Source organism: Aquabacterium sp., from assembly GCF_036279655.1.
In the GTDB taxonomy this organism is placed as follows: domain Bacteria; phylum Pseudomonadota; class Gammaproteobacteria; order Burkholderiales; family Burkholderiaceae_C; genus Aquabacterium.
The window spans coordinates 1-42,032 of record NZ_DASUIT010000040.1 but is presented as its reverse complement, the minus strand read 5'-3'; the positions used below and the strand labels follow the sequence as shown (position 1 = coordinate 42,032).

General features: G+C 64.2%; 41 protein-coding genes and 1 pseudogene. 11 read left to right on the top strand and 31 right to left on the bottom strand.

The features are described from left to right. The 3 genes from VFW84_RS04295 to VFW84_RS04285 form a co-directional block, all read right to left on the bottom strand. Nucleotides 1-345, bottom strand: a 345-nt coding sequence (locus tag VFW84_RS04295; protein WP_329679198.1) for an MAPEG family protein, incomplete at its 3' end; no start/stop codon positions are given. Nucleotides 346-446: 101 nt separating this feature from the next. Further along, nucleotides 447-1,538, bottom strand: coding sequence for an alkene reductase (locus tag VFW84_RS04290; protein WP_329679197.1), 1,092 nt, complete (start codon nt 1,536-1,538; stop codon nt 447-449). Between the two features lie 31 nt (nt 1,539-1,569). Continuing rightward, nucleotides 1,570-2,163, bottom strand: a complete 594-nt coding sequence (locus VFW84_RS04285) for a TetR/AcrR family transcriptional regulator (RefSeq protein ID WP_329679196.1) — start codon at nt 2,161-2,163, stop codon at nt 1,570-1,572. A gap of 12 nt (nt 2,164-2,175) precedes the next feature. On the opposite strand from VFW84_RS04285, the gene VFW84_RS04280 reads away from it, so the two are divergent. Beyond that, on the top strand, nt 2,176-2,895 hold the full coding sequence (locus VFW84_RS04280; protein WP_329679195.1) for a DUF3617 domain-containing protein: 720 nt from the start codon (nt 2,176-2,178) through the stop codon (nt 2,893-2,895). 85 nt (nt 2,896-2,980) lie between these two features. Beyond that, nucleotides 2,981-4,249 (top strand): DEAD/DEAH box helicase, encoded by a 1,269-nt coding sequence (locus VFW84_RS04275; protein ID WP_329679194.1) that lies wholly within the window; start codon nt 2,981-2,983, stop codon nt 4,247-4,249. Nucleotides 4,250-4,308: 59 nt separating this feature from the next. Here the strand turns inward: VFW84_RS04275 and VFW84_RS04270 are convergent, their stop codons facing one another. The 10 genes from VFW84_RS04270 to VFW84_RS04225 all read right to left on the bottom strand — a co-directional run bounded on the left by VFW84_RS04270 (nt 4,309) and on the right by VFW84_RS04225 (nt 12,218). Then, the gene (locus VFW84_RS04270) at nt 4,309-4,914 is read right to left on the bottom strand and encodes a PEP-CTERM sorting domain-containing protein (protein ID WP_329679193.1); all 606 of its coding nucleotides are present in this window, start codon (nt 4,912-4,914) and stop codon (nt 4,309-4,311) included. A 142-nt stretch (nt 4,915-5,056) separates the two neighbouring features. Continuing rightward, nucleotides 5,057-5,785 carry a serine protease gene (locus VFW84_RS04265; protein WP_329679192.1) on the bottom strand — a complete coding sequence of 243 codons (729 nt, stop codon included), beginning with the start codon at nt 5,783-5,785 and terminating at the stop codon, nt 5,057-5,059. Between the two features lie 19 nt (nt 5,786-5,804). Further along, entirely contained in the window at nt 5,805-6,743 is a 939-nt protein-coding gene (locus tag VFW84_RS04260; RefSeq protein WP_329679191.1) for a CHAD domain-containing protein, read from the bottom strand. Then, the gene (locus VFW84_RS04255) at nt 6,740-7,108 is read right to left on the bottom strand and encodes a TfoX/Sxy family protein (RefSeq protein ID WP_329679190.1); all 369 of its coding nucleotides are present in this window, start codon (nt 7,106-7,108) and stop codon (nt 6,740-6,742) included. The genes VFW84_RS04260 and VFW84_RS04255 overlap by 4 nt, the downstream gene beginning before the upstream one ends. Before the next feature lie 9 nt (nt 7,109-7,117). Then, on the bottom strand, nt 7,118-7,924 hold the full coding sequence (locus tag VFW84_RS04250) for a hypothetical protein (protein WP_329679189.1): 807 nt from the start codon (nt 7,922-7,924) through the stop codon (nt 7,118-7,120). A gap of 3 nt (nt 7,925-7,927) precedes the next feature. After that, nucleotides 7,928-8,575, bottom strand: coding sequence for a glutathione S-transferase family protein (locus tag VFW84_RS04245; RefSeq protein ID WP_329679188.1), 648 nt, complete (start codon nt 8,573-8,575; stop codon nt 7,928-7,930). A gap of 75 nt (nt 8,576-8,650) precedes the next feature. After that, nucleotides 8,651-9,961 (bottom strand): hypothetical protein, encoded by a 1,311-nt coding sequence (locus VFW84_RS04240; protein ID WP_329679187.1) that lies wholly within the window; start codon nt 9,959-9,961, stop codon nt 8,651-8,653. A 6-nt stretch (nt 9,962-9,967) separates the two neighbouring features. After that, entirely contained in the window at nt 9,968-10,336 is a 369-nt protein-coding gene (locus VFW84_RS04235; RefSeq protein ID WP_329679186.1) for a hypothetical protein, read from the bottom strand. Nucleotides 10,337-10,443: 107 nt separating this feature from the next. Continuing rightward, on the bottom strand, nt 10,444-11,280 hold the full coding sequence (locus tag VFW84_RS04230; RefSeq protein WP_329679185.1) for an SDR family oxidoreductase: 837 nt from the start codon (nt 11,278-11,280) through the stop codon (nt 10,444-10,446). A 5-nt stretch (nt 11,281-11,285) separates the two neighbouring features. After that, a complete protein-coding gene (locus VFW84_RS04225) occupies nt 11,286-12,218 on the bottom strand; it encodes a 3-hydroxyacyl-CoA dehydrogenase NAD-binding domain-containing protein (protein ID WP_329679184.1) in 933 nt (310 codons plus the stop codon). A gap of 96 nt (nt 12,219-12,314) precedes the next feature. On the opposite strand from VFW84_RS04225, the gene VFW84_RS04220 reads away from it, so the two are divergent. Next, a complete protein-coding gene (locus tag VFW84_RS04220) occupies nt 12,315-12,977 on the top strand; it encodes a TetR/AcrR family transcriptional regulator (protein ID WP_329679183.1) in 663 nt (220 codons plus the stop codon). A 71-nt stretch (nt 12,978-13,048) separates the two neighbouring features. After that, the gene (locus VFW84_RS04215; protein ID WP_329679182.1) at nt 13,049-13,888 is read left to right on the top strand and encodes a PEP-CTERM sorting domain-containing protein; all 840 of its coding nucleotides are present in this window, start codon (nt 13,049-13,051) and stop codon (nt 13,886-13,888) included. A 43-nt stretch (nt 13,889-13,931) separates the two neighbouring features. On the opposite strand, the gene VFW84_RS04210 is transcribed toward VFW84_RS04215, so the two are convergent. The 3 genes from VFW84_RS04210 to VFW84_RS04200 all read right to left on the bottom strand — a co-directional run bounded on the left by VFW84_RS04210 (nt 13,932) and on the right by VFW84_RS04200 (nt 18,837). Next, entirely contained in the window at nt 13,932-16,253 is a 2,322-nt protein-coding gene (locus VFW84_RS04210; RefSeq protein ID WP_329679181.1) for a PKD domain-containing protein, read from the bottom strand. A gap of 122 nt (nt 16,254-16,375) precedes the next feature. Then, nucleotides 16,376-18,040, bottom strand: a complete 1,665-nt coding sequence (locus tag VFW84_RS04205) for an isovaleryl-CoA dehydrogenase (RefSeq protein ID WP_329679180.1) — start codon at nt 18,038-18,040, stop codon at nt 16,376-16,378. Next, on the bottom strand, nt 18,037-18,837 hold the full coding sequence (locus tag VFW84_RS04200; protein ID WP_329679179.1) for a PaaX family transcriptional regulator C-terminal domain-containing protein: 801 nt from the start codon (nt 18,835-18,837) through the stop codon (nt 18,037-18,039). The genes VFW84_RS04205 and VFW84_RS04200 overlap by 4 nt, the downstream gene beginning before the upstream one ends. 146 nt (nt 18,838-18,983) lie before the next feature. Here VFW84_RS04200 and VFW84_RS04195 point away from each other — a divergent pair, with 146 nt between their 5' ends. Further along, a complete protein-coding gene (locus VFW84_RS04195; protein WP_329679178.1) occupies nt 18,984-19,610 on the top strand; it encodes a TetR/AcrR family transcriptional regulator in 627 nt (208 codons plus the stop codon). A gap of 5 nt (nt 19,611-19,615) precedes the next feature. Here VFW84_RS04195 and VFW84_RS04190 read toward each other — a convergent pair whose 3' ends face one another. Continuing rightward, on the bottom strand, nt 19,616-20,713 hold the full coding sequence (locus VFW84_RS04190; RefSeq protein ID WP_329679177.1) for an amidohydrolase family protein: 1,098 nt from the start codon (nt 20,711-20,713) through the stop codon (nt 19,616-19,618). Between the two features lie 104 nt (nt 20,714-20,817). Continuing rightward, on the bottom strand, nt 20,818-22,335 hold the full coding sequence (gene gshA / locus VFW84_RS04185; RefSeq protein ID WP_329679176.1) for a glutamate--cysteine ligase: 1,518 nt from the start codon (nt 22,333-22,335) through the stop codon (nt 20,818-20,820). Between the two features lie 307 nt (nt 22,336-22,642). On the opposite strand from gshA, the gene VFW84_RS04180 reads away from it, so the two are divergent. After that, a complete protein-coding gene (locus VFW84_RS04180; protein WP_329679175.1) occupies nt 22,643-22,864 on the top strand; it encodes a hypothetical protein in 222 nt (73 codons plus the stop codon). 113 nt (nt 22,865-22,977) lie between these two features. On the opposite strand, the gene VFW84_RS04175 is transcribed toward VFW84_RS04180, so the two are convergent. After that, complete coding sequence (locus tag VFW84_RS04175) at nt 22,978-23,910, bottom strand: alpha/beta hydrolase (protein WP_329679174.1); 933 nt, start codon at nt 23,908-23,910, stop codon at nt 22,978-22,980. Nucleotides 23,911-23,990: 80 nt separating this feature from the next. Further along, complete coding sequence (locus VFW84_RS04170; RefSeq protein ID WP_329679173.1) at nt 23,991-26,468, bottom strand: flavin-containing monooxygenase; 2,478 nt, start codon at nt 26,466-26,468, stop codon at nt 23,991-23,993. A gap of 143 nt (nt 26,469-26,611) precedes the next feature. On the opposite strand from VFW84_RS04170, the gene VFW84_RS04165 reads away from it, so the two are divergent. After that, nucleotides 26,612-27,646: an AraC family transcriptional regulator gene (locus VFW84_RS04165; protein ID WP_329679172.1), complete on the top strand. Its 1,035-nt coding sequence runs from the start codon at nt 26,612-26,614 to the stop codon at nt 27,644-27,646. Nucleotides 27,647-27,660: 14 nt separating this feature from the next. Here VFW84_RS04165 and VFW84_RS04160 read toward each other — a convergent pair whose 3' ends face one another. The 4 genes from VFW84_RS04160 to VFW84_RS04145 form a co-directional block, all read right to left on the bottom strand. Then, nucleotides 27,661-28,353: a helix-turn-helix transcriptional regulator gene (locus VFW84_RS04160; protein WP_329679171.1), complete on the bottom strand. Its 693-nt coding sequence runs from the start codon at nt 28,351-28,353 to the stop codon at nt 27,661-27,663. A gap of 4 nt (nt 28,354-28,357) precedes the next feature. Continuing rightward, complete coding sequence (locus VFW84_RS04155) at nt 28,358-28,702, bottom strand: antibiotic biosynthesis monooxygenase (protein WP_329679170.1); 345 nt, start codon at nt 28,700-28,702, stop codon at nt 28,358-28,360. Next, nucleotides 28,699-29,037 (bottom strand): NIPSNAP family protein, encoded by a 339-nt coding sequence (locus VFW84_RS04150; RefSeq protein WP_329679169.1) that lies wholly within the window; start codon nt 29,035-29,037, stop codon nt 28,699-28,701. The genes VFW84_RS04155 and VFW84_RS04150 overlap by 4 nt, the downstream gene beginning before the upstream one ends. Before the next feature lie 411 nt (nt 29,038-29,448). Then, nucleotides 29,449-30,906: an NAD(P)/FAD-dependent oxidoreductase gene (locus VFW84_RS04145; RefSeq protein ID WP_329679168.1), complete on the bottom strand. Its 1,458-nt coding sequence runs from the start codon at nt 30,904-30,906 to the stop codon at nt 29,449-29,451. 169 nt (nt 30,907-31,075) lie between these two features. Here VFW84_RS04145 and VFW84_RS17485 point away from each other — a divergent pair, with 169 nt between their 5' ends. After that, the gene (locus VFW84_RS17485; RefSeq protein WP_414638886.1) at nt 31,076-31,519 is read left to right on the top strand and encodes an alpha/beta fold hydrolase; all 444 of its coding nucleotides are present in this window, start codon (nt 31,076-31,078) and stop codon (nt 31,517-31,519) included. Between the two features lie 122 nt (nt 31,520-31,641). Here the strand turns inward: VFW84_RS17485 and VFW84_RS04140 are convergent, their stop codons facing one another. Genes VFW84_RS04140 through VFW84_RS04120 form a run of 5 tightly spaced genes read right to left on the bottom strand, consistent with a single transcriptional unit; the run spans nt 31,642 to nt 37,136 of the window. Continuing rightward, complete coding sequence (locus VFW84_RS04140; RefSeq protein WP_329679167.1) at nt 31,642-32,769, bottom strand: SMP-30/gluconolactonase/LRE family protein; 1,128 nt, start codon at nt 32,767-32,769, stop codon at nt 31,642-31,644. A 27-nt stretch (nt 32,770-32,796) separates the two neighbouring features. Then, complete coding sequence (locus tag VFW84_RS04135; RefSeq protein ID WP_329679166.1) at nt 32,797-33,615, bottom strand: SDR family oxidoreductase; 819 nt, start codon at nt 33,613-33,615, stop codon at nt 32,797-32,799. A 1-nt stretch (nt 33,616) separates the two neighbouring features. Continuing rightward, nucleotides 33,617-34,507: an SDR family oxidoreductase gene (locus VFW84_RS04130; protein ID WP_329679165.1), complete on the bottom strand. Its 891-nt coding sequence runs from the start codon at nt 34,505-34,507 to the stop codon at nt 33,617-33,619. Further along, nucleotides 34,504-35,535, bottom strand: coding sequence for an alpha/beta hydrolase (locus VFW84_RS04125; protein ID WP_329679164.1), 1,032 nt, complete (start codon nt 35,533-35,535; stop codon nt 34,504-34,506). The genes VFW84_RS04130 and VFW84_RS04125 overlap by 4 nt, the downstream gene beginning before the upstream one ends. Then, the gene (locus tag VFW84_RS04120; RefSeq protein ID WP_329679163.1) at nt 35,532-37,136 is read right to left on the bottom strand and encodes an NAD(P)/FAD-dependent oxidoreductase; all 1,605 of its coding nucleotides are present in this window, start codon (nt 37,134-37,136) and stop codon (nt 35,532-35,534) included. The genes VFW84_RS04125 and VFW84_RS04120 overlap by 4 nt, the downstream gene beginning before the upstream one ends. A gap of 10 nt (nt 37,137-37,146) precedes the next feature. Here VFW84_RS04120 and VFW84_RS04115 point away from each other — a divergent pair, with 10 nt between their 5' ends. After that, nucleotides 37,147-37,749, top strand: coding sequence for a TetR/AcrR family transcriptional regulator (locus VFW84_RS04115; RefSeq protein WP_329679162.1), 603 nt, complete (start codon nt 37,147-37,149; stop codon nt 37,747-37,749). 41 nt (nt 37,750-37,790) lie between these two features. Here the strand turns inward: VFW84_RS04115 and VFW84_RS04110 are convergent, their stop codons facing one another. Then, nucleotides 37,791-38,699 (bottom strand): LysR family transcriptional regulator, encoded by a 909-nt coding sequence (locus VFW84_RS04110; protein ID WP_329679161.1) that lies wholly within the window; start codon nt 38,697-38,699, stop codon nt 37,791-37,793. Nucleotides 38,700-38,795: 96 nt separating this feature from the next. On the opposite strand from VFW84_RS04110, the pseudogene VFW84_RS04105 reads away from it, so the two are divergent. After that, nucleotides 38,796-39,807: pseudogene (locus tag VFW84_RS04105) on the top strand (NAD(P)H-binding protein). 379 nt (nt 39,808-40,186) lie between these two features. Here the strand turns inward: VFW84_RS04105 and VFW84_RS04100 are convergent. Continuing rightward, entirely contained in the window at nt 40,187-40,654 is a 468-nt protein-coding gene (locus VFW84_RS04100; protein WP_329679160.1) for a nuclear transport factor 2 family protein, read from the bottom strand. Between the two features lie 112 nt (nt 40,655-40,766). Here VFW84_RS04100 and VFW84_RS04095 point away from each other — a divergent pair, with 112 nt between their 5' ends. After that, the gene (locus VFW84_RS04095) at nt 40,767-41,354 is read left to right on the top strand and encodes a TetR/AcrR family transcriptional regulator (protein WP_329679159.1); all 588 of its coding nucleotides are present in this window, start codon (nt 40,767-40,769) and stop codon (nt 41,352-41,354) included. Nucleotides 41,355-42,032: the final 678 nt, after the last annotated feature.

Genomic DNA, 42,032 nt, shown 5'->3' with positions numbered 1-42,032 from the left:
CCACACCAGCGAGCGCAGATTGCCCAGGTTGGCCAGGTAGACGGCCACATAGACCAGGCGCGCGGCAATGAAGCCCATGGCGAGCATGTCCGTGCGGCCCTGATCCAGACCCGCCGCCTGCGCCACCAGCACGGCGAACACGAACAGAGGCAGGGCTTCAAAGCCATTGTTCTGGGCGGCCGCGGCGCGGGCCTTCCAGCCTTGCTGCCTGGCTTCCCAACCGCGGGGGTCGTTGTTGTCGTAGCCGCCCTTGCGTGGGCTGCTCAGCGAGGTGAACTTGGCCAGGCCCACGGTCAGGACGGGAAGAACGGCTGCAACCAGCACGCAGGTGTTCGCGATCGTCATGGAGTCTCCATCAAGGTAGAAGTGAATGCCCAGGGGCGACCCATTCTAGTCTGACAATGACTCATGTCAAAAAAGCGATGCCTGCGTGTGCCCATTTGGCCTCAGTCGGGCAGTGCGGGGTAGTCGATGTAGCCGTGCGGGCCTTGCCCCCCGTACAAGGGCGCATCGGTGAACAGCTCGTTCAGCGGGGCGTTTTCCTTGAAGCGGCGGGGCAGGTCAGGGTTGGTCAGCATGGCGCGGCCAAAAGACACCAGATCAGCCTTGCCCGAGGCAATGGCTTCTTCGGCCATGGCCTGGGTGTAGCCGTTGTTGACCATCCAGACGCCCGAGTACAGGCGGCGCAGGGCCTCGTAGTCGAAGGGAGCGTTGTCGCGAGGGCCACCGGTGGCGCCTTCCACCACGTGCACGTAGATGGGCTTGAGCTTGTCCAGCTCGCGCACCACGTATTCGAACAGGGCTTGGGGGGCGCTCTCGTTGGAGTCGTTCACAGGCGAGACGGGCGAGATGCGCACACCCACCTTGTCGGCGCCGATCTCGGCGATCACGGCGGCCATCACTTCCAGCAGGAAGCGGGCACGGTTCTCGATGCTGCCCCCGTAGATGTCGGTGCGCTTGTTGGAGCCATCACGCAGGAAGGCATCCAGCAGGTAACCATGGGCGCCGTGGATCTCGATGCCGTCAAACCCGGCCTCGATGGCGTGGCGGGCCGCGGTGCGGAAATCGTTGACGATGCCTGCCACCTCCGCTGTTTCCAGAGCGCGGGGCGTGGAGGTGTCCACATAGCCGGCGCCCGGGATGTAGGTCTTGGCCTTGGCCGCGATGGCCGAAGGCGCCACCGGGGCCTGCTCACCCGGCTGGAAGGCGGTGTGAGACATGCGGCCCGTGTGCCACAGTTGCACGAAGATCTTGCCGCCACGGGCATGGACCTCGTCGGTCACCTTGCGCCAGCCGGCGATCTGCTCGGGGGTGTGCAGGCCGGGGGTGGCCACATAGCCCTGGGCCTGGGCCGACACCTGGGTGGCTTCGGCAATGATCAGGCCAACGCTGGCGCGCTGGGCGTAGTACTCGATGGTCATGGCGCCGGGCACGTTGCCCGGTTCAGCGCGGTTGCGCGTCAGGGGGGCCATCACCATGCGGTTGGACAGGGTGATGTTGCCCAGCTTGAATGTGTCGAACAGAGAGGGGGTTCCCATGAGCGTGGCTCCAGTGTGGGTTGAGGAAAATTCAGGGCTGGAAGAACTTGTCCAGCATCAAGCTCAAGGCCTCCTTGAGGGGGCGTGAATCGTGCTCGACCTTCATGCGCAGCAGGGCACCCTCCCACGCGTCCCAGAAGAAGCCGGCCAGCGTCAGGGCATCGAGATCCTGGCGCACACGCCCGGCCTGCTGGGCCTGGCGGATCAGGACGGCCAGGCGCTCGCGCCAGGTGTCCATGACGGCTGACAGCGCGGCCCGGCAGGACTCGCTGGATTCGGACACCTCGGCGGCAAAGTTGCCCACCAGGCAACCCGGGCACACGGCCTGCTCGTGGTGGCGGATGAACTTGCCAAAGAGGTGCCGGATGGTGTCCAGCGGATCCGCCGGAGCATCCTGCAGGCAGCTCTGCCAGGATTGATCCACCCACTCGGCGTAGTGGCGGATGATCTGGCCAGCGAAGGCTTCCTTGCTGTCGAAGTGGTTGTAGAAAGAGCCCTTGGGCACCCCGGCCTGATCCGTGATCTGCTGGATGCCCGTGGCGTTGTAGCCGTTCTGCGTGAACAGGGCGTAGCCCGCGTCCGTGAGGCGTCGGGGGATGTCGGTCTTGTCTGCGGTGCGGGCCATGGGTTGAATAATATGACCAGTCGTCTTGAAATGAATGGGCACCCTGGTAATCCCCTGCGGGGCACTCGGCTATGTCACCTTAGGATCAGCACTACCCCTTCAAGCTCAGGAAAGATATTCGTCATGAAACGTGTGGCTCACGCGCTGGTTGTTGCTTCCATGGCTGCGGCCTTGTTTGGTACGCACTCTCAGGCATCGGCGCAACTGATCAGCCTCAAGCCGGGCCTGTGGGTGCAGGCCAGCCAGGTGACCATCGACGGGCAGTCCATGGGAGACCTCTTTTTCGGCAGCATGGACGACAAGGCCGCGTCGACCATCAAGACGTCCATGAAGCACCTTGGTTTGCCTGCGGGCTGGATGCCGGAAGTGCAGTGCCAGACTGCTGAAACGCTCGCCCTTCAGGCGCTCGTGCAGCGCAGCGTCACCCCCGAGTGCCCCCATCCGACCGTTGTGGTCAAAGGCAATGTGATCAGTTTCAAGGCGCCCTGCGCCGGTCAGATGCCCCCTGAGAGCGCTGGAGGATCGCCTGTGGCCATCACCGGTTCGATGGATGGTGAGTTTGTGCTGGTCAGTGCCGGCGAAACGCGTAGCGCCCAGAAGGCGGTCATGACATGGCCTGGCGGCAAAACTCAGGTGTCTGAGTTGCAGACTGTGGGCAAATGGCTCGGAGCGAACTGCAAGAAGCCGCCGGCGCACATCAAACCGGAGTGGTTGCAGTCCTTGGTCCGATGATGGCGTGTGATTTGGCTGCCTGAGCACTCCCCTATACACTGCTCAACTTTCTTGCCCCGGGCCGTGTTCACGGCATCCTTGTTCCATGTCATTTGCCTCCCTGGGCCTGTCGCCTGCACTGGTGCGTGCCGCCAGCGACCAAGCTTTCTCAGACCCCACTCCCATCCAGGCGGCGGCCATCCCCGTGGTCCTGCAGGGCCGTGATGTCCTGGCCACGGCCCGCACGGGCTCGGGCAAGACGGCGGCTTATGGCTTGCCCGTGCTGCAAGCCCTGCTGGACAGCCATCAGGCCGGTCGCTCCCATGGCGGTGTGCTGGTGCTCGTGCCCACCCGTGAGCTGGCCACCCAGGTGGCCGACACCTTGCGCGTGCTCAGCCAGAGCCTGCCGGTGAGCCTCAAGGTGGTGGTGGCCTTTGGTGGTGTGTCCATCAACCCCCAGATGATGGCCTTGCGCGGCGGCGCCGACATCGTGGTGGCCACCCCGGGCCGCCTGCTGGACCTGATTGACCACCATGCCCTGGGCCTGGGCGGCGTGTCAGTGCTGGTGCTCGACGAGGCAGACCGCCTGTTCGATCTGGGCTTTGCCGATGAGATGCAGCGCATCGTGGACATGCTGCCCCCGCAGCGCCAGAGCTTGTTTTTCTCGGCCACCTTCCCGCAGCCCGTGCAGGCCCTGGCGAACGCCTTGTTGCATGAGCCTGAGCGCATCGAGGTCGTGCAGGACGAGGCCGAAGTGGCCGACATCGAGCAGCGCGCCATCGAGGTCGACACCCAGGACCGCACGCCGCTGCTGCGCCACCTGCTGGCCCAGCAGGGCTGGAGCCGCGTGATGGTGTTTGTGGCCACCAAGTACAGCGCCGAGCATGTGGCCGACAAGCTGGCTCGCCAGGGGATCAAGGCCAAGCCCCTGCACGGCGAGCTCAGTCAGGGCGCACGCACCCTGGCGCTGGGGGATTTCAAGGCAGGTCGCCTGCAAGTGCTGGTGGCCACGGATCTGGCCGCGCGCGGCATCGACATCGCGCAGTTGCCGGCGGTGGTCAACTACGACCTGCCGCGCTCCGCAGTGGACTACACCCACCGCATCGGGCGCACCGGGCGCGCCGGTGAGAAGGGCGTGGCCGTGAGCTTCATCAGCGCGGACACCGAATCGCACTTCCGCCTGATCGAAAAGCGTCAGGGCCAACGTGTGCCGCGTGAGCGGATCGAGGGCTTTGAGCCCGAGGGGGTGGCGTCTGACAAGGCTGTGCCGGATGCTTCTGCTCACCGGCCAGATCCCAATGGCGGGATCAAGGGCAAGCGCAAGAGCAAGAAGGACAAGCTGCGAGAGGCGGCAGCACGGCAACAGGGGGATTGAGCACAGCCCCCATGAAAAACGGCCCGCATGAGCGGGCCGTTGTCACGAAGCGAGGCGGATCAGGCCTGGCGACGACGCGCCAGGGCGCCGACCACCATCAGACCAGCGAGGGCCAGCGCATAGCTTTCGGGCTCAGGCACGGCCGAGGTGGTGAAGGTCAGGTTGTCCATGGCCCAGCCCCAACCTTGCGTCGGGTTCACGGCGTCGATGCGGGCGATGCCACCCACCGAGAACGATGCAGATGCATAGCTTGGGAAGTCGCTCATGATCGACACCGACTCCAGCAGCACATTGGAGCTGTCGTAGGCATTGAAGGTGATGGGCATGGAGCCTTCGGAGTCCACCAGCCAGGACACAGCACTGACAGGCGCTGAGAAGGTCATGGTGATGGTGTCAGAGCGAGGGCCACAACCCACATTGCAGTTCCACAGGGCATTGCCATAGGGATTGCTCGAACCGGCGAACTGCTGGATGGCGTAAGGGCCCGTCTGGGGGGCGCCCAGATCCGACATCGAGAACACGACACCCACCGAGGCGTATTCATTGGTGATGATGGAACCCGAGGCGATCGAGCCGCCACCAGGCAGGGTGTCGAAGTCGACAACCACGGCGTGGGCGCTGGACAGTGCGGCCACGGACAGGGCGGCGGCGAGGAATTTCTTCATGTAAGGACTCCAACAGATTGGTCGTTATGGGCCTGGCGGACGGACATCCAGGCTGAGCGCAAGTGTAAGGACTCGTGTCAATGGATACAGCACCTAGAACGTGGGGGGCTCCCCCCGGATCAGGTGCCCAGAGCCACCGCAGTCACTCCGTCAAGGTCATCAGGATGTCGGCATACCAGGCGCAGTTCAGCCCGAGTGATTCATCTTGCTGCAGATCGCGCGAGCCCATGTCCATGCGTGCAGAGTGCACGCCCAGCAGCTTCCAGGGCAGGGGGCTGTCTTTGAGTTCCGCTTGCGTGGCGCGCATGACCACCGGGGCGCCACTGGTGCCCCGATGCGTGCGCGCATCGGTCAGAAAGTAGCCTTGCCCCTGAAACCGCAGCCCGAAGGACGAGGCGATCACCGCCTGACGCACCACGGGCAGGTGGTGCAAGGTGTCGTGAAAACCCAAGGGGAAGCCGACGATCAGCAAGGGCGTGCCCACCTCGATCTCGTCCAGCGAGGCCTGCAGATGGGCCGGGGTGAAGGCACGCACCACCGCTGACTTGGGCAAGGCGCTGCGCTCCAGTTCGAGCACGGCCACGTCGATCTCGCCGGTGGCGTCGCGCCCCTGGCGCCAGATGCTCTTGCCTTGCCGGTAGAGCAGCACCGACCAGCCTGTGGACTGCGTGAGGTTGCGCTCATCGGTGTGCAGCTCGATCTCGATGCGGTCCGGGTGATGCTTGCTGGGCTCGTCGATGACCACGTGCCGGCTGGTCACCAGAAACAGGCGCTCATCACGCAGGAAGAAAAAGCCACTGGCACGGGTCAGCAACTGCCGGCCGTTGAAGGTGGAGATCTGGGTGGCGGTCAGCAGCAGGGGCTCGGTCATGGGCCCAATATAGTCCTGATCAGGGCAGTTGATCGAGCCAGGGCTCAAACGAGGCCGCACCACCGGCATCGTGCCAGCGCTGCCACCAGGCCGCAAAGGCCTGCGCCTGCTGGCGATGCAGGGATCGCTCCTGGGCCATCAGCGGCTGGATCGCCTGGCGCAAGCGTTGGCGAGTGGCCGCTGGCAGTGCGCGCAGTTGCTGCGAGATCGCCTGCAGATGAGCTGCGGCATTGGCACTGTCATTGGCTTGTCCGAGGATCTCTTGCGCCTCGATCACCTGGGCATAGAGTTGCTTGCGCCATGCCGCCGGCAGTCGGGGCCGAAACACCTCCAGGGCGTAGCGCAGGTGCTTGATCACGATGCGCACGCGGTGCAAGGCCTGCGGGCTGCGAGGTTCGCGTCGACAGGCGTGCGCCAGATCGCCCAGCAGCGTGGTGAACACGGGCCGGGCCTGATCCATCAGGGTCTGTGGTCGATGGGCGCGAGGCGGCCTCAGGGCGGTTGGCAGCGTCTCCAGCACCTCTTGCAGGCGTTGGGCGATGGCCGGGCCCTCTCTCTGCAGTAGGGTCTGGGCCGCAACTTGCATGGCCAGCACATGGCTCAGCAGGCCGTCCAGGCTGGGGGCTGATGGCGTGGCCATGGTGGCAGCTTGCGCGATGACACGGGTCAACATCACGTCCCAGTCGCGCCTGGCCGCCGCAGCATGGCGCAGATCGCGCAAGGCCGATCGGATCTCCCGGCGTGTGCGCTTGCTGAGGCAGTGGGCAAAGAGGTCGAGCTGGGTGCGGGCCCGGCGCGTGGCCACCCGCAGGCGGTGCACGGCCTCCGGGTCACGGCCGCGCAGGGCCTCGGGCAGTTCTTTCAGCACGCTCCCCAGTGCCGCGCTCAGCTCATGCCGCGCCGTGTCGGCGATGGGCGCCTCGAAGCGCCGAAGGCTGGGCGACGGGCGGCGGCTCATGGCGTCCGTGGCGTGGCACGGCCTGCGGATTTTCGGGCGGTTTTACTTGCCGGTCTGGGTTTGGGCAGGGGCAAGGCCTCGGCGGTGACGATCAGCAGGCGGTGCAGCAGGTCAGGGGCGTCGAGCTCCTCACCCATGCGGAGATAAGGCTTGGCCCCGGGGTAGGGCAGCCCTTCGGTCCACCGGCCCAGCAAGGCCTTGCCGGGATCCGTGGGTTTGACGAAGAACTGGTTGTCGCAGACCAGGCCCACGACCTTGCCACGCAGGTAGACCGCGTATTCGCCGAACATCTTGCGGTACGACAGCTCATCGGTCAGGCGTGCCTGCTCGAAGACGTACTCCACAAAGCTCTGATCTGACGCCATGGCCCGTCCTCATTCGTCCTGTTGATGGTGGCGGATCACATCGCCCAAGGTGCGGGCTTCAGGCGCGATCTGGTTCATCAGCACGCCCATGCCGGCCACGAAGGCCGCAGTGATGAGCAAGGGCCAGATCGTACGCCGCACGGCCGTGGAGAGCCAGTGCGAGCGATCCTCCATGCGCATGCGGCGGTAGAGCAGCACAGACAGCGCGCCGTCGACCATCAATTCGGCAAACAGACCCGGCGCCACATAGATCACATAGAAGGATGACAGGGCCAGGCCCACCAGCAACGCGATGACGGCCAGGGGGATAACCAGCTCATCGGCGTCACCGACCGAGCCGGCCACCTCTTTCAGATCGGGCAGGGAGGAGGAGTTGCCCGAGGACTCGGTCAGGGCCGCCGGGCCAGGGTCGGCAAAGGAGGCCTGAGCCCCGCCACCGGCAAAATCACCGCCCCCACCGCTGCTGAACACATGGGGGCCAGGCACGGCGTCCGGGCCGATGTCCGGTGTCGGGATCAGGTCCAGCGGGTTGGGCAGGTCGCTGCCGTAGTCCTGCGCACGGGTGCGCAGCCACAACCACAGCAGCGTCAGAAAGCAAGCATAGGCCAGCATCAGCGCGCTCGGGTAGCGCAGGGCCATGCTGTCCAGGCCGGCCGCCAGCAAGCCCAGCGAGCTCAGCCAGCCGAACAGGCCCGCCAGCGAGACGATCAACATCATCTGCAGGCGCGGAAAGGACTGGCGTTCCAGTCGATGACGCATCTGCGCCACCAGTTCCTCGCGGCGCAGGAGGTGTCGGCCGCGCTTCCAGGCTCCCATGGATCAGCCTCCGGTCGACGCTGCCTGGCCCAGGGCCTCGTCGATGGCCTTGGCGGCACGATAGGCCGGTCGCTGGGTCAGGCGGGCTGCGTAGTCCTCGAACTCCGGGCGTTTGGGGAGGCTGCCGAACTGCAGGCCCCACAGCACCTGGGCGCCGGCATAGACATCGGCGGCCGTGAACTGGCTGCCAGTGATGTAGGGGCCAGCGCTCACGGCCTGAGCCAGCACCTCGATCGCGCGCTCGAAGCTGCCGTAGCCGACCATGCGCTGTTGCTCGGGGCTGACTTCGACCTTCAATGCGCGGTCGATCACGGCGGCCTCCAGAGGGCCGGCGGCAAAGAACAGCCAGCGGTAGTAGCTGGCGCGCTCCTGCGGAGCGGGGGCCAGGCCCGCCTGAGGAAACGCGTCGGCCAGATAGGCGCAGATCGCCGCGCACTCGGTGACCACCTGCCCCCGGTGGGTGATGGCGGGCACCTTGCCCATGGGGTTGATCTGGAGGTAGTCAGGCGCCTTCATCGTGGTGCCGTACTGCAGCAGCACCTGACGGTAGGGGGCGCCGGTTTCCTCCAGCATCCATCGGGCGATCTGGCCACGCGACCGGGGGTTGGTGTAGAGAACAAGGTCGCAGTCGGTGGACTCGGTCAGGCTCATGGCGCACTCCCTGTGTGGCCCATGGTGCAGGGCCTGTGGGACCACACTATACGGCGCATGACCGTCGCCCGGGCGTCAGAGCAGCGCGCCTTGCGCCGCCAGCGGTGCACTGATGCGCCGCTGGTAGTCCTGCGCCGGCAGCACCTCGATGGGGGTCGAATAGGTGAAGGCTCGGCCCAGCAGATCCGTGTAGTCCAGGCGCAGCATGTGCTTGCCTGCGCTCAGCGAGGCCACCGACACGCTGTCGCCGGTTGATTTCACCACGCCATCGATCTGCCAGGAGATGCTCTTGAGGGCCGTGGCGATCACCGCGCCGCGCACCTTCAAGCCCAATTGCAGGTGCAGGGTCTCACCCTGGCGCAGCACACGGGTACCCACCAGCTCGGCCACCCGTGCATCTTCCGGGTAGAGGATGTGGATGGCCAGCCGGTCATGCTCTGACAGACCTGTGTTGGCGTAGTTGCCCGGCGCAAAACTGAACAAGGTCGACCAGGTGTAGTGCATGACGGACTTGGGATCGTAGGCCGAGAGGTAGGCCGTGGCGCCTCCGCCATAGTCACTGACCTGTACGGTCTTGTCCGTCAGGCCCTTCTGCGCTGCCAGCCGCAGGGCATCGGCATCTGCTTCCTTCTCGTAACCCGAGATCTTCTGCAGAGCGGCCACATGGTCCTTGATCTGCTGTGCGGTGGTCTTGTCGCTGTTGGGGTCGGGGCCTCGGATTGACAGCACCGAGCGGTAGCCCGCGTCATAGATCTTCTGGGCCTGATCGGCCGAGACCCCGGGGATCTGCCCGATGAAGGTGAGCACCCAGTCCTTGTCGACATCCTTGCGTGCGTGTTCATGGGCCAGGCCCAGCGCATGGCCCACCTCGTGCAAAGGGTGGTTGATGAAGGGCGTCGCGCCGCCGGCCGGATCGCCCAACTGGGTGGCCGCATAGTTGTCGTCCCCCAGGTGCAGATTGAACAGGCACTCGCGTCGGTCATCACGGGTGTCGGGGGGCCAGGACCAGCCGCCGCCACCTTCCTCTCGGGTGCAGCCGATCCCGGGGATGGGTTTGAGCTGCCCGAACACGTTCTTCACCGTGCCATAGCTGGTGCCGGGAATCACGATCCGGATGTCGGCCGTGAAGTTGTCCTTGGTGGCATTGCCATTGCTGGTGCAGGTGTCCTGGTACTGAAAGCGCACATTGCCGGCCTGCTCGAACTGGGCCAGGATGGTTTTGATGGCCTTGACGCGGTCGGGGCGTTTGCTGCTGGCATCGCCGGCAAAACACAGCGTGGGTTTGGAGGTTTGCGCGCCGTTGTTCCAGTACAGGGCAGCCTGTGCCTGCTGGGTCAGCAGCGTCAGGCCCGCGCACAGGGCGGGGCGTAGCCATGGGGTGCTCATGGTGGCTTACCGCATGTTGATGCCGAGGGCCTTGCGGCAATCGTTGGCGCCGCAGCCGAAAGAGGTGCCGCTGGTGTCAGCCGGGTCGTAATTGATGGTCAGGGTCTTGCCCGACACGAGGGCGGTGTTGACCATGCTCATGAAGCGGTTGGCGTAATCCACCTTGCTGCTGTCCACGGCAAACCAGACGATGCCGCCTGAGACCGCCGAGGCGCATTTCACATGCGTGCGGTTGGCAAAGGTGCCGGTGAGCACGGGCACGCAGTCGCTCCAGACGGTCGCGGCGCTGGCGCCCGATGCAGCGCCCCCCAGTGTGACAGCCATAACAAGGGTGGACAGCAGGGACGGGCGGCGGATCATTGCGGTGAACTCCATGGGTGGGTGTTGATGTCAGGCAGGCACTGTAGGCAAGCCGTTTGGGGTCATCAATCCCTAACACCACAGGTCAGCCAGTCCTGGAGGGACAGCAGGCCCGAGCCGGTTCAAGTCAATCGATCGAGCTGAAAACGCTTGCTCAGGATGCGGTCGAGCATGGCGGTGGGCAAGTACTGCTTGAGCCAGGGCAGCATGCGGCTCTTCTCGCCCAGCCGGATCACGGCGGGGCGCACGGGGCGATCGAGTTGCTGCACCAGCGTGCGGGCAAAGACATCGGCGGGCATGGCGCCGGCCTGGCTTTCATTGGCGCGAGACAGCACCCCCTCTCGCACGGCCTGGTAGGGCGAGTCGGGGGCCAGGTTCACGTCGTCCGCTGCGCGGTCACCAAAGGATGACTGGATGCCGCCCGGCTGCACCGTGACCACATCGATGCCCAGGGGGCGCAGTTCCATGCGCAGGGAATCCGACAGGGCGTTGAAGGCCGCCTTGCTGGCGCAATAGGCTCCGGCAAAAGGCGTGGGCATCACACCAGAGACACTGCTGATGTTGACCACGGTGCCTCGGCGGCGCTGGATCATGCTGGGTAAGACCGCCCGGGTCAGTGCCATCGGTGCAAAGACATTGACGTCGAACTGCCGTTGCCATTGCTCACTGGGCACATCCAGCAAGGGCCCCATGGCGCCATAGCCCGCGTTGTTCACCAGCATGCCCACCGTGCGGCCGCTGGCAGCCAGATCGCTCAGCACCCGGGCGATGTCTTGCGCCTGCGTGACGTCCAGCGCCAGCGTCTGGATGCCTTCACTTTTCAGATCGTCCATGGTGGGCAGGCGTCGGGCCGTGGCGCACACCGCCACGCCGTGCTGGTGGAAGGCACGGGCAAGCGCCTTGCCGATGCCGGATCCGCAACCGGTGATCAGGACCACTTCATCTGGATGGAGTTTCATGGGGTTCACTCTGACTGTGAGGGGCGCTGCAAGGCCTGCAGCAAGGCGATCTGTTGTTGATCCCGGCGGGAGGCCCACTGGTCGATGCTCTGCGCACCATAGCGCTGCTCGATCTGCTGTGCCAGGGCCCGCTGCGCCCCCCCGGTCAGCAAGACCGGGCGCAAGCGCATGTGCAGCCACAACAGTTGCAGCCCGCCAGCGAACTGTTTGAAGAACGCCCCGATGCCGCCTGCGCCGCCGCCCAGGTGGGCCGACAGGAAGGGGCCGCCACAGGCCCAGCGCAGACCCAGGGACGATTGCACCGCCGTGTCCAGATCCTCCACCGACACCACCCCTTGGCGGACCAGCGAGACGCTCTCGCGGATCACGGCGGCCTGGATGCGGTTGGCCACAAAGCCCGGGATCTCCTTGCGCAGCACGATGGCCTGCTTGCCCAGGGCCAGGTAGAACTGGCGCGCACGCTCGGTGGCCTCGGCGCTGGTCCGCCGCCCGGGCACCACTTCGACCAGCGGGATCAGGTGGGGCGGGTTGAAGGGGTGTCCGACCAACATGCGCTGGGGCGATGCCATCTTGCGGCTCTGCATGGAGGCGGTGATGCCTGAGCTGGAGGACAGCAGCAGGGCATCGGGCCGGCAGTGTGATTCGACCGACACCCACAGTGACTGCTTGAAGGCCAGGCGCTCAGGCCCGCATTCCTGAACGACATCGGCCTGGCGCACGGCGCGGGCCAGATCCCCGTCAAACGACAGGGCGGGGCTGTGAGGGTCCAGTGGCAGACCCAACTGCGCCATGAAAGGCTGGATGCGTTGCAGTTCTTGCCGCACCCGGGCCTCGACCCCCGGCGCCACATCGTGTACGCACACCCGATGGCCATGCGCCAGGAAGAGCGCCGCCCAGGAGGCGCCGATGAGGCCACCACCGATCACGGTCACGTGCATGTCAGGCTCCTGAAGGCTGAAGAGGGGTTGAAGGATTAAAACTGAAGATGTGCGTCAGCAGTTTACAACTGCAGAAGGATGTCGTCAAATATGGGGATGCATCAGTCATCGATCTCGGTCCCCAGCTCGGGGCGCCCCTACGGGGGCGAACCCAAAGAAGCGCGCGTGGCGCGTCGGCGCCAGCAGTTCCTGCAAGCGGGGCTGGAGGTCTTCGGCACCACGGGGTTCAGGAGCGCCACCGTCAGAGGCTTGTGCAAGCAGGCCGGGCTGGCAGATCGCTACTTCTATGAGTCCTTCGACAGCCTGGAGGATGTGCTGGTGGGCAGCTACCTGCAGCAGACCGATCGCCTCAAGGCCGCCATCCTGGGGGCGATCACGGCCACGCCATCGCCACCGTTGCTGTCGGCCGTGGTCAGGGCCGCGCTGCAGGCCTTGTTCCAGGTCATCGCAGATCCCCGTGTGGCGCGTCTGTGCTGGCTGGAGGTGCTGGGCGTCAACCCTCGCATCGATGCACTGTACGCCCGGGCGCGGGAGGAGTTCGCCATGCTGCTGGGCAGTCAGGCGCGGCTGTATGAGCCCGCCTGGACCCTGTCGCCCGAAGAGGAGCGTGCCCTGAGCGAAGCCCTGGTGGGCTCGGTCAACCAGTCCATCCAGAACTGGGTCATGACGGGCCACCGCAGCCCGCCGGAGCGCATCATCCAGGCCAGCCTCATCATTTTTGAGGGGGTGGTGATGCGACTGAATCTGCCTCCCCCTTGAAATCAGGGTGGACAGGGGTGGATGCTGACTCTAGCCTTTCGGACATTGCAACACAGCGCATTCACCCTTTCATGAACACCGATCTGACCCCCCTTCATCGCTCCTGTGGCACTGCGCTGGCCAAGGGCGTGTCCATCCTGGCTGCAGCGGTGCTGCCTGCCTGGGCAGGTGCCACCGTGGTGACCACCTTGCCGACCGGATCATCGGCTGCCTGGAACGAAGTCATCTTCTCGGGCACCAGCATGATCAACAATGGCTCCTCGGTCACCCTGACCACCGCCAATACGCGGGGCGTCTGGTTTGGCAACCACAGCGCTGCCTCTGACCCGGATCCTGCATGGAGCCTGGGCAACAGTGCGCAAGGCAACTGGCTGAGCCTGGATGCATCGTTTTCCAGCGGCGCACGTGATTGGGTGGCCTATCTGATTGACGGCAGCCATGTCGCCCAGATCGAGTTCCTGGACACCAATTGCTCGTCCAGCTCCGCGTGCTACAGCGCGCCCAGGTACCAGGGCGTGACGCTGATGTACCGGGATCCAGCCCAGGCCCAGGCGCAGTACATCAACTTCGCCATCGCCGACATGACACAGACCCACACTTACGAGTTCCTGCTCAAGAACGGACTGGTGTCTTATCGCATCGATGGGCAGACCGTGTTCAGCGGCAGTGCCTGGACCGCGTCGACCACCGCCATGCTGGTGGGCGATTCCTCGGGCAGTACGCCCACAGGCACTGGATCGATGACCATCAGTGCCATCCGCATGGACACGGCACCTGAACAGAATGTGCTGGTGTCGTCGGTGCCCGAGCCTGAAGGATGGGCGCTGGCGCTGGCTGGCGTGGGCGTGTGTGCCTGGCATCGGCGGCGGCGCGCGGTGGCTCAGGGGCGTGGCGCGACGCCCCGTCCCTGAGCACTCACGGGTGATGGGAGCCACTCGGTGGAGTGGCTCCGGCTCACTGCCGGAACAGCGCAGGTGCCTGCACCGATGTCGGCAAGGGGCCCGAACTCACGGTTGTGCCGTCGGCGTTGGTGAGGATCAATGAGCCGCCGGGCGCGTTGTTGTCAAAGCGCACAATCGCGATGCGACCGTCGGCCAGATCGATGCGAACGCCCGTCTGGCCGCTGACATCGGCCGAGGAGGTCAGCTTGACGGAGCCATTGGTGCCCAGCACGTGCAGGAAAATCGTTTGTGCACCGCTGCCATCGGCGACATTGACTTGCTTGGCGCTCTGGCTCCAGGATTCGTCGAATTCGGTCATCGGGTCGGTGACCTGATAGCTCAGCCCTCTCGGCGCCACGCGGTGAACATCCAGCCGGTTGCCCAGCGCACCGGTGTAGCTCAACTGGTCGCCTTGCACGCTGGGGGCCCCTGGCAGATTCAGGGTCCAGACACGCTGGGTGCCCGAGGCCGAACCCGCACGATCCAGCACCACAAAGGTGTCGGGCTTGATGAACAGGTACTCGCGCTCCACCTGGGTGACAGCGGCCTGACCGGTGTACATGGGCGTCACCCGCGCGGCCACATAGGTGTAGAGCGGGGTGTCTGCCAGGGCCGCGAGATCGCAACGCTGCCCCCAGCCTTGGGCGAGGGTGTTGCCCCCTTGGGTGATGCGCACGAGGTTGTTGAGGGCCTCGCCCTGCTGGATGCCTGAGTGCGTGTAGATGTTGTTGGTCGGGGCCAGCCATTCACCCCGGTAGATCTGGAAGCTGCCTTGATCGCGGTGGGCATGGCTTTCGGTGTAAGGGCCACAGCTGAAGTGCGCGTAAGTGGCGTTCCTGTCGGTCCAGCTCGAGCGCATCATCACCTCGCCCGTGCCTGGTGACCAGTAGCTGGTGGACAGATCCGAGAGGCTGCCTGCAGCCAGGGCAGGGGGGTGATAGAGGTAATCGGCAAACAGCTCGAAGCCGTATTGCATTTGGGGCACTGTGGACTGGTCGAGCAGGGACTTGGCAGCCGATGACATGCGATCCTGCGGGAACAGGGAGATCAGCGACAGCAGGTACTCGCGGTGGTAATCGAACAGGCTGGCCGTGGATTCGCGAGCTTGGTCACCCACAGCCGCCAGGTGGTCCAGGGTGGGCAGGATGTTGTGCATCATCCAGGCTTGCGATGCCTGGGCATGCGGGGTGAGGGTGGCGATGCGCTCGCCAGTGGAGCGCTCCCACCAGTCGTAGATCTGGAACAGGTTCTTCATGGCCGTGCCGTAGCCCGTGCCCTCCCGTGAGCCGCCGCCCGCCAGGTCTTGCGTGAAGGTGGGCACCAGTTCCTGGCCGATCTTGTCGTTGCGGAACACGTCAAGCCACTCCTGAGCGCGGCTGTTTTCGCCGTGGGTGGCCAGGCCCGTCAGCATGGTGGCCCGCAAGAAGGAGTAGTAATAGTTGTTGGATGGGTTGTCGATGGACCAGCCGGACCAGGGGAAGACTTTGCCGCCCCAGGAGGCTGTCTCAGGGTGCCAGACATTGTGGACGGACTGATTCATGTAGGCCGTCCAGCGCGTGCGCTGTGCGGGCGTCAGGGTGTCGTGGCACCAGTCGTAGACCAGAGCCAGATTGCCCACGATCGGCCCGACATACAGATAGCTGTCGTGGGCGACCGTGGCACGCTGACCCGACGCGATCAGGGCTTCTTCGGAGGCCACGAACTTGTCAGCGCGTGCGATGGCGAAGTCACGGTATTTGGTCTCGCCCGTCACGCGGTAGAGCAGGGCGGCAAACCAGTCTTCATAGCCGTACATGGAGTCGGTGTCGACGCCGTCGGCGATTTCACGGTCCACAAAGGCCTTGAAGCGGGTGAAGGAGGCATGTTCAGCCGAGGCCATGGAGCGCAGGCAGTTGAGTGTCTGGGCATGGTTCAGGAAGACCTTGGGGTGGCTGGCCGACACCACCGGGGCGCTCCCGGGCTGGCTGCGCGTGATGGCGCACTCCGCGGTCGCGACATCGGTCACCGTGACGGTGGCAACGGTCTCGTAGGCCTGCCCCCACTGACGGGTGGTGTCGTCGGAGATGCGCAGCACCACCCGGTATTCACCCGCCTGGGCATAGGTGTGGTGCACCTGGGGGCCAGTGCCGTGGCTGCCATCGCCGAAATCCCAATCGTATTGCGCATTGACCAGGGATTCGGGGGTGAACTGAGGCAGCAGCTTGCTGTCGAAGGTGATGTCGGTGCCCACTGTAGCCTGCGTGGGCGCCACGATGTCGGCGGCGGGCTCGCAGGCGCTCAGAAGGCATGCTGCGACGATGGCGAGCAGCCACCGCCAGGTGAGTTTGATGGCCATGGTGACCGGTCTCCGTGATTGTTTATGTGTGTGGCATGCCACAGCACAGAATTCTAGGGAGTCACCGCGAGGGCGGCGGAGAACGGTCTGGCGGATTTGTCACCAAGCGTAAGGGTGAGCGCTCAGCATGGCGTGGTCCGTGTGATCAAGGCGGCGAGCGGCGCCTGCGCCCCCAGCGTACCCAAGACCAAGCCGTGGTCCCCGCTCAGCCGGGACGCACAGAATGCGTCAGACACGGCAGGGTTACCTGCCTTGATCAGGATCGCCGCTTGCAGCGCCAGCGCCATGTGCTCGACCACCCTGCGGCTGCGCACTTCCAGGGTCGACGGGTCGGCAAAGGCTTGCTGCAGCCGGCCCAGGTGCTGATCGAACGCCGCATGCTGGCCGGTGGCCGAGGCGAGTTCGGCGAACAGGGCGTCGCGTGCCTGGGGCTCCTTGTGCAGGGTGCGCAGCACGTCCAGGCACTGGACATTGCCGCTGCCTTCCCAGATCGAGTTCAGCGGCGCTTGACGGTACAGGCGGGGCAGGATGTTTTCTTCGACATAGCCGATGCCGCCCAGGCATTCCTGCGCTTCATTGATCAGGGTGGGCGTGCGTTTGCACACCCAGTACTTGCCCACGGCGGTGATCAGGCGGGCCAGGGCCGCCTCTTGCGGATCGCGCGGGGACGCATCCACCGCGCGGGCCACGCGCATGGCCAAGGCCACGGCGGCTTCGCTTTCCAACGCCAGGTCGGCCAGCACATTGCGCATCAGCGGCTGATCCACCAGCTTGCGGCCAAAGGCCGAGCGCTGCGCCGTGTGGTGCAAGGCCTGCACGGTGGCCTGGCGCATCAGCGCCGCCGATCCCAGGATGCAGTCCTGCCGGGTCAGAGCCACCATCTCCAGGATGGTGGCCACCCCGCGCCCCTCGGAGCCCACGAGGTAAGCGGTGGCCCCCAGGAACTCCACCTCCGATGAAGCATTGCTCCAGTCACCCAGCTTGTCCTTGAGCCGCTGGATGTGAACGGCATTGCGCGTGCCATCGGGCAGCAGCCGGGGCATCAGGAAGCAGCTCAGGCCCCCTTCGGCCTGCGCCAGCACCAGGTGGGCGTCGCACATCGGGGCAGAAAAGAAGAACTTGTGGCCCACCAGCTCATAACTGCCATCGGCTTGGCGGTGCGCGCGCGTGGTGTTGCTGCGCACATCGGAGCCGCCTTGTTTTTCCGTCATGCCCATGCCGATGGTCACGGCCGTCTTTTGGGCCATGGGCAGCATGCGGGGGTCGTATTCGGTCGACAGGATGCGTGGGATCCATGCTGCTGCCAGCTCGGGGGCCTGGCGCAAGGAGGGGATGGCGGCATGCGTCATCGTCAGCGGGCAACTGGTGCCCGCCTCGGGCTGCGCGCCCAGGTAGACCAGACCGGCACGTGCGACATGCGCGCCCACCTGGTCCTCGTGCCGCCATGAAAAGCTGTGCACGCCATGCTTCATGGCCTGACGCATGACCTCGTGATAGGCCGGGTGGAACTCCACCTCGTCCAGCCGCCGGCCATGGCGATCAAAGCTGCGCAGCTTCGGGCGGTTCTCGTTGGCCAGGCGGCCCAGTTCCATCAACTCGCATCCGGCCAGGGCGCCGTACTTGGTCAGAGAGGACTCGGCCCAGGCACCGCCTTCGCGTGTCACCGCCTCACGCAAGGCGAGGTCACTGGTCCAGGCGTTGTAGGCCGGCATGGGCTCGGGCACGTTGTGCACCTCGTGCGTCAGGAAGGGGGTCTTGTGGCTCATGGTCAGGTCGGATGAGGTCATGGGTGAGGGTGAACTTGTGAGAGCAGGCGCCGCCAGATCGCGTGCCCCATCTGGTCAAACGCCTGAACCACCTGGGTGCAGGCGCGGCGCGCGGACACATCCACCAGGGGTTCGGGCAGCAGGGGGTCAAACACCAGTTGGCGGATGGCGTCGTTGCCCAGCAAAAAGGATTCACGGGCCGCCACATCCAGGTCGATCTGGTCGGCGCGTGCCATCCACTGCTGCAGCTTCTGGCAGGTGCTGCGGTAACTGGCGTTCAGTGCGGCGCCGTCCCACAGCGTGCGGGCTTCTTGCTCGCGTCGAGGGTCCAGGTCACGGGCGGCAAAGACGGGGGCCTGCTCATGGAGGCCCAGCTTGTGCAGGCGCTCACGCACTGCAGCGGCGTGGCCCACCATGTTGTCGGGGCGCACATACAAGGTGGGCTCCAGGGCCTGGAAACCCGCCAGCGCCAGGGCGCGGTCACGGGCATGGAGTGCCGGTCGGTCACTGCGGCCCAGGCCACCGGTGCTGACCATGAGCCAGCCGCCGTCCCAGTCGCACACGCGCGATTCGGCCTCGTGCCAGTGCGAGACGTCGTCGGCCAGCGGGCCGGCCTGTGGCCCCAGGCGGTAGTGGCCACGGCCCGCCGCCTCGATCAGCCCCGCCGTGGACAGGCGGACCAGGGCGACGCGCACATTGCTTTCGCGGATGCCGAAGAGGGCGCAGGCGGCTGTGGCGTCCCGGGTGCTCAAGGAGGCGCCATCGGCGGCGCGCAGCAGATTGAGGATCAGGCGCTTGGGGTTGAGGGGCGTGGGCATGCTTGCAACACAAAAAGTCAATTAATGATGACATCTGTAACGATTCAATGTCAATCATCTTTTGATGATTTGTGTAGCTTTGCAGGCGGCCACCCCCACGTCCTTGACCTGCAAATCTGTGACACAGTGAGGCCCGGATGTCACCCATGAGCATGAAACTGGCCCCCATTCATCAGTACGGACAAGGCAAGCGCAAGCTGCTGGATGCGGCGGCGCGTCTGGCCGCCAGAGAGGGTGCGGCCAGCCTGAGCGTGCGGGCCCTGGCCCAGGAGGCAGGGCTCAGCACCAATGCCATCTATCGGCACTTTGAGAGTGTCGACAGCCTGATGATCGAGCTCATTGCCGATTTCGGGGGGCAACTTCGAGAGGGGCTGCGCGCGGCACGCCTGGCCGCCCCGGCAGGGCAGCCACCCTCGCGCACCGTGGTGGGCTGGTTGCTCGACTTTGCCCTGGCGCACCCCGACGAGTTCGTGGTGTCCATGCGCGAGCGCCATGGCGCCCTGGCGCCTGCCAAAGACGCCATCGAGGCCTCGCTGACCCGGATCCGCCAGGAGATGCTCGGCGATTTCCGCGCGCAAGGACGCCTGCCGTCCTTGTCCGATCAGGACATCGATCTGGCCCTGCGCGTCATCATCGACCAGACCTTCGGACTCTGCCTGCAGTGCATCGAGGCGCCTCAGCGCCGCTCCGCCATCCTGGCCGAGGCGGAGCTGGTGTTCATGTGGGTGATGGCGGGCGCCGCCACGGTCTCCGCACGGCCCACCAGCACCTGATGGCCTCAGCCCGAGGCCAGGCGCCGGGCCAGCCGGGGCAGTTGTGCCAGGGCATTGCCCCGGTCCACCATCTGGCGCTCGGTCGGGTTGAAGGTGTCGTTCAGCTCAGAGTTGGGATCGCCTGGCAGCTTCAAGGCGTAGGTCAGTTGCGAATAGGGGTAGTCGGTGCCCAGCAGGATGTGGGAGACCTCCGTGATCTTTCTGACGGCCGCCATCGAGGGCGGTGCGGCGGACAAGGCCGTGTCAAAGAACAGATTGGCGTAGGAGCTCTTGCGCGGGTTCAGGTTCAGCGCCAGCAGCCCGCTGCGATACGACAGGAAGGGGATGGTGCCCCCCGCATGAGACAGCAGCCAGCGGATGCGCGGATAGCGCAGGAAGATGCCCTTGTAGAGCATGTTGGTGACAGCGCGCGTGGTCTCGAAAGGGAACTCCAGGACAAAGGTGGGCATGGAAAGCTCCGGGCGCACCGGCGGCGCCACCGGATGGATGAAGACCAGCGCCCCCAGATCATTGAGCGTGCTCATCAGGCGGTCCAGGCGCGGATCGCCCAGGTAGACCCCTTTGTAGTTGGAGTACAGACCGACTCCGTCCAGTTGCAGGTAGTTCAAGGCGCGGGTGGCCTCCAGCGAGGCGGCGGCCACTTCCAGTTCGTCGTCCGCATCGCCGATGGGCAGCGAGGCGAAGCCCCCAAAGCGCTGGTACAGGCTGGTGGCGCTCGATGCCCCGATCAGCGCCTCCCGGATGTAGTCATTGACCCGCCGGGCCATCAGCTCGCGCGCCCCACGGTCGGGCAAGAAACCAAACCCCGGCTCGGACAGCGACACCACCTGCGCCGCGATGCCGAACTTGTCCATGAAGCCGACCGCGGACGAGGGCGACCACGATGGCGTGGGCAGGCCTCCGTCTCCCTGCACGCCATATTGCGTCATGGCCGATCGATAGAAATCGGGGATCAGGTGGGCATGGACGTCGATGCGTGTGGGCGTGGCGCCAGCGCGGGCGACCAGAGGCAGCAGGCCGCCGGCCGAGGCGGCGCCCAAGGCGAGGGCCTGCCGCAAGACACGGCGCCGATCGCACGTGCCGGTGGATGGAGGGAGGGTCATGCTGAAAGCTCCTGCGGTCCGGTTTTGATGTGTGCGAATGTACACATTTGGGCGCGCAGGCGCATCGCGTGTTTTCCCTTCCTGCCCTTCCTGAATTCAGCCCCTCACACCACCAGATGCCGTGCCGACATGTAGTCCTGACGGAAGTCCTCGAAGGATCGGGTGTCGGCCGCTTCCATGGCGGCCTGCTCGGCCAGCGAATCCTGCGCCTGCTGTGCCAGGCGCGCCTGCACATCGGCGGGCAGCGCCAGCGCCATGATGGCCTCGCGCGTCTGCGCAGATCGGGCTTGGGCAAAGCCCACATGCCCCTGTGCGGGGTCCTGCTGCATGGCCGCCACCACCCGCGCCGAGGGCAGCGTGGCCGGGGCGCTCAAGGTGTCTGAGGTGGCCTGCCAGGCCTGGCGGTAGGCCTGCCCGCCATGCAGGGCGTCCAGCGCATCGGCAATGGGGGCGCAGGCGTCCAGCACCTCCCGGGCCCAGTCCATCAGCAACACGGTCTGGTCCCCACGCTCCAGGTGCAGGCCCGGTTCGCGCCCGCGTGCGGCCACGGCCTGCTGGTTGCGCGCCAGGGCGGCGATCTCCTGCGGCGTGTCCCAGGGGCTGTCTGACAGCAGGCAATGCAGCAGGAAGACATCCAGGAAGCGCACGGTGACCTCGTCGATGCCCACAGGCAGGAAGGGGTTCAGGTCCATGCAGCGCACCTCCACGTATTCGACTCCGCGCTCGCGCAGCGCGTGCAGCGGGCGCTCGCCCGTGTGGATCACCCGCTTGGGGCGGATGTGGCTGTAGAACTCGTTTTCGATCTGCAGCAGCGAGGTGGACAACTGCTTGTACTGCCCCTGCTCATCCTGGATGCCCAGGGCCTCATACGGCGGGTAGGCGCGTGTCAGGGCATCCTGCAGCGAGGCGGCATAGCCCTTGAGGCCGTTGTAGCTGACCGCCAGCGTGCTTTGCGCATCGCTCTGATACCCCAGGCGCCCCATGCGCAGCGAGGTGGCGTGGGGCAGGTAGAGGGTCTGATCGCCCAGGGGCTGCAGGCCATGCGCTTGCCCACGCACGAAGTCGGCATGGACGGCCGGTGAGGCCCCGAACAGCACCAGCAGCAGGAAGGACTGGCGGCGGAAGTTGCGGATCAGGCCGAAGTAATCGTCACTGCTCAGGCCCGGCATGGACCAGTTGTAGTGGATGCCCGAGATGGTCTGCATGCGCCGGCCATAGCGGTGCGACAGGCCCATGCGGTACACGCTCTTGGCCCGCCCGACGTTGGAGTGGCCGTACTGGCCGATGGGGATGGCCTCATCGGGCGGCAGGTGGCCGGGCATGCTGCTGACCCACAACTGCTCATCGCCTATGGCGCGGTACACGAACTGGTGGATCTGGGTGAGCTCGTCCAGGCAGTGCTGCACGCCGGTGTGGGCGCCGGTGACCAGCTCGACCTGTGACTCGCTGAAATCGGTGGTGATGTGCGGGTGGGTGAGTGCCGACCCCAGGGCTGCAGGGTGGGGCGTGAGCGCCAGTTGACCATCCGGGCGGGTGCGCAGGCTTTCCTTCTCGATGCCGCGGCGGATGCCCAGCAGACGGTCAGGGGCGAGCGCGCTCAGGCGTTGGGTCAAGTGGGTCAAGCGCGGTCTCCTCGGTACATGTCGAGGCGCGAAGTTAGCAGAGTTGGATGAAACTTGCTGGCGCGGGGGTGGATGGGGGGCGGGGAGATGGCGGGTTTTTTGCGGGAGATCAGAGGCCCGGGCCGCGATCATGTCGCGCCCGATTGTCAGCTCAAGCCCGGCATTCAGGACGGCCGTGTCATGACCCCAATGTGCAGGATGACGCATCCCGCTTGCCTTTAGCACGCAGTTGGGGGAGGTGGTCTGTCAGATGTGGCTTGGAGCGACCGGTAGTGATATAACAAAAAAACACTTTTGTTAGGAAGGAATGATGATGCGCAACCTCGACAAGGCAGAGCTTATGACGATCAGTGGGGGCACGCCGAAGTGGCATAAGGTGGATGCGGATGACCGTGCTGCGCCTGCAGAAGACGTGACGCCGGAACTGACGGGTAACCGTACCGGGTGGTGCCGTGGCTACGGCAACATGAAAAACCATGAACACAAGCACGACGGTACAAGCTGCGGTGCACCTGTGATTGTGCTGTGACCCGAGTCGGTCGACTGGGCCGCTGACCTTCGAGAGAGGAGCCTTTGGGCTCCTCTTCTTATGTGCGCCCAGCATGGGCGCACTCCTGCGGGTGCAAGTCCCGCCATCAAGGATCATCCGCGCAGTACCTTCAACTCGTGCGCCGGCACCTCGGAAAGCCGCGGATCAACGCGACGTAGGAATTTCAGCTGGTGCGCCAGCATCTCCGGGAACAGCGGGTCAAAGTAGGGGTCGAAGTGGTTGGCAGCGACCTCGATCACCTGCACATTCGGGTTGCCAACGCGCTTGACCTTGTCCGACACAAAGGGCGCCACCGTGTCGCCCGTGGCGCCGATCATCAGCATCGGGATCTTCACGTCCTTCAGACGCAGCCAAGGGCGATACAGCGGCAGCGGCAGCACCGACCTCGCAGCCACGCGGTTGTCGTACTTGTGGTCAGGGTGCGCCGCCAGTGCAGCCTCCATGGCCTCCCAGCCGCCGTCGCGGTCCATGGTGGAGAACCCACCCTCGCGCGACAAGGTCGGGACGCAGATCGGTGCGCCAGGCTTGATCAGGTCTAGGGTGCCGAGAGCGATCATCTTCACAAGTCGGCCAATTGGTGTGGCGAACATCGCGGCCAGCCCGTCGAGCATCGGCACCTGGACGATGGCGCCCTTCACCTCCGGGTGCTGCGTGGCCAGATCAACCACATGCCCGCCGCCGAAGGAGGTGCCCCACAGCGTGATCTCATGGGCCAACACATTGGGCTGCGACTTCAGGTGAGCCAGTGCCGTATCGGCCACGCGCGTTCTGCGCCAGGGGTTGATGCCTTGCCGTGGGAAGCCGCTGCTGTCACCCCAGCCTGGGTAATCGAATTCCATCACGGCGTAGCCCGCGTCGACGAAGCTCAAGGCGAACGATGAGGTCAGGGCCATCTGGATGCTGCCCCAGCCGCCCACCATGAGGATAGCGGGCAGTTGCTGATCGGGGAGCGTGTCCTTCGGCACATAGAGGGTGGCAGCGCACAGCGCGCCCTCTGCCGTGAAGGTGGACTTGATGGCGCGCATGCGCTCCTGCGAGATATTGGGGTAACGGCGAGAGTTCACGTTGTGCTTCCGAGGGTCATTGAAACTGAGCGAATGGGAAATCAGAGCGCCATGGCCCGGGCGACGGGATCGCCATCGACCTCATGCCAGGCGTGTCGAGAGGCTTGCCCTTGCGTCCTCTGCGCGGCGAACGTGGCCAGGCGGCTCACGGCATTCGCGGCCGAGGCAAGGAAGGCGGCCTGAAGCTGGAACACATGCCAGCGGCCTGCGTACACCTCCAGATGGCAAGGCACACCGCAGCGTGCGGCCAGGGCACTCAAGCGGGCTGAGTCCGATTGCAGCACCTCCTGGTCACCCACTTGAATCAGCATGGGCGGCAGGCCTTGCAGATCGGCTTCCAGGAGATGATGGTCCTTCTCCGGTGCATACCAGCGCACGGCTTGCTGGAGCCAGGCCACATTGAGCATGGGATCGCGCGCCGCCGCCGTTCGGACGGTGTCCCCCGACAAGGTCGTGTCGAGGAAGGGCGACAGCAGCATTAGCCCGGCGGGCAAAGGTTCGCCCGCATCACGCAGCGTCAAGGCCAGGCTCAAGGCCAGCCCGCCGCCAGCCGAATCACCGCACAACACGATTTGATGCGATGCCACACCGCTCTGAAGCATATGGCGATAGCAGGCCAGCGCGTCTTCGAGAGCGGCTGGCTGAAGGTGCTCTGGCGCCAGTCGGTATTGCGGCACCCAGACCGTCATGCCGACGGCCGCCAGCCGCGTCGTCACGCTGCGGTGGGTTTGGGCGCTGCCCAAGCAGAAGCCGCCACCATGCAGGTACAGGACCGTTGCCCCCTGGTTCTCCGCCTGTTTGGGCGACACCACCTCCGTGGTCATGCCGTCCATCTCATGGCGCTCGATGCGCGCGCGGCCATCGCCAGGCATCAGCCTAGCCAATGCACTCACGATCAGACGTTGCGTGCCGACCCCCACGGGCGGCCGAATGAAGGCCTTGAACGTCACGCGCAGAAACGACCTCAACAGGCTCGCGCTGAAAGACTCCACCGCACCGACTGGCTCGGCATGGTGGACGACCTGCCCGCAGCGATGATCGGGCTTAGTGAAGTTGTAGGCGTTGAGCGATGAATAACGCGTGAGCCAGCGGTAGCCGAATGTGAAGCCCGGCCAGTTCGTGCTGTTATGGCCGTTGGCATCCACGTACCAGCTCTTGCAACCCTGCCACACGGTGGCCCTAAGGCGCGCTTGCACGGTGCCATTGAAGCTGGCGTAGCGCTGTGCGTCGACCTCAATCGCGTTGGCACCTGCCTGGTGAGCGGCCTGCATGCACCGCAACACATGGGCGATCTGGCTTTCCAGCATGTAGATGATGGAGCTGTGGCCCAGGTTGGTGTTGGGGCCATAAAGCATGAAGAAATTCGGGAAGCCCGGCACGGTTATGCCCAGGTAGGCTTGTGCGCCCTTTCGCCACGCTTCATTGAGCTCCAGGCCATCGCGACCCGTGATCGTCATGGGCGCCAGGAACTCGGTGGCCGCGAAGCCGGTGCCGTAAACAATCGCGTCAACGGGATGGTGCTGCCTATCCATCGTCTCGATGCCATCGGCCGTGATGCGGCGGATGCCCTGGGTGACCAGGTTCACGTTGGACTTGGCCATGGTGGCCAGGTACTCGTTGGACAGCAAGATGCGCTTGCATCCGATGGGGTAGTCAGGCGTCAGTTGCGCACGTAGCGTGGGGTCTTGCACCTGCCGGCGAAGCAGTGCCTTGAAAGGCAGGCCCACTGCCAAGTCCATCATGGCCTTGATGCGCGTGAAACCGACCGCCCGGCTTTCGTATTGGGAATAGATGCGGGCCCTGTGCAGTGTCATGGTCCAGGGCGCCATCCTGAACATGGCCTTGCGCCAGCCTGCATACGGACCATCCGGTCGCGGCAGGATGTAGGCAGCCGAGCGTTGAAACACGGTCAGCTTGCTCACCTGGCCAGCGATGGCAGGCACGAACTGGATGGCCGAGGCCCCCGTGCCGATCACCGCGACGCGCTTGCCGTTCATGTCATAACTGTGGTCCCAGTGGGCGGAGTGACAGACATGCCCCTTGAAGCTGTCCATGCCCTCCAGCTTGGGATAGACGGGGCGGCTGAGCTGCCCCGTGGCCGTGACCACAAAACGGGCTTGCAAGACCTGGCCATTGCTCAAGGTCACCGTCCACAGCGCAAGGCTCTCGTGGTAATCGGCTTGGGCCACTTCGCAGCCAAAGCGGATGGATGGCAACAGGCCGTACTTCCTGGCGCAGTGCTTCAGGTATTGATGGATTTCTGCTTGGGGGGCGAACACCCGGGACCAGTTCGGATTGGGCTCGAACGAGAACGAATACAGGTGCGACGGCACGTCGCAGGCGGCGCCTGGATAGGTGTTGTCTCGCCACACGCCGCCGACATCGTTCTGCTTTTCAAGAATGAGGAAGTTGCCCAGACCTGCCTTCTTCAAGGCGATGGCCATCCCGATGCCCGCAAAGCCGGTTCCGATGATGATGGTGTGAAAAGAGGTGCGGGCCTCTGAGCTGGTGCTTTGCATGTCTTGAAACCTCGAAGTGCAGACGCAGGTCTGCTATGAGGCGGAATCATGCGCAAAACCACCGCAACGGAGAATGTTGACGAAGGACAAAGGCTTTATGATTTAGGCCAACCACATCGGTATTCACCCTTCATGATCCCTGCATGAACTTTTGGGATTTCAAGCGCAGTCCAGCGAGCGTGCGGTTGTTGGTCGAGTTTGCTCAGGAGCGGGGGCTGGATGCCTCCAAGATCCTGGCCCGCTCACGCCTGAAAGAAGCCGATCTGAATGATCCAGCCATCGAACTGGAGGCCAACCAGGAGTTGTGTGTGGTGGGCAACCTCATCCGGGCCTGCAGGCAGCCTGGCCTGGGGCTGGAAGTGGGCATGCGCTACAACTTCGCCTCGTATGGGTTGTGGGGCCTGGGCCTGATCAGCAGCGCGACCGCTGGCGACGCCATGGCGCTGGCCTTGCGGTTCATCCCTCTGACGTTCGCGTTCTGTCGCATATCGGGGGGGCTGGACGGCGAGATGTACACCGTGACCTTCGAGGCCCCGGACGTCGAGCCTGCGATTCAGCGCTTTCTGGTCGAGCGCGATGTGGCGGCAGCCTCCCGCTTGATGAAAGAGGTGATGGGGCCGGAGTTCGCCTTGTCTCGGTTCACCCTCAAGCACACCGTCGAGCGTGGTCCCGGCTGGATCGAAGGCCTGCTGCGCATCGGTGGGGTCCGCCCTGAATTTGGCGCCAGCAGCAACAGCCTGTCTTGCGATCTCAAGCTGTTGGGCCTGCGGCTCCCTCAGGCCAACCCTGTCACGGTGGCCATGTGCGAGCGAGCCTGCGAAGAGTTGATGGAGCGGCGTCGCGCCCGGCTGGGTACCGGCGAATACCTGCGCCAGTACCTGGCAGCGACCCCTCTCAACATGACGCCGGATTTGCTTCAGGCTGCGCGTGCGCTGGGACTCAGCGACAGGACACTGAAGCGGCGGCTGCAAGATGAGGGCATCTCCTACAGGATGCTGCTGGCGGAGGTGCGTGGCCGCCAGGCCAATCAGTTGCTGGAAGATGAAACGCTGTCGCTCACCCAGATCGCCGAGCGCATGGGCTTTAGTGACCTGTCCAGTTTTTCGCAAGCGTACAAGCGGTGGTTTGGCGTCTCGCCGAGCGCGGCGCGATACGGCGCCTTGGGCAGTGCGTCTTGATCGACATCGATGCTTCAACCGGCGCCACGCAGCATCGGCAGCAGCGATTGAACCCCCAGAGGCGTCAGGTCCAGCGCTCGCCCATCGCCACGCCGCATCCAGCCCTTGTCGATGAAGTGCTGAAGCAATTCATCGGCCAGTTGACCGGCCAGATGGTCTCGCCGCTCTGACCAATCCAGGCAGGGGTAGGCGAAGCGCCGTCCGGAGGCAGGTGCCTTTGGCGACAGCTCAAGCTCGGCCATCCACGCCAGACCTGAGGGTGTGAGTTCATAGCCGTCCTGGGTGGCTTTGAGCCCTTCTCGGGCCTGCAAGGTCGCCAGCACCCTGACCCCCAGCTCGCCCGCCAGGTGGCCGTAGCAACACCGGGCGTACCTCAGGCGCTTGCGCGCGGGGTACTCCCACAATCGATCGTGAGAGGAGCGCTCCGCCACCACGGCCAGAGCCTCCAGTGCATGCGCCACATCCTGATGGGCCAGCTTGTAGTAGCGGTGCCTGCCCCTGGCCTCGCAGACCAGCAGGCCTGCATCCAGCAACTTGGACAGGTGCCCACTGGCCGTGGCGGCCGTGACGGAGGCCGCGGCGGCCAGCTCTCCCGCACTGGCCAATTCCCCGGACAGCAAATAGGCCAGCATCAAGGAGCGCGCAGGATCGGCCACCATCGCTGCGACCCGGGCGATGCGTGGTTCATGGGCGGCAGTGCGTGTCATGCGTTCAGCCTAACGCATCCAGAGAGTCGGGCGGCGCTTGCTCGCGGCTGGACAGGCCGTAGTCCCTGATCACTTGGGCCACGCGCAATCGGTAGTCAGCAAATACATGGGCGCGGCCTTCACCTTGGGCCAGGCGATGCGCCTCCAGATTGCGCCAGTTACGCACAGACTGCTCGTCGCGCCAGAAGCTCAAGGACAGGTAACGACCCGGCTGGCTGATGCTCTCGAAGCGCTCAATGGAGATGAAGCCATCTTGCATCATGAGTGAGGGCTTCAGCTCATCGGCCAGATCGAAATACCGGGGCGCCTGCCCTGTGCGCGGCTCCAGCTCGAAGATGACCGCCATCATGGCGCGACCTCGCGGGGTTGATGGAGGGTCGAGGCCACGCCTTCGAGCCAGGAGCGTTCTTCCCGAAGAATGAACCGCATGGATTGCGCCATTTCGAGGTTGGCACGCCCTTCGTCGTCGGCTCGCAGTGCCGTGCGATAGCGCTCGTACGCGGCCATGCTGTCAAAGCTGATCAGACCCCAAGCCACGTCATTGCTGCCTTCGTGTGGGAGGAAGTACCCGATCAGATGGCCGCCGCAGCGAGGAATGATGCGGCCCCAGGCCTCTGCGTAATGCCTGAAGGCCGTGCGCTGGAAGGGGTCGATCTGATATCGGATGAAGCAGGTGATGGTCATGGGGATGTGATGACAGTTCAATAACACCCAGACTGTCCGCCCACCATGCGCCCCTTTGCTTCGGTGTGCGCCGAAGCGATGGCCAGATGGCGTTTGATGAGCTTGTCCTTGAGCCACACAGAGCGAATGGCCGATGCGGACGTGGTCCACTTTGCGAGCCATTGGTTGCCCGCAGGTATCTGGTCAAGCCGATCTGCCGATCCGGTGGCTGAGCCCGTTCAGAGGTGAAGGCCCTGGCGACCTTGCAAGCGCATCAGCCGCTCGACGGTGCACCGATCCACAGCTACGCCTGCACGTTTGAGCTGCAGCCTGTGTGACTTTGCGTGCAGTAAGCCTTCCACAGGCTTGCTTGGCACACTCGATGCACTCCGCTTCGGGCGATTCCAACCGCCACAGTGTCAGAAGCGGCGCCTACTGGAGCCGATGATGTGTCGGCTTGAACGACGTCGCCATCCGCCAGTAGGTGAAGCTGAAGCCAGGAAACATGGCAATGACATGGCCACTCTTGCTCTGGTACCAACTGCGGCAGCCGCCAGACTTCCACACGGTCTTCTCCATCTCGCGGTGGATCATGGCGGTGTAGCTGTTTTCAGCCTCGGGCAGCACCTCAATGCTTTGTTTGCCTTGCTTTAATACACGCTGGATGCAGCGCGCGGCGTATTCCATCTGTGCCTCGATGACAAAGATGGCCGAGGTGTGGCCGATGCCCGTATTGGGACCCGTCATGACAAAGAGATTAGGAAAGCCCGGCAGCGTGGTGCCCAGGTAGGCACGCGGGAATTCACGCCACAGATCGCCCACGGTGCACCCGCCTTTGCCGATGATGGGGTAGGACACGACCCCGTCGGTGGCGTCATAGCCTGTGGCGTAGACGATGAGGTCCAGATCGACCTGCTTTCCCAGCTTGGTGCGAATGCCCGTCGGCGTGATCTCGGCGATGCCGTCTGACTGCGGATGCAGCGTGGTGCGGGGGCTGGTCAGGGCTGGGTAAAAGGTGTCGGACAGGATGATGCGTTTGCAACCGATGTCGAAATCCGGCGTCAGTTGCTGGCGCATGGCCGGATCTGGCACCTGATTGTGCAAGTGCGCCAATGCCTTGCGACGGGCCACCAGGTTCAGCAGCGTCTTGGAGTACTTGAAGCCGATCACGCGCGTCTCCAGCTTCCAGTACACGGTCGCCCGCACCAACTTGTAGATCGAAGGGAAGCTCATCAGCCAACGCTCTAACGACGAGTAGGTCTTGTCATGGCGAGGCATCACCCAATGCGGTGTGCGCTGGAACACATGCAGTTGTTTGACCTGATCCACGATGGCCGGAATCACCTGCGCGGCGCTGGCCCCGCTGCCGATCACGGCCACACGTTTGCCGCGAAGGTCGTAGCTGTGGTCCCATTCGTTCGTATGGAAGGCCTTGCCCTTGAAGGTGTTCCGGCCTGGAAAGTCGGGGATCTTGGCGTGGCTCAAGGGGCCCGATGCGTTGATCAGGAAACGCGCACGGAAGCTGCCGCATGTTTCGGTCTCCACCTGCCAGCATTGATCCGTTTCCTGCCATTGCACCTTGGATACTGTCGCTCCCAGTTGGGTTTTGGCGTGCAGATGGTGCTTGGTCATCACCTGCTGTGTGTAGACATGCAATTCCGATTGGTCGGCCAGCTTCTGTTTCCAGGGGAAGTGCTCCGTGGACAAGGAGTACAGGGTGGAGGGCACGTCGACAGCCGCGCCTGGGTAGGTGTTCTGGCACCAGGTGCCGCCAGCAAAGGGGCGCCGCTCCAGGATCAGGAAATCGGTGATGCCCAGTTGTTTGAGCTTGAGGGCGGCGGTCATGCCGCCAAAGCCGCTGCCAATGATGATGGCGGTGTAGGTCTGCACTGTCTTGACTCCTTTGGTGCGCTCGGATTTGCAATCCAAATCTGTGGTACAAAAATGTACCACCGCGACGCCCCATGGCTTTGACATGGCTCAAGTTCAACAGCGAGCCTGTTTTGGCGCAACGCAGTTCCTTCCATGAAGATTCAACACACGCGCATTTCCGTCCCCGTTGACACCGCCGTGGCTGGCCGAGCGTGGCTACGATGTTTTTGTGGCTGACTTGCGCGGCAAAGGCAGCAGCCAGCCGCTCATCGACCGGCATGCTCGGCATGGCCAGAGCAAGGTGATTGGCGTCGATCTGCCGGCACTTCACGCCGCCGTCATGAACCAAGCTCAGGCCAGCCAGGTCCACTGGGTGTCTCACTCGTGGGGCTGCGTGGTGATGAACAGCTGTTTGTTGCGTTATCCAGCGCTCATTGCTCAGGTGGCCAGCGTGGTTCACTTCGCTGCCAAGCGCAGCGTGAGGGTTCGCAACATGCAGAGGTGGATGGGGTACTTACCCGCAAGAGCGCTGCGCAGCACGTCAAGCTGCCGCCTAGGCTGTACCTGGCCGCCATCGACGATCCATGTCTCGGGTACATGTGCTCTCGAAGCACGGTGGCGCGACGCATGACTGTGACCACGCCAGCATCGTCACTCACCCCGACGCCGGGAGTGACCTGTTCAGGCTGGCTGAAGCATGGCTGCAAGGTCGCCATGACGCTGTGCCAGAGCGCGGTTGATGCACGGCTCGGGTCACCGGGGCAGGTCGCCCGCTGCCGGCTTGAGCATGCCGAACGCTGGCGCCACCAGGCTGTGGACGTACAAGGTGCCTTTCACTTCCGTGATGCCTGTCACTTCCGGGTAGCGACCGCTGGGGTCCTGCAGGTCTGCGAGGACCTGGCCTTGCTCGTTGAAGGCCAGCGCGTGGCCATAGGGCTTGGGCACGGGCAACAAGAAATGGGGCAGGCGGAACGATGCCGCACGCAAGAAGGGCCAGGGTGCCAGCGCATCGGCTAGCACGCTGCGGGCTTTGGGCAGGCCCACCCAATAGCGGCCCGGTTCGCCCTTGGTCAGGTTGTCGGGAAAGGCCGGCAGGTTGTCCAGGATCACGCGAGCCGTGTTGCCCGGCACACGCACGTCAAGCTGCCTGGCTGACATGGGGATGCGCCAGATGCGATAGCGACCCGTCTCCGCCACCAGAAGCGATTGACCATCCTCGGCCATCACGATGCCGTTGGCGAACACCAGCCCGGTGGCGATGACTTCCGTTTTGCGCGTTGCAGGGTCGTGCACCAGTACCCGGCCGTTGCCCCGCTGCTCCAGGATCTCGGCCAGGCTCACCGCCATCGGGTCACCCCAGGGGCCGGGTTGAAACCGATGGCTGGCCTCGGTGAAATAGATGCGCCCATCCGCTGCGACGGCGACGGCATCGGCGAAGACGATGGCGTCGGTGTCCGACACCCGATCGGTGATCAGGCTGACCTTGCCGCTGGGTGTCACGCGAAGCAGGCCCTTGTAGGCATCGGCAGCGATGAGGTTACCGTCGCGGTCGAAGTCGAAGCCCAACACACGACCCCCCGTATCCGCCACGAGCTCAAGGTGGTTGCCATCGCGCTGCAGGCGCACGATGTGGCCATTGTCCAGCGCGGTGTACATCAAACCGTCGGGGCCTTGGGCCACATGTTCGGGGCCGACCCCCGATGCCAGGGGCAACCGGCGCATGTCGGCCAGGCGCTCGTTGCGTGCGTAGGGGCCACTGTAGCCTGGCGATGGCTGAGGCTGCCAAGCCACCGGATGGACGCCGGTCGGCCACAAGAGCAGGTAGCCCACCAGGGCAACGATGGCCAGTGCGGCAGCTGTCAGTGCGGGCTTGTTGAGCATGTGTTCGCAGCGATGAAGTCGGGGTGATCAGGTGGTCGCAACGCGTCGAACGATGCGCGTGACCAGGCTGGGGGCCAGGCGCTGGAGGAGCACCAGCCAGCCTTCCTTGCCCGCGATCAACAGACGGGTCTGGCGTTGGGTGAGTCCGTCAACGATTGCCTGGGCCACGCGCTGTGGCGGCATGGCCTTGGACTGCCCAGGATCCCGCTTGCCGTGGGTGCCGCCCTGCGCCGTGAGGGCATGCATCGAGATGTCCGTGTTCACAAAGCCAGGGTAGGCCAGCATCACATGCAGGCCTTGATCCATGGTCTCGGTGCGCAGGGCCTCGAAAAAGCCGTGCATGGCGTGCTTGGCCGCAATGTAGGCCGAGCGATGGGGCGTGGCGATCAGGCCCAGCACGCTGGCCACCGCCACGATGCTGCCGCGCCCACGGCGGATCATGTCCGGCGCGACGAGCTTGGTCAGCTGCAGCGGCCCGAAGTAGTTCACAGCCATGATCTTGCGATGGACATCCAGGCTCGTTTCAAGGGCCATGGAGCGGTGTGTGATGCCTGCGTTGTGCACCAGCACGTCCACCTCCCATCCGCTTGACTGGATGCGGCCATAGGCCAGCTCAACCTCTTCGCTGGAGGTGAGGTCGAAGGCCTCGATGCGGTATGTGCCGCCTTTGACGTTCAGGCTCTGGCACATGGCCACCGTCGTGTCCAGACCGGCTTGCTCGGATTGAGGTGCAGACAGGATGAGTCGAGCGCCTTGTGCCGCAAAGGTCTTGGCCAGTTCGGCGCCGATGCCGCGAGAGGCACCGGTGATCCAGACGACCTGGTTCGCAAATGGGGTGTGGGTCATGTCAGTCCTTCTTGTGCTTGGCGGTCAAGGCGTGGCCCATGCTGCTGGCACCAAAGGAGCGGCCCATCGCAATGACCTCTGCCTCGACCTTGGGTACGGCCACACGGGCCTTGCGTTTGACGAAGAACTCCCACACGGGGCTCATGAAGAACTGGCGTACCGCCCCAATGGGGGCCAGCGCTGCGGGCACATAGGTCTTGCGTTGCCGTCGGTTCACGGCATCGACCATGGAGCGCGAACAATCCTCCACCGATGTGACCACATTGAATGGCCAGGGCAGTTGTTTGAGGGCATCGTTGAACGAGGCCAGCTCGCGTCGCTGATCACGCACCAGGTCGGTGTCGATCCACGCGGGGTAGACCACCCCGACATCCACGCCCTTGTGGGCCACTTCCAGGCGCAGGGCGTTGGCAAAATGGTCCACCCCGCTCTTGGATGCGGCGTAGGCCGAGGTGCCCGGCATGGACTTCAGCGCCGCGGCCGACGAGACCAGCAGGAAATAGCCTCGGCTGTCGGTGATGGCGGGCAAGGTGGCGCTCACCGTTCGGATGACACCAATCAGGTTGACCTCCACCGTTTTGACGAGTGCTTCGACAGGGCTGACGGCCACCGTACCGTTGCTGGCAATGCCGGCGTTGGCGATCACCACATCGAGCCCGCCCAGGTGGCCCAAAGCCGCTGTCACGGCTCGCTGCACCGAGCTCTGATCAGTCACGTCGCATTCAGCCCAACAATGCCGGGGGCCCAGCTCTTTTGCGAGGGCGGCCAGCCGCTCGGCCTCCAGACCCACCAGTGCCACGCTGGCACCTTGCGCGGCCAGTTGTCGCGCAGTCTCTGCGCCGATGCCTCGGGCTGCACCCGTGATCAGCACGCGCTGTCCTTGTGACTTCATGATCTACTCCTGTGTGATGTCAAAGCCAGTTCGCGCCATTCGCTGGCGACTTGCGCCACCGCTGCACGCGATTCCTTGTGGACGCTGGCCAGGTTGATGAAGGCATGGCCCAGGCGGGGAAAGTGCAGGTTCTGAGCGGGGGTGCCAGCGCGCTGGAGGCGGTGCGCATAGGCTTGCCCTTCGTCCTTCAACATGTCGTATCCGGCGGTGACGACCAGCGCCGGCGCCATCCCGGCTGGCACGCGGGCCAGCATGGGCGAAACCCGCACATCTGTGGCGTGTGCCTGAACATCTTGCAGGTAAGCACGGTAGAAGGTTTCTCTTTCGGTGCGGTCAAGGAAGTAGCCTGCGCCGAACTGCGTGTGTGATGTCCACGTTTGCGACAGGTCGGTTCCCGGGTAGATCAGCAGTTGTGCGGTAACAGGCTGATCCTCCTGGGCAAGGCGAGCCGCAGTGACAGCGGCCAGGTTGGCCCCTGCGCTGTCTCCGCCCAATGCCAGGCCCTTCGCTCCGAAGGCATCGAGCTGCTTGAGGGCCCAACGTGCGCTGGCCAGCGCGTCGTCTACCGCTGCTGGAAAGGGGGCTTCGGGTGCCAGCCGATAGGCCACCGCAAGCAAGGGCATGCCGCTGCCCTGACACAACAAACGACAAGCATCGTCGTGGGTGTCCAGGTCGCCCATGATGAACCCCCCGCCGTGGAAGAACACGGTCAGCGGCGCCTGGCTGACAGGTGAACTGGGGCGATAAAGCCGGGCAGCCAGTGCGCCGTGATCGGTAGGGATGGACACGTCTTGCGAGGATCCGATGGGAAAGCCCACTCGAAAGGCTGCCATGTCTGCACGAAACCGCTGGCGAGTGGCCACGGCCGAACCATCTTGATGACCCAGGCGCCTGAGCCGGCGCAGCACCTGAAGGAAGGGCGAGAGTTGATCGACTGCATGGGCGTCGGGCATGGCCGGATGGGCGCCGGCATCCAGCAAGCGGTCCAGGCCCCGAAGGAACCGCCCTTTGATGGGTGACGCACTCATGAGGAGGCCTTGGCGGTGCTGGATGCCTGCCTCATTGGCGCAAGTCGTCGCCACACATAGTCCTTCTCGGCAACCTTGCTCGCGGCCTGCGCATAACTAAAGGTAAACCCAGGCCAGATGCTGGAATTGCGACCGGTCTCGTCCAGATACCAGCTCTCGCAGCCACCCGCCACCCACACGGTGCCTCGCATCATCTTCTCGATCCGGGTCAGGAATCGCTGCTGCGCCGATGCCGTGGGCTCCACCGCATCGTAGCCATTGGACTGCGCCAGTTTGATCACGCCCACGATGTGACGGGCCTGCGCTTCCAGCATGTACACCACGGAGGTGTGGCCCAGCCCAATGTTGGGGCCGTGCAGCAGATACAGGTTAGGAAAGCCGTGAACCGTGGTGCCCATGTAGGCCTGAGGGCTGCCTTTCCAGGCCGATGCCAGCGTGCGGCCCTCGCCATCACGGATCAGGTGGGTGAACGGCAGATCCTTGGTCTGGAAGCCGGTGCCGTAGATGATGGTGTCCACCGGTCTGAAGGCACCGTCCTGGCCGACAACGCCATCCGGCAAGATCTGCTTGACGCCGTCCGTGACGACCTCGACGTTGGCTTGCGCCAGCGCCGGGTAGTAGGTGTTCGAGATCAGAATCCGCTTGCAGCCCAAGGTGTAGTCAGGCGTCAGCTTCTTGCGCAAGGTGGAATCTTTCACCGCCGCATGCATGTGCCTGAGCGCCTTGGCTTGTGTGCGAGCCATGAGCCAGGGGTGCAGAAAGCCCAGGGCCAAGGCTTCGCGATGAACATAGACCTGCGCGCGCGCCAGCTTTTGGAGCCAGGGCATCTTGCGAAACAGCGATCGAGCGAACGGCGAAATCGGCCCGTCGTGGCGAGGCAAGACCCAGGGTGGCGTGCGCTGGAAAACGTGCATCTGAGCCACGTCCGGCTGTATGGCCGGAATGAACTGCAATGCAGACGCCCCGGTGCCCACGACAGCAATGCGTTTGCCCTTCGGATTGAAGCTCCTGGGCCAGTTGGCTGAATGGAAGACCTCTCCCTTGAACACCTCCAGACCCGGAAGCTTCGGCATCAACGGGTCACTCAGGGAGCCGAATGCGCCCACCAGATGCTGCGCGCGCACTTCACCTTGACTGGTCTGAATGCACCAGGTGGCGCTGGCCTCGTCCCACTTGGCTCGATGGACCTCGTGGTTCAGTCGGACGTGGGGCATCAGTCCCAACTCCTGCACGCAGCGCTTCAGGTAGCCCAGGATTTCGGCTTGGGGCGAAAAAGCCCGACTCCAGTCCGGGTTGGGCGCGAAGGAGAACGAGTACAGATGGGACTGCACATCGCAGGCGCAGCCAGGGTAGCTGTTGTCGCGCCACACGCCACCGACGTCGCCTGCACGCTCAAGGATGAGGAAGTCATGGATGCCCGCCTGCTTCAGGTAATGGGCTGTTGCCAATCCACCGAAGCCTGAGCCGACGATGGCGACCCGTGTGGAAACACAACCGGTTGATGTGGTGCAAACGTTTTTCAAAGCCATGGCGCGACGACACGAGAAAAGTGGTACAAAAGTGTACCGCAATAATCCAGAGACTGCTTCGGCGTTTTCCATCCTCGAATTCATGGCTTTGACGAAAGACGGCATTTCTCCGCGCAGTCGCCTGATCGCTGGCATGGCCAAGGTGTTGGAGCAACGGGCACTGTCCGAGCTATACGCCGACGATGTGGTGAAAGAGGCAGGGGTGTCTAAGCGGACCTTCTATCAACACTTTGCCAACAAGGAAGACTGCTTCCTGGCGCTGTATCGCGAGAACAGCGCTCGGGTGTTGGGCGTCCTCAAGGAGGCTTCGGGCTCCGTCGGTCTTTCGGCGCTGGAGCGCATCCAACTGGGGGCCAAGGCTTACTTAGCCTTCATGCAGGGCCAGTCTGCCTTGATGAAGCGGCTGTATATCGACATCTTGTACCTGGGTACAGAGGGCATGAAGGCCAAGCGCGAAGTCCTGCAGCAGTTTGCGGATGTGCTACTGGCGGCCTATGACGCAGAACGTGCGCTGGTGCCATCGCTACCACCCTTGGACCCAGAACTGGTCCTGGCGATCGTGGCCGGTATCAACGAACTGATCCTGTTCAAGATTGAAGATGGGCATGCAGACCGCTTGAGTGATCTGGAGAGCGTCAGTCAAAGACTGATCTTGGGCCAACTTCTCTTGAGCCAAGCTGGCTGACACTGACCCACGGTGCCTGATGCGAAAGATGGAAGGCCCGGTTACTTGGCGCGCTGGCTCGTCAAGGCATACGCCGTGAGGTGAGTGGCCAGATGGCGATACAACGTCATGACATTGGGATCTCGTCGCAGATCACCGTGCGTGATCAGCCACATGTCGAGGCTGAACGTGAGGACATCGGGCTGAACGGGCACGAGCTGGGGATCCCGTTGCGCGATGCCGATCTGGCAACCCCCGATGCCCAGGCCGGCGCGCAGGGCGGCAAGCTGGGCCAGATCGCTGTCGCAGCGGAACTGAAAATCTTCACGTGTGATGTGCAGGCCCACTTGCTGCGCCAGATGGATGGCCGTGGGGTCGGTATCGGCGCCGATCAGGGTGTGCTGGGCCAAGTCCATCATGCTGTGCGGCATGCCTCGCCGCATGATGTAGCGCTGATGGGCATACATGCCGATGTCGACGCGGCCCAGTCGCTTGGCCATCAAGGCCTTTTGTGTCGGGCGCACCATGCGCACGGCGATATCGGCTTCGCGTTTGAGCAGGTCATCCTGCTGGTTGTTGAGCACCAGCTCGATGGCCATCAGCGGGTGCTGCGCCTGAAAGCGTGCCAGCAGCTCGGGCAGCACCTCGCCCCCGATGATCTGGCTGGCCGAGATGCGGACCGTGCCGCGAGACTGGGCCTGCTGCCCGCTGGTCAGCCGGGCCGCCTCCTGCGCGGCCGATGCCATGGCCTGCGCAGGCCCCAGGAGTTGCTGGGCATAGGCAGTGGGCCGCAGGCCTTCAGACGACCGGGTGAACAGCGGGCGAGCCAGGGCCGCTTCCAGCGCATCGATGTGGCGCCCCATGCTGGGCTGGGTCATGCCCAGCGAGCGTGCGGCGGCCGACAGACTGCCCTCGCGCATCACGGCGAGAAAGGATCGGTAGAGGTTCCAGTCAGGGGCATGCATGGTCATACATGAATGTATAGCCAATGTACGCAAATAAGCCATTGTTGTATGTTCTCAAGGCACATAGCATGAGGGCATTCGTCAAGCATCAGGAGGGGGCTCATGGACGGTGTGCATCAGGTGTCGGCCACCAGTGCCCCAGCGCTGCTGGTCATTGGCGCCACTGGCGGCATAGGGCGCGAGGTGGCCCGGCAGGCGATTGAACGGGGCTGGCGCGTTCGTGCCTTGACCCGCCATCGCGTGGATGAGGGCTCTGTCGAAGGCTGCCCCGTGCCAGGAATAGAGTGGGTCAGGGGTGATGCCATGTCGATGCCTGAGGTGGTGGCAGCCGCGCGCGGCATGACATGCATCCTGCATGCGGCCAACCCACCCGGCTATGTGCGCTGGCGGGAGCTGGCCTTGCCGATGCTGTCCAACGCCATCGAGGCGGCTCGTCAGAGTGGCGCCAGGCTGATCCTGCCGGGCAATGTCTACAACTTTGGCCCCGATGCGGGGACCGTGGTCAGTGAGGCATCGCCCCAGCACCCCTTGACCCGCAAGGGGCAGGTGAAGGTCGAGATGGAGGCCATGCTGCGTCAGGCCGCGAGCGAGCCATCACCGGTTCGATCACTGGTGGTGCGGGCGGGCGACTTCTTTGGCGCGCATGCACCGTCGTCGTGGATGGGCCATCTGTTGATCAAGCCGGGGCGCCCGCTGCGCCGGGTGGCCTATCCCGGCAAGCCCGATGTGGGGCACGCCTGGGCGTATCTGCCTGATCTGGCGGACACCTTGCTGCGTTTGATGAGCTTGTCACTGAGCCACCCGGAGCGCATGGCCGATGCGGACGTGGTGCACTTTGGGGGGGCATTGGTTGCCTCAAGGCATCGAGATGGCCCGAGCGATCGCGCAGGCATCTGGTCAAGCCGATCTGCCGATCCGGTCTGTCCCCTGGTGGTTGATCAGAGGGTTGAGCCCGTTTGTGCCCGTGCTGCGGGAGATGCTTGAGATGCGCTATCTGTGGGACACCCCGCTGCGACTGGATAACCGCAAGTTGCTGGGTCTTTTGGGGGAGGAGCCACGGACGCCTTTGCATGAGGCCTTGCGGATCACCTTGGTGGGGTTGGGGTGTGTATGAAAGCTGGTCACGGTGTTCATCGGCAATGGCGATCGGTCCAATCCAGCATGGGATGCCATGTGGGGACCTTGCACATTGGCAATGGGTAAGCTGCTTTTGGTGAAGCCGCTGATTAGCCAGTGGTGAGGATGACGGCCATGCAGCGATAGCGGTCTGTCAGGCGCCCAAACCGGATGACTATTGCCAGTCGAAAGCGGTGGGGCACGCACGAGTACCCCGGCGCCGATGGATGCAAGGGGGCTGTCTGCCCTGTGCGGCACCGCAAGCCACAGCCAACGCTCACCTGACAAGCGCAGTGCCACTCAACACGTCATGCGGATGACTCGACACACGCGGCCTCGCCTTCGCTTGCGTGCGTCTGGCGAGGTCGCGTTTCATCTCACAGCCCCAGTTCCGTGAGCCCTGGATGGTCGTCCGGGCGGCGACCGAGTGGCCAATGGAACTTCCGGTCTTCGGCTTTGATCGGCTGGTCGTTGATGCTCGCGTGGCGATGCGTCATCAAACCCTGTTCGTCGAATTCCCAGTTCTCATTGCCGTGGCTGCGAAACCAGTTGCCGGCTTCGTCATGCCACTCGTACACGAACCGCACCGCGATGCGATTCCCGTCGAAGGCCCAAAGCTCTTTGATCAAGCGGTAGTCAAGTTCGCGCGCCCATTTGCGTTCGAGCAGCGCCTGCGCCTCGGCACGGCCCCGAGGAAACTCTGCTCGATTGCGCCAGACGGTGTCGGGGCTGTAGGCGAGCACGACGCGCGCAGGATCGCAGCTGTTCCAGCCGTCTTCGGCCAGGCGAATCTTCTCGATCGCGGTCTCGCGGGTGAATGGTGGCAATGGGGGGCGGGTGTCCATGTCAGTGACTCTCGGTGAATGGTCATGAGCGGCCGTGTGACTGCGGCATGTAGACAGATCTGTCTACATGCGCATTATGGCGACGGTAGACAGACCTGTCTATAGTGTGGTCATGAACAAGACAACGAATTGCGGCCGCGGCGACTTGCCAGCAAAGGAGCGAATCCTTCGCAAGGCGCACGACCTCTTCTATGCCGAAGGCCTGCGGTCGACCGGGATCGACCGCGTCATCGCAGAGGCTGGTGTCACCAAGGTGACCTTCTACCGGCACTTTCCAAGCAAGAACGACCTCATCCTGGCCTACCTGAACCTTCGGCACGAACAGTGGATGCAGTGGTTCACCGAGGCCTTGGCACGTCACGGCGGTGAATCAAACGGCGCCAAGGCGCTGCCGCCCGTGATAAAGGAATGGTTCAGTGGCGAGGCGCTGGGCGATTTCCGCGGCTGCGCGTTCCTCAATTGCGTCAGCGAGATGGGGCCTGCGATGCCCGCCGTCATCGAGGTCACGCATCAGCACAAACAGCAGATGACTGACACCATCGAAGCCATGCTGCCGCGGTCGCGTCAGCGAAAGCGCACGGCCGAAGCCTTGGCCATCGCAGTGGATGGCGCCATCGTGCAGGCGCAGTATTGCGGTGATCCAGCCATCGCTCTGCGAGCGCTTCAGTTCGTCGTCGATCAACTGAGCCATCAGACCTGAATGCGCGTGGCGATCGTTTCGAGCGGGCTGGCCTGACTCGCGCCCACTTCCACAACTCGGCGGGCTTCGAGGGTCGCTCGGCGTAACGGCGGTTGGTCGACAGTTGGAGAGCCTGCGAGGGCGGGCGAGCGACCGCTCCACATCGGGGCAGAGGTCTTCGGTGATGCCCACCCTGGTGTGACCGGTTGGAGCAAAAGCAGTTGCGCAACCGCTGTGCTCACGTGGCTGCAACTTGCCTGTTGTTGTCGCCTCGGCGGACAGCTTCGCAGCGGTTGCTGTCCCCCACCTGCGTCGGCCGTACTCACACTGCCCCATGTCGAGCGGTCATTAGGTCCCTACACTGAGCGCTAACTCGATTGCCTGCTCCACGAGGTTCTGCGGCTATAGCATTCTCAGTTCCAGGTCGGCGTTCCCAGTAACAGCTGCCCTCCTACCTAAACTGGAAGTCTCGATCCGCCGGTAAGATCGGTCTCGTAGTAGATGGGCGGTCGCTCTTGTTGCAATGCTCGCGGGACAAACGGCATTCGCCGCGCAAGCTTGCACGGCAATTCAACTGCCCAAGTCGGCTGCACGCCCCCTGGGGCTGCATTGCGGATCTGGCTACATTTGGCCGCATACGAAGAAAGGGGAGTTGCGTGCACGACCAATCTTTTACTAAGAAGACACTTGCGCGAGTTT

What these genes read in the sequence shown, in the direction of transcription:
- VFW84_RS04290 (WP_329679197.1), bottom strand. Translation starts at nt 1,538, where the DNA reads ATGGGAACCCCCTCTCTGTTCGACACATTCAAGCTGGGCAACATCACC.
- VFW84_RS04285 (WP_329679196.1), bottom strand. Translation starts at nt 2,163, where the DNA reads ATGGCCCGCACCGCAGACAAGACCGACATCCCCCGACGCCTCACGGAC.
- VFW84_RS04280 (WP_329679195.1), top strand. Translation starts at nt 2,176, where the DNA reads ATGACCAGTCGTCTTGAAATGAATGGGCACCCTGGTAATCCCCTGCGG.
- VFW84_RS04275 (WP_329679194.1), top strand. Translation starts at nt 2,981, where the DNA reads ATGTCATTTGCCTCCCTGGGCCTGTCGCCTGCACTGGTGCGTGCCGCC.
- VFW84_RS04270 (WP_329679193.1), bottom strand. Translation starts at nt 4,914, where the DNA reads ATGAAGAAATTCCTCGCCGCCGCCCTGTCCGTGGCCGCACTGTCCAGC.
- VFW84_RS04265 (WP_329679192.1), bottom strand. Translation starts at nt 5,785, where the DNA reads ATGACCGAGCCCCTGCTGCTGACCGCCACCCAGATCTCCACCTTCAAC.
- VFW84_RS04260 (WP_329679191.1), bottom strand. Translation starts at nt 6,743, where the DNA reads ATGAGCCGCCGCCCGTCGCCCAGCCTTCGGCGCTTCGAGGCGCCCATC.
- VFW84_RS04255 (WP_329679190.1), bottom strand. Translation starts at nt 7,108, where the DNA reads ATGGCGTCAGATCAGAGCTTTGTGGAGTACGTCTTCGAGCAGGCACGC.
- VFW84_RS04250 (WP_329679189.1), bottom strand. Translation starts at nt 7,924, where the DNA reads ATGGGAGCCTGGAAGCGCGGCCGACACCTCCTGCGCCGCGAGGAACTG.
- VFW84_RS04245 (WP_329679188.1), bottom strand. Translation starts at nt 8,575, where the DNA reads ATGAGCCTGACCGAGTCCACCGACTGCGACCTTGTTCTCTACACCAAC.
- VFW84_RS04240 (WP_329679187.1), bottom strand. Translation starts at nt 9,961, where the DNA reads ATGAGCACCCCATGGCTACGCCCCGCCCTGTGCGCGGGCCTGACGCTG.
- VFW84_RS04235 (WP_329679186.1), bottom strand. Translation starts at nt 10,336, where the DNA reads ATGGAGTTCACCGCAATGATCCGCCGCCCGTCCCTGCTGTCCACCCTT.
- VFW84_RS04230 (WP_329679185.1), bottom strand. Translation starts at nt 11,280, where the DNA reads ATGAAACTCCATCCAGATGAAGTGGTCCTGATCACCGGTTGCGGATCC.
- VFW84_RS04225 (WP_329679184.1), bottom strand. Translation starts at nt 12,218, where the DNA reads ATGCACGTGACCGTGATCGGTGGTGGCCTCATCGGCGCCTCCTGGGCG.
- VFW84_RS04220 (WP_329679183.1), top strand. Translation starts at nt 12,315, where the DNA reads ATGCATCAGTCATCGATCTCGGTCCCCAGCTCGGGGCGCCCCTACGGG.
- VFW84_RS04215 (WP_329679182.1), top strand. Translation starts at nt 13,049, where the DNA reads ATGAACACCGATCTGACCCCCCTTCATCGCTCCTGTGGCACTGCGCTG.
- VFW84_RS04210 (WP_329679181.1), bottom strand. Translation starts at nt 16,253, where the DNA reads ATGGCCATCAAACTCACCTGGCGGTGGCTGCTCGCCATCGTCGCAGCA.
- VFW84_RS04205 (WP_329679180.1), bottom strand. Translation starts at nt 18,040, where the DNA reads ATGACCTCATCCGACCTGACCATGAGCCACAAGACCCCCTTCCTGACG.
- VFW84_RS04200 (WP_329679179.1), bottom strand. Translation starts at nt 18,837, where the DNA reads ATGCCCACGCCCCTCAACCCCAAGCGCCTGATCCTCAATCTGCTGCGC.
- VFW84_RS04195 (WP_329679178.1), top strand. Translation starts at nt 18,984, where the DNA reads ATGAGCATGAAACTGGCCCCCATTCATCAGTACGGACAAGGCAAGCGC.
- VFW84_RS04190 (WP_329679177.1), bottom strand. Translation starts at nt 20,713, where the DNA reads ATGACCCTCCCTCCATCCACCGGCACGTGCGATCGGCGCCGTGTCTTG.
- VFW84_RS04180 (WP_329679175.1), top strand. Translation starts at nt 22,643, where the DNA reads ATGATGATGCGCAACCTCGACAAGGCAGAGCTTATGACGATCAGTGGG.
- VFW84_RS04175 (WP_329679174.1), bottom strand. Translation starts at nt 23,910, where the DNA reads ATGCGCGCCATCAAGTCCACCTTCACGGCAGAGGGCGCGCTGTGCGCT.
- VFW84_RS04170 (WP_329679173.1), bottom strand. Translation starts at nt 26,468, where the DNA reads ATGCAAAGCACCAGCTCAGAGGCCCGCACCTCTTTTCACACCATCATC.
- VFW84_RS04165 (WP_329679172.1), top strand. Translation starts at nt 26,612, where the DNA reads ATGAACTTTTGGGATTTCAAGCGCAGTCCAGCGAGCGTGCGGTTGTTG.
- VFW84_RS04160 (WP_329679171.1), bottom strand. Translation starts at nt 28,353, where the DNA reads ATGACACGCACTGCCGCCCATGAACCACGCATCGCCCGGGTCGCAGCG.
- VFW84_RS04155 (WP_329679170.1), bottom strand. Translation starts at nt 28,702, where the DNA reads ATGATGGCGGTCATCTTCGAGCTGGAGCCGCGCACAGGGCAGGCGCCC.
- VFW84_RS04150 (WP_329679169.1), bottom strand. Translation starts at nt 29,037, where the DNA reads ATGACCATCACCTGCTTCATCCGATATCAGATCGACCCCTTCCAGCGC.
- VFW84_RS04140 (WP_329679167.1), bottom strand. Translation starts at nt 32,769, where the DNA reads ATGCTCAACAAGCCCGCACTGACAGCTGCCGCACTGGCCATCGTTGCC.
- VFW84_RS04135 (WP_329679166.1), bottom strand. Translation starts at nt 33,615, where the DNA reads ATGACCCACACCCCATTTGCGAACCAGGTCGTCTGGATCACCGGTGCC.
- VFW84_RS04130 (WP_329679165.1), bottom strand. Translation starts at nt 34,507, where the DNA reads ATGAAGTCACAAGGACAGCGCGTGCTGATCACGGGTGCAGCCCGAGGC.
- VFW84_RS04125 (WP_329679164.1), bottom strand. Translation starts at nt 35,535, where the DNA reads ATGAGTGCGTCACCCATCAAAGGGCGGTTCCTTCGGGGCCTGGACCGC.
- VFW84_RS04120 (WP_329679163.1), bottom strand. Translation starts at nt 37,136, where the DNA reads ATGGAAAACGCCGAAGCAGTCTCTGGATTATTGCGGTACACTTTTGTA.
- VFW84_RS04115 (WP_329679162.1), top strand. Translation starts at nt 37,147, where the DNA reads ATGGCTTTGACGAAAGACGGCATTTCTCCGCGCAGTCGCCTGATCGCT.
- VFW84_RS04110 (WP_329679161.1), bottom strand. Translation starts at nt 38,699, where the DNA reads ATGACCATGCATGCCCCTGACTGGAACCTCTACCGATCCTTTCTCGCC.
- VFW84_RS04100 (WP_329679160.1), bottom strand. Translation starts at nt 40,654, where the DNA reads ATGGACACCCGCCCCCCATTGCCACCATTCACCCGCGAGACCGCGATC.
- VFW84_RS04095 (WP_329679159.1), top strand. Translation starts at nt 40,767, where the DNA reads ATGAACAAGACAACGAATTGCGGCCGCGGCGACTTGCCAGCAAAGGAG.